Annotated in this window: 55 protein-coding genes, 1 pseudogene and 1 riboswitch (2 of these 57 running past the window's edge); of the genes and pseudogenes, 22 read left to right on the top strand and 34 right to left on the bottom strand. The window is 68.3% G+C overall.

Going from position 1 to position 56,785, the window contains the following annotated elements; genetic code table 11:
- A protein-coding gene (locus DL990_RS15870; RefSeq protein WP_125786626.1) for a SulP family inorganic anion transporter crosses the window boundary here: on the top strand, positions 1-191 show its end. It extends 1,486 nt beyond the left edge of the window; the window shows 191 of its 1,677 coding nt (coding positions 1,487-1,677); its start codon lies beyond the left edge, outside the window; the stop codon is at positions 189-191.
- Here DL990_RS15870 and DL990_RS15865 read toward each other — a convergent pair.
- From DL990_RS15865 to DL990_RS15810, 12 genes are all read right to left on the bottom strand, one after another.
- On the bottom strand, positions 165-887 hold the full coding sequence (locus DL990_RS15865; RefSeq protein WP_125786627.1) for a FadR/GntR family transcriptional regulator: 723 nt from the start codon (positions 885-887) through the stop codon (positions 165-167). The genes DL990_RS15870 and DL990_RS15865 overlap by 27 nt on opposite strands.
- An 89-nt stretch (positions 888-976) precedes the next feature.
- Positions 977-2,350 (bottom strand): L-serine ammonia-lyase, encoded by a 1,374-nt coding sequence (locus DL990_RS15860; protein ID WP_125786628.1) that lies wholly within the window; start codon positions 2,348-2,350, stop codon positions 977-979.
- A gap of 16 nt (positions 2,351-2,366) precedes the next feature.
- Positions 2,367-3,368, bottom strand: a complete 1,002-nt coding sequence (lipA, locus tag DL990_RS15855; protein ID WP_125786629.1) for a lipoyl synthase — start codon at positions 3,366-3,368, stop codon at positions 2,367-2,369.
- Positions 3,365-4,633, bottom strand: coding sequence for a serine hydroxymethyltransferase (glyA, locus tag DL990_RS15850; protein WP_125799124.1), 1,269 nt, complete (start codon positions 4,631-4,633; stop codon positions 3,365-3,367). Before glyA ends, lipA begins: the two co-directional genes overlap by 4 nt.
- 1 nt (position 4,634) lies before the next feature.
- Entirely contained in the window at positions 4,635-5,012 is a 378-nt protein-coding gene (gene gcvH / locus DL990_RS15845) for a glycine cleavage system protein GcvH (RefSeq protein ID WP_016336369.1), read from the bottom strand.
- Positions 5,013-5,029: 17 nt separating this feature from the next.
- Entirely contained in the window at positions 5,030-6,121 is a 1,092-nt protein-coding gene (gene gcvT, locus DL990_RS15840) for a glycine cleavage system aminomethyltransferase GcvT (RefSeq protein WP_125799123.1), read from the bottom strand.
- 7 nt (positions 6,122-6,128) lie between these two features.
- A complete protein-coding gene (gene gcvP / locus DL990_RS15835; RefSeq protein WP_125786632.1) occupies positions 6,129-8,960 on the bottom strand; it encodes an aminomethyl-transferring glycine dehydrogenase in 2,832 nt (943 codons plus the stop codon).
- Between the two features lie 43 nt (positions 8,961-9,003).
- A riboswitch (glycine riboswitch) is annotated at positions 9,004-9,104 on the bottom strand.
- 257 nt (positions 9,105-9,361) lie between these two features.
- The gene (locus tag DL990_RS15830; protein WP_125786633.1) at positions 9,362-9,736 is read right to left on the bottom strand and encodes a hypothetical protein; all 375 of its coding nucleotides are present in this window, start codon (positions 9,734-9,736) and stop codon (positions 9,362-9,364) included.
- Positions 9,737-9,888: 152 nt separating this feature from the next.
- Complete coding sequence (locus DL990_RS15825) at positions 9,889-10,656, bottom strand: 3-oxoacyl-ACP reductase (protein ID WP_125799122.1); 768 nt, start codon at positions 10,654-10,656, stop codon at positions 9,889-9,891.
- 2 nt (positions 10,657-10,658) lie between these two features.
- Positions 10,659-12,020, bottom strand: coding sequence for an aldehyde dehydrogenase (locus tag DL990_RS15820; RefSeq protein ID WP_125799121.1), 1,362 nt, complete (start codon positions 12,018-12,020; stop codon positions 10,659-10,661).
- Entirely contained in the window at positions 12,017-12,730 is a 714-nt protein-coding gene (locus DL990_RS15815) for a gamma-glutamyl-gamma-aminobutyrate hydrolase family protein (protein ID WP_125799120.1), read from the bottom strand. The genes DL990_RS15820 and DL990_RS15815 overlap by 4 nt, the downstream gene beginning before the upstream one ends.
- Complete coding sequence (locus tag DL990_RS15810; protein WP_199746412.1) at positions 12,711-14,075, bottom strand: glutamine synthetase family protein; 1,365 nt, start codon at positions 14,073-14,075, stop codon at positions 12,711-12,713. The genes DL990_RS15815 and DL990_RS15810 overlap by 20 nt, the downstream gene beginning before the upstream one ends.
- A 227-nt stretch (positions 14,076-14,302) precedes the next feature.
- On the opposite strand from DL990_RS15810, the gene DL990_RS15805 reads away from it, so the two are divergent.
- On the top strand, positions 14,303-14,827 hold the full coding sequence (locus tag DL990_RS15805) for a general stress protein (RefSeq protein WP_125799119.1): 525 nt from the start codon (positions 14,303-14,305) through the stop codon (positions 14,825-14,827).
- Positions 14,828-14,879: 52 nt separating this feature from the next.
- On the opposite strand, the pseudogene DL990_RS15800 reads toward DL990_RS15805, so the two are convergent.
- The 3 genes and pseudogenes from DL990_RS15800 to DL990_RS15790 all read right to left on the bottom strand — a co-directional run.
- Positions 14,880-15,011, bottom strand: a pseudogene (locus DL990_RS15800) (amino acid--tRNA ligase-related protein); the annotation flags it as partial.
- A gap of 587 nt (positions 15,012-15,598) precedes the next feature.
- A complete protein-coding gene (locus DL990_RS15795; protein WP_125786639.1) occupies positions 15,599-16,840 on the bottom strand; it encodes a DUF1700 domain-containing protein in 1,242 nt (413 codons plus the stop codon).
- Positions 16,837-17,160, bottom strand: coding sequence for a PadR family transcriptional regulator (locus DL990_RS15790; protein ID WP_034323457.1), 324 nt, complete (start codon positions 17,158-17,160; stop codon positions 16,837-16,839). The genes DL990_RS15795 and DL990_RS15790 overlap by 4 nt, the downstream gene beginning before the upstream one ends.
- A 164-nt stretch (positions 17,161-17,324) precedes the next feature.
- On the opposite strand from DL990_RS15790, the gene DL990_RS15785 reads away from it, so the two are divergent.
- The 4 genes from DL990_RS15785 to DL990_RS15770 are packed head-to-tail and all read left to right on the top strand — an operon-like array spanning position 17,325 to position 19,659.
- The gene (locus DL990_RS15785) at positions 17,325-17,702 is read left to right on the top strand and encodes a GntR family transcriptional regulator (protein ID WP_005160428.1); all 378 of its coding nucleotides are present in this window, start codon (positions 17,325-17,327) and stop codon (positions 17,700-17,702) included.
- On the top strand, positions 17,699-18,592 hold the full coding sequence (locus DL990_RS15780; RefSeq protein ID WP_125799117.1) for an ABC transporter ATP-binding protein: 894 nt from the start codon (positions 17,699-17,701) through the stop codon (positions 18,590-18,592). The genes DL990_RS15785 and DL990_RS15780 overlap by 4 nt, the downstream gene beginning before the upstream one ends.
- Positions 18,589-19,278, top strand: a complete 690-nt coding sequence (locus DL990_RS15775) for an ABC transporter permease (protein WP_125799116.1) — start codon at positions 18,589-18,591, stop codon at positions 19,276-19,278. Before DL990_RS15780 ends, DL990_RS15775 begins: the two co-directional genes overlap by 4 nt.
- A 27-nt stretch (positions 19,279-19,305) precedes the next feature.
- Positions 19,306-19,659 carry a DoxX family protein gene (locus DL990_RS15770; protein WP_125799115.1) on the top strand — a complete coding sequence of 118 codons (354 nt, stop codon included), beginning with the start codon at positions 19,306-19,308 and terminating at the stop codon, positions 19,657-19,659.
- On the opposite strand, the gene DL990_RS15765 is transcribed toward DL990_RS15770, so the two are convergent.
- The 13 genes from DL990_RS15765 to rsmD all read right to left on the bottom strand — a co-directional run bounded on the left by DL990_RS15765 (position 19,656) and on the right by rsmD (position 28,840).
- A complete protein-coding gene (locus DL990_RS15765; RefSeq protein ID WP_125786643.1) occupies positions 19,656-20,840 on the bottom strand; it encodes an MAB_1171c family putative transporter in 1,185 nt (394 codons plus the stop codon). The two genes, DL990_RS15770 and DL990_RS15765, sit on opposite strands and share 4 nt — an antisense overlap.
- On the bottom strand, positions 20,837-21,400 hold the full coding sequence (locus DL990_RS15760; RefSeq protein WP_125786644.1) for a hypothetical protein: 564 nt from the start codon (positions 21,398-21,400) through the stop codon (positions 20,837-20,839). Before DL990_RS15760 ends, DL990_RS15765 begins: the two co-directional genes overlap by 4 nt.
- The gene (locus DL990_RS15755; protein ID WP_125786645.1) at positions 21,401-21,841 is read right to left on the bottom strand and encodes a helix-turn-helix domain-containing protein; all 441 of its coding nucleotides are present in this window, start codon (positions 21,839-21,841) and stop codon (positions 21,401-21,403) included. It lies immediately after the preceding gene.
- 67 nt (positions 21,842-21,908) lie between these two features.
- A complete protein-coding gene (gene mutM, locus DL990_RS15750; protein ID WP_125792597.1) occupies positions 21,909-22,769 on the bottom strand; it encodes a bifunctional DNA-formamidopyrimidine glycosylase/DNA-(apurinic or apyrimidinic site) lyase in 861 nt (286 codons plus the stop codon).
- A gap of 80 nt (positions 22,770-22,849) precedes the next feature.
- The gene (gene rnc / locus DL990_RS15745; RefSeq protein WP_199746410.1) at positions 22,850-23,596 is read right to left on the bottom strand and encodes a ribonuclease III; all 747 of its coding nucleotides are present in this window, start codon (positions 23,594-23,596) and stop codon (positions 22,850-22,852) included.
- Positions 23,597-23,611: 15 nt separating this feature from the next.
- Positions 23,612-23,794, bottom strand: coding sequence for a 50S ribosomal protein L32 (rpmF, locus tag DL990_RS15740; protein WP_005160412.1), 183 nt, complete (start codon positions 23,792-23,794; stop codon positions 23,612-23,614).
- A gap of 72 nt (positions 23,795-23,866) precedes the next feature.
- A complete protein-coding gene (locus DL990_RS15735) occupies positions 23,867-24,484 on the bottom strand; it encodes a DUF177 domain-containing protein (protein WP_125786647.1) in 618 nt (205 codons plus the stop codon).
- Between the two features lie 210 nt (positions 24,485-24,694).
- Positions 24,695-25,420 (bottom strand): DivIVA domain-containing protein, encoded by a 726-nt coding sequence (locus tag DL990_RS15730; protein WP_125786648.1) that lies wholly within the window; start codon positions 25,418-25,420, stop codon positions 24,695-24,697.
- Between the two features lie 124 nt (positions 25,421-25,544).
- Positions 25,545-26,375, bottom strand: coding sequence for a hypothetical protein (locus DL990_RS15725; RefSeq protein WP_125799114.1), 831 nt, complete (start codon positions 26,373-26,375; stop codon positions 25,545-25,547).
- Positions 26,375-26,890 carry a SigE family RNA polymerase sigma factor gene (locus DL990_RS15720; protein WP_125786650.1) on the bottom strand — a complete coding sequence of 172 codons (516 nt, stop codon included), beginning with the start codon at positions 26,888-26,890 and terminating at the stop codon, positions 26,375-26,377. The genes DL990_RS15725 and DL990_RS15720 overlap by 1 nt, the downstream gene beginning before the upstream one ends.
- Positions 26,891-26,957: 67 nt before the next feature.
- Entirely contained in the window at positions 26,958-27,650 is a 693-nt protein-coding gene (locus DL990_RS15715; protein WP_125799113.1) for a ribonuclease domain-containing protein, read from the bottom strand.
- 99 nt (positions 27,651-27,749) lie between these two features.
- Complete coding sequence (gene coaD / locus DL990_RS15710; protein ID WP_125786652.1) at positions 27,750-28,232, bottom strand: pantetheine-phosphate adenylyltransferase; 483 nt, start codon at positions 28,230-28,232, stop codon at positions 27,750-27,752.
- Positions 28,233-28,285: 53 nt separating this feature from the next.
- On the bottom strand, positions 28,286-28,840 hold the full coding sequence (gene rsmD / locus DL990_RS15705) for a 16S rRNA (guanine(966)-N(2))-methyltransferase RsmD (RefSeq protein WP_199746409.1): 555 nt from the start codon (positions 28,838-28,840) through the stop codon (positions 28,286-28,288).
- Between the two features lie 122 nt (positions 28,841-28,962).
- Here rsmD and DL990_RS15700 point away from each other — a divergent pair, with 122 nt between their 5' ends.
- Complete coding sequence (locus tag DL990_RS15700; RefSeq protein ID WP_125786653.1) at positions 28,963-31,077, top strand: ATP-binding domain-containing protein; 2,115 nt, start codon at positions 28,963-28,965, stop codon at positions 31,075-31,077.
- 265 nt (positions 31,078-31,342) lie between these two features.
- Here the strand turns inward: DL990_RS15700 and DL990_RS15695 are convergent, their stop codons facing one another.
- Complete coding sequence (locus DL990_RS15695) at positions 31,343-35,152, bottom strand: helix-turn-helix domain-containing protein (protein ID WP_158632625.1); 3,810 nt, start codon at positions 35,150-35,152, stop codon at positions 31,343-31,345.
- 164 nt (positions 35,153-35,316) lie between these two features.
- Here DL990_RS15695 and DL990_RS15690 point away from each other — a divergent pair, with 164 nt between their 5' ends.
- The 12 genes from DL990_RS15690 (at position 35,317) to DL990_RS15635 (ending at position 46,702) form a co-directional block, all read left to right on the top strand.
- Positions 35,317-36,312: an LLM class flavin-dependent oxidoreductase gene (locus DL990_RS15690; protein ID WP_199746407.1), complete on the top strand. Its 996-nt coding sequence runs from the start codon at positions 35,317-35,319 to the stop codon at positions 36,310-36,312.
- 473 nt (positions 36,313-36,785) lie between these two features.
- Complete coding sequence (locus DL990_RS15685; RefSeq protein ID WP_037311541.1) at positions 36,786-37,580, top strand: ABC transporter permease; 795 nt, start codon at positions 36,786-36,788, stop codon at positions 37,578-37,580.
- Positions 37,580-38,437, top strand: a complete 858-nt coding sequence (locus DL990_RS15680; protein ID WP_125799112.1) for an ABC transporter permease — start codon at positions 37,580-37,582, stop codon at positions 38,435-38,437. The genes DL990_RS15685 and DL990_RS15680 overlap by 1 nt, the downstream gene beginning before the upstream one ends.
- Complete coding sequence (locus tag DL990_RS15675) at positions 38,434-39,699, top strand: MCE family protein (RefSeq protein WP_125799111.1); 1,266 nt, start codon at positions 38,434-38,436, stop codon at positions 39,697-39,699. Before DL990_RS15680 ends, DL990_RS15675 begins: the two co-directional genes overlap by 4 nt.
- Positions 39,696-40,703, top strand: coding sequence for an MCE family protein (locus tag DL990_RS15670; RefSeq protein WP_125799110.1), 1,008 nt, complete (start codon positions 39,696-39,698; stop codon positions 40,701-40,703). The genes DL990_RS15675 and DL990_RS15670 overlap by 4 nt, the downstream gene beginning before the upstream one ends.
- The gene (locus DL990_RS15665; RefSeq protein ID WP_125799109.1) at positions 40,700-41,689 is read left to right on the top strand and encodes an MCE family protein; all 990 of its coding nucleotides are present in this window, start codon (positions 40,700-40,702) and stop codon (positions 41,687-41,689) included. Before DL990_RS15670 ends, DL990_RS15665 begins: the two co-directional genes overlap by 4 nt.
- On the top strand, positions 41,686-42,678 hold the full coding sequence (locus DL990_RS15660) for an MCE family protein (RefSeq protein ID WP_125799108.1): 993 nt from the start codon (positions 41,686-41,688) through the stop codon (positions 42,676-42,678). The genes DL990_RS15665 and DL990_RS15660 overlap by 4 nt, the downstream gene beginning before the upstream one ends.
- Entirely contained in the window at positions 42,678-43,733 is a 1,056-nt protein-coding gene (locus DL990_RS15655; protein ID WP_125786659.1) for an MCE family protein, read from the top strand. The genes DL990_RS15660 and DL990_RS15655 overlap by 1 nt, the downstream gene beginning before the upstream one ends.
- Entirely contained in the window at positions 43,733-44,926 is a 1,194-nt protein-coding gene (locus DL990_RS15650) for an MCE family protein (RefSeq protein ID WP_125799107.1), read from the top strand. Before DL990_RS15655 ends, DL990_RS15650 begins: the two co-directional genes overlap by 1 nt.
- Entirely contained in the window at positions 44,911-45,414 is a 504-nt protein-coding gene (locus DL990_RS15645) for a hypothetical protein (RefSeq protein ID WP_125799106.1), read from the top strand. Before DL990_RS15650 ends, DL990_RS15645 begins: the two co-directional genes overlap by 16 nt.
- On the top strand, positions 45,411-45,983 hold the full coding sequence (locus DL990_RS15640; protein ID WP_125799105.1) for a hypothetical protein: 573 nt from the start codon (positions 45,411-45,413) through the stop codon (positions 45,981-45,983). Before DL990_RS15645 ends, DL990_RS15640 begins: the two co-directional genes overlap by 4 nt.
- A gap of 62 nt (positions 45,984-46,045) precedes the next feature.
- The gene (locus tag DL990_RS15635) at positions 46,046-46,702 is read left to right on the top strand and encodes a hypothetical protein (protein WP_125786663.1); all 657 of its coding nucleotides are present in this window, start codon (positions 46,046-46,048) and stop codon (positions 46,700-46,702) included.
- A 138-nt stretch (positions 46,703-46,840) separates the two neighbouring features.
- On the opposite strand, the gene DL990_RS15630 is transcribed toward DL990_RS15635, so the two are convergent.
- Complete coding sequence (locus tag DL990_RS15630; protein WP_125786664.1) at positions 46,841-47,761, bottom strand: hypothetical protein; 921 nt, start codon at positions 47,759-47,761, stop codon at positions 46,841-46,843.
- Positions 47,762-48,106: 345 nt separating this feature from the next.
- Here DL990_RS15630 and DL990_RS15625 point away from each other — a divergent pair, with 345 nt between their 5' ends.
- The 3 genes from DL990_RS15625 (at position 48,107) to DL990_RS15615 (ending at position 50,799) form a co-directional block, all read left to right on the top strand.
- Positions 48,107-48,733 carry a DUF6801 domain-containing protein gene (locus DL990_RS15625; RefSeq protein ID WP_125786665.1) on the top strand — a complete coding sequence of 209 codons (627 nt, stop codon included), beginning with the start codon at positions 48,107-48,109 and terminating at the stop codon, positions 48,731-48,733.
- Between the two features lie 70 nt (positions 48,734-48,803).
- Positions 48,804-49,424: a DUF6801 domain-containing protein gene (locus DL990_RS15620; protein WP_125799104.1), complete on the top strand. Its 621-nt coding sequence runs from the start codon at positions 48,804-48,806 to the stop codon at positions 49,422-49,424.
- Between the two features lie 16 nt (positions 49,425-49,440).
- Entirely contained in the window at positions 49,441-50,799 is a 1,359-nt protein-coding gene (locus DL990_RS15615) for a DUF6801 domain-containing protein (protein WP_125799103.1), read from the top strand.
- A 77-nt stretch (positions 50,800-50,876) separates the two neighbouring features.
- Here DL990_RS15615 and DL990_RS15610 read toward each other — a convergent pair whose 3' ends face one another.
- The 4 genes from DL990_RS15610 to DL990_RS15595 form a co-directional block, all read right to left on the bottom strand.
- Complete coding sequence (locus DL990_RS15610; protein ID WP_125786668.1) at positions 50,877-52,160, bottom strand: CdaR family transcriptional regulator; 1,284 nt, start codon at positions 52,158-52,160, stop codon at positions 50,877-50,879.
- 220 nt (positions 52,161-52,380) lie between these two features.
- Positions 52,381-53,175, bottom strand: coding sequence for an arginase family protein (locus tag DL990_RS15605; protein WP_125786669.1), 795 nt, complete (start codon positions 53,173-53,175; stop codon positions 52,381-52,383).
- 97 nt (positions 53,176-53,272) lie between these two features.
- Entirely contained in the window at positions 53,273-56,650 is a 3,378-nt protein-coding gene (locus DL990_RS15600; RefSeq protein WP_125799102.1) for a pyruvate carboxylase, read from the bottom strand.
- A gap of 88 nt (positions 56,651-56,738) precedes the next feature.
- On the bottom strand, positions 56,739-56,785 hold the final stretch of the coding sequence (locus tag DL990_RS15595; protein ID WP_125799268.1) for a S8 family peptidase. 853 nt of this gene lie beyond the right edge of the window; the window shows 47 of its 900 coding nt (coding positions 854-900); its start codon lies off the right edge, out of view — the gene reads right to left on this strand; it ends in the stop codon at positions 56,739-56,741.

Genomic DNA, 56,785 nt, shown 5'->3' with positions numbered 1-56,785 from the left:
GGCTTGAACATCGTGGGATCACGGTGCTGGTGTCGGGGATCAGACCCGGCCACGAAAAGGTGCTCGACGAGCTCGGTGTCGCGGACCGGCTTCGCGCCGAGGGCCGGGTCTTCCCCGACACACCGCATGCCATCGAGTTCGCGCACGCCCTGCTGACGTCACCCTCAAGCGAGGAACGCGCGAAGCAGTGAAGCCGTCCCTTCGACGTGCTCCGTCATCGCACGGCGGGCCGCCTCCGGATCACCGGCCAGGATCGCGTCGACGATGGCCTCGTGCTGGGCGTTGGAGTGCTCCAGATTCGGTTCGAGCAGCGGGATCATGTCGAGCAGCTGGTTGACCCGCATCCGCGCGTCGGCCATCGCCGTGGTCAGCGAGCCGGACGCGGTGACCTCGGCGATCGCCAGGTGCAGCCGCGAATCCTTGCGCCGGTAATCGCCGACGTCGGCCGCCGCCGCCTCGGCGAGCGTGCTGGTCAGATGCTGCCGGTCGGCCGGGCTGAGGGAGCGCGCAGCCGCCATCTCGGCGGCGCCGGTTTCCAGGACGTGCCGCAGGCCGAGCGCGTCTTCCAGGGTGGCGTTGTCGACCTTCCGCCCGTCGGCGGCGGGCGGGTCGGGCAGGACGTCGTTGACGAAAGTGCCGCCGTAACGGCCACGCCGCGACTCGACGTAGCCCGCGTCGGACAGCGCGCGGATGGCCTCGCGCAGCGTCACCCGGCTGACCCCGAGCCGCTCGGCGAGCTCACGTTCCGACGGCAGCCGCTCCCCCGCGCCCACCACTCCGAGCCGGATCGCCTGGAGCAGCCTTTCGACGGTCTCCTCGAAGGCGTTGCCCGCGCGCACCGGGCGGAACAGCGCGTCACCCGCGTTCGCGACCGTGCTCGACTCCACCCTTCGAGTTTAGGCCGCCCGCAATTCGGCACCTGGTTGCGGTACTTGCGCACGCATACATCGCAACCAGGTGCCGAATTGCGTAGGGATCAGCACTCGATGACGTTCACGGCGAGACCGCCGCGCGAGGTCTCCTTGTACTTCACGCTCATGTCGGCGCCGGTCTCGCGCATCGTCTTGATCGCCTTGTCCAGCGTCACGATATGCGAACCGTCGCCGCGCATCGCCATCCGTGCGGCGTGGATCGCCTTCGACGCTCCGACGGCGTTGCGCTCGATGCACGGGATCTGCACCAGCCCGCCGACGGGGTCGCAGGTCAGCCCAAGGTGGTGTTCGACGCCGATCTCGGCGGCGTTCTCCACCTGCGCGGGCGAACCGCCGAGGACCTCAGTGAGCCCGGCGGCGGCCATGGCGCTGGCCGAGCCGACCTCACCCTGGCAACCGACCTCGGCGCCCGAGATCGAGCCCGTCTGCTTGAGGATCGAGCCGATCGCGCCCGCGGTGAGCATGAACGTCACGATGCCGTCGTCCGACGAGCCCCGGATGAACCGCTGGTAGTAGTGCAGAACGGCCGGGATGATCCCCGCCGCGCCGTTGGTCGGCGCGGTGACGACGCGGCCGCCCGCGGCGTTCTCCTCGTTGACCGCCAGCGCGTACAGGCTCACCCAGTCCATCGCGTACAGCGGGTCGCCGACGCCGTCCTCGGCGAGCAGCTTCTCGTGCAACGCCTTCGCACGGCGCGGCACCTTCAGCCCGCCCGGCAGGACACCCTCGTGCTCGCAGCCGTTGCGCACGCATTCCACCATGACCTGCCAGATCTCCAGCAGACCCTCACGGACCTCCTCGCGCGTGCGCCAGGAGAGTTCGTTGCGCAGCATGATCTCGCTGATCGGCAGCCCGGTGTCCTCGCAGTGCTTCAGCAGATCCGCGCCGGTGCGGAACGGGAATTCCAGCCGAGTCGAGTCCTCGACGACGACGGTGTCGGTCTCGTAGGACTCATCACGCACGAACCCACCACCGACGGAGTAGTAGGTCCGCTCGCGCAGCACCTTCCCGTCGGCGTCGAACGCGCGGAAGATCATCCCGTTCGGGTGCGCGGGCAACGACTTCCGCCGGTGCATGGTCAGATCGGTGTCCTCGGTGAACACGATCTCGTGTTCACCGCGCAGCTTCAGCAGACAGGATTCGCGGATCTCCGCGATCTTGCCTGCCACCGTGTCGGTGTCGATCTCCTCCGGACGCTCCCCGGACAGCCCGAGCAGCACGGCCTTGTCGCTGCCGTGCCCGAACCCGGTCGCGCCGAGCGAGCCGAAAAGCTCACTCTGGACACGCGTCGTGGCCGTCAGGTCACCATCCGCGGCCAGACCGTCCACAAAGGTCAGTGCCGCACGCATCGGGCCCACCGTATGGGAGCTGGAGGGGCCTATGCCGATCGAAAACAGGTCGAAGACGCTGATCGCCATTGATCTGCCCTCCTTCCTATCTGGCCAGCAGTGAGCTGGCTTCTTGGGCCGCGGGCCCTTCGGCGGCGAGATGGGCCAAGTTCTCCGACAGCGCTTCGCCGCGGTGGGCCTTCGTCTGCGCGAACAGCCGCCCGGCGCGGTACGACGAGCGGACCAGCGGCCCGGCCATGACGCCGGCGAAGCCCATCGCCTCGGCGGCGTTCGAGTGCTCGACGAACTCCTCGGGCTTCACCCACCGGTCCACGGGGTGATGCCTCGGCGACGGCCGCAGGTACTGGGTGATCGTCAGGATCTCGCAGCCCGCGTCGACCAGGTCCTTCATCGCCGGAGCCACCTCCTCCGGAGTCTCGCCCATGCCCAGGATCAAGTTCGACTTCGTCACCAGACCGGCCTCACGGGCCCGCGTGATCACTTCGAGCGACCGCGCGTACCGGAAACCAGGCCGGATCCGCTTGAAGATCCGCGGCACCGTCTCCACGTTGTGCGCCAGCACCTCGGGCCGCGAACCGAACACCTCGGCCAGCTGATCCGGATCCGCGTTGAAATCCGGGATCAACAGCTCCACACCGGTGCCCGGGTTCAGCGCGTGAATCTGCCGGACGGTTTCAGCGTACAGCCACGCGCCGCCGTCTTCGAGGTCGTCACGCGCCACACCGGTCACCGTCGAGTAGCGCAACCCCATGGCCTGCACCGACTCCGCCACCTTGCGCGGCTCGGTCGTGTCGAGCGCCGCCGGCTTGCCGGTGTCGATCTGACAGAAATCGCACCGGCGCGTGCACTGGTCCCCACCGATCAGGAACGTGGCCTCACGGTCTTCCCAGCATTCGTAGATGTTGGGACAGCCGGCCTCCTCACACACGGTGTGCAGGCCTTCACGTTTGACCAGGCCCTTGAGCTCGGTGAACTCGGGGCCCATCCGCGCGCGGGTCTTGATCCACGGCGGCTTCTTCTCGATCGGGGTCTGCGCGTTGCGGACTTCGAGCCGGAGAAGTTTGCGCCCCTCGGGGACCGCGCTCATCGGTCGAGGTCCGCGTACAGCGGGTGCTTCTTGGCCAGCAGCTCGACACGGGCGGACAGCGACTGGCGCAGGGCCTCGTCGAAGTCCGGGCGCAACGCCTCGGCGATGATGTCGGCCACCTCGGCGAAGTCCTCGGCGCCGAAGCCGCGGGTCGCCAGCGCCGGGGTGCCGATGCGCAGGCCCGAGGTGATCATCGGCGGGCGCGGGTCGAAGGGGACGGCGTTGCGGTTGACCGTGATGCCGACCGAATGCAGCCGGTCTTCGGCCTGCTGACCGTCCAAAGTGGAGTTGACCAGATCGACGAGCACCAGGTGCACGTCGGTGCCGCCGGTCAGCACGCGGACGCCCGCTTCGGAGCAGTCCGTGCGCGAGAGGCGGTCGGCCAGGATCTTCGCGCCTTCGAGCACGCGCTGCTGACGCTCGCGGAACTCCTCGCTCGCGGCGATCTTGAGCGCGACGGCCTTGGCGGCGATGACGTGCTCCAGCGGACCGCCCTGCTGGCCGGGGAACACCGCCGAGTTGATCTTCTTGGCGAGTTCCTGGCGGCACAGGATGATGCCGCCGCGCGGGCCGCCGAGGGTCTTGTGCGTGGTCGTGGTGACGATGTCCGCGTACGGCACCGGGCTCGGGTGCAGGCCCGCGGCGACGAGACCGGCGAAGTGCGCCATGTCGACCATGACCTTCGCGCCGACCTCGTCGGCGATGCGGCGGAACTCGGCGAAGTCGAGCTGACGCGGGTACGCCGACCAGCCGGCGATGATCAGCTTCGGCTTGTGCTCCTTGGCGAGGCGCTCGATCTCCTCGACGTCGACGATCCCGGTCTCCTTGTCGACGTGGTAGGCGACGACGTTGTAGAGCTTGCCGGAAAAGTTGATCTTCATCCCGTGCGTCAGGTGACCGCCGTGGGCGAGGTCGAGACCGAGGATGGTGTCGCCGGGGTTGAGCACCGCGACCATGGCGGCGGCGTTGGCCTGCGCGCCCGAATGCGGCTGGACGTTGGCGTGCTCGGCGCCGAACAGGGCCTTCGCACGGTCGATCGCCAGCTGCTCGATGACGTCGACGTGCTCGCAACCGCCGTAGTAGCGGCGGCCGGGGTAGCCCTCGGCGTACTTGTTGGTCAGCACCGAACCCTGCGCCTCGAGCACGCCCACCGGGGCGAAGTTCTCCGAGGCGATCATCTCCAGGGTCGACTGCTGCCGGTCGAGTTCGGCGGCGACCGCCGCGGCGACCTCGGGGTCCACATCGGACAGGGCAGCGTTGAACATGTCAGTTCTCCTGGGTCAAGACGGCGTACGCCTGGGCGTCGAGCAGGGCGGGCACGTCGCCGGACAGACGCACCTTCAGGAGCCATCCTTCGGCGTACGGGTCCGAGTTGATGAGCTCGGGGGTGTCCGTTGTGGCCTCGTTCACCTCGACGACCTCGCCGTCCACGGGTGCGTACAGCTCGCTGACCGATTTGGTCGACTCGACCTCGCCGAACACCTCGCCCGCGGTGACGGTGTCGCCGACCGAGGGAAGCTGGACGAACACGATGTCACCGAGCGACTCGGCGGCGAAGGCGGTGATACCCACGGTGGCGACGCCGTCCGCGACGTTCAGCCACTCGTGTTCCTTCGTGTACTTCAGGTCCTGGGGGATGCTCATGATGTCGAAAGGGCCTTTCAGGCGCGGGAGTAGAAGGGCAGGGCGACGACCTCGACGGGCTCGATGCGGCCCCGGATGTCGACGGAAAGCTCGGTGCCGGGCTCGGAGTGCTCCCGGTCCACATAGGCCATGGCGATCGGGTAACCCAGGGTCGGCGACAGGGCACCGCTGGTGACCTCGCCGATCTCGGTCTCGCCCGCCAGGACGGTGTAGCCGTGGCGCGGGGCGCGGCGGCCGGAGCCCTTGAGCCCCACACGCACCCGGGGGACGTCCTTCTTGGACAGCTCCTCGAGCGCGGCCTTGCCGACGAAGTCGCCGGGCTTCTCGAACTTGACGACGCGGCCGAGGCCGGCTTCGAACGGACTCAGCTGGAGGCTGAGTTCGTTGCCGTACAACGGCATCCCGGCTTCGAGGCGCAGGGTGTCGCGGCAGGCGAGACCGGCCGGGAGCAGACCGTGCGGCTCGCCCGCGTCGGTCAGGATGCGCCAGACGGCGGGGGCCTCACCGGCCGGGACGTACAGCTCGAAACCGTCCTCGCCGGTGTAGCCGGTGCGGGCGAGCAGGACGTCGTGACCCTTCACGACGGCCGGGACGCTCGCGTAGTACTTGAGCGCGCCGAGGTCGGCGTCGGTGACGGCGCCGAGGATCGCGACCGCCTTCGGGCCCTGGACGGCGATCAGCGCGACGTCCTCGGACTTGTTCTCGACGACAGCGTCGAAGCCGGAGACTCGCTCGGCCAGTGCCTCCGCGACCACGGAGGCGTTGCCCGCGTTGGCCACGACCAGGAACTTCTCGTCGGCGAGGCGGTAGACGACCAGGTCGTCGAGCACGCCGCCGTTCTCGTCGCAGATCATCGTGTAGCGCGCCCGGCCCGGCTTGACGCCGGACAGGTTGCCGACCAGCGCGAAGTCGAGGATGTCGGCCGCTTGCGGACCGGTCACCTCGATCTCGGCCATATGGGAGAGGTCGAACAGGCCCGCGGTCTCGCGGACCGCCTTGTGCTCCGCCAGTTCGCTGCTGTAGCGGATCGGCATCGACCAGCCCGCGAAGTCGGTGAACAACGCACCCAGTCCTTTGTGGACTCCGTGCAGGGACGTCTCTTTCGACATCAGTGCCTCAGTTCTCGTAGGCGTTGAGCGGCGGGCAGGAGCAGACGAGGTTACGGTCCCCGCGCGCACCGTCGATGCGGCGCACCGGAGGCCAGTACTTGGCCTTGCGATTCACTCCGGCGGGGTACACCGCCAGTTCGCGGTCGTACGGCAGGTCCCAGTCGCCGACCAGGGTCTCGGCGGTGTGGGGGGCGTTGCGCAGCGGGCTGTTGTCCGCGGCCCACTTGCCCTGCGCGACGGCGTCGATCTCCGCGCGGATGGCGATCATCGCCGCGATGAAGCGGTCGATCTCGCCGAGGTCCTCGGATTCGGTCGGCTCGACCATCAGCGTGCCCGCGACCGGGAACGACATGGTCGGGGCATGGAAGCCGTAGTCGATCAGGCGCTTCGCGACGTCGTCGACGCTGACGCCGGTCTCCTTGGTGAGCCCGCGCAGGTCGAGGATGCACTCGTGCGCGACCAGGCCGTCCTGGCCGGTGTAGAGCACCGGGTAGTGCTGGTTGAGGCGTTTGGCCACGTAGTTCGCGGCGAGGACGGCGACCTGCGTCGCGGCGGTGAGCCCACCGGCGCCCATCATCCGGACGTACGCCCACGAGATCGGCAGGATCGACGCCGAGCCGAACGGGGCGGCGCTGATCGGGCCGACACCGGTTTCGGGGCCCGCCTTCGCCAGCATCGGGTGGTTCGGCAGGTACGGCGCGAGGTGCGCGCGGACCGCGACCGGGCCGACACCCGGGCCGCCGCCACCGTGCGGGATGCAGAAGGTCTTGTGCAGGTTCAGGTGCGAGACGTCGCCGCCGAACTCACCCGGCTTGGCGAGACCCAGCAGGGCGTTGAGGTTCGCGCCGTCGACGTAGACCTGGCCGCCCGCGTCGTGCACGATCTTGGCCAGCTCGTCGATGCCGTGCTCGTACACGCCATGTGTGGACGGGTACGTGACCATGATCGCGGACAGCGTGTCGCGGTTGGCCTCGACCTTGGCGCGCAGGTCGTCGAGGTCGACGTTGCCCTCGTCGGTGCACTTGACCACGACGACACGCATGCCCGCCATGACCGCGGAGGCGGCGTTCGTGCCGTGCGCGGACGACGGGATCAGGCAGACCTCGCGTTCGGCCTGACCGTTGGCGTGGTGGTACGCGCGGATCGCGAGCAGGCCGGCGAGTTCACCCTGGCTGCCCGCGTTCGGCTGCAACGACACCTTGTCGTAGCCGGTGACCTCGGCCAGCCAGCCGGACAGCTGCTCGACGAGGACGTGGTAGCCCTCGGCCTGGTCGGCGGGCGCGAACGGGTGGATGCCCGCGAACTCGCGCCAGCTGATCGGCTCCATCTCGGTGGTGGCGTTGAGCTTCATCGTGCAGGAGCCGAGCGGGATCATGCCGCGGTCGAGCGCGTAGTCGAGGTCGGACAGGCTGCGCAGGTACCGCAGCATCGCGGTCTCGGAGCGGTGGGAGTGGAAGACCTCGTGCGTGAGGTACTCGCTCTCACGGTGCAAACCGGCGGGAAGCGCTTCGGTGCTTTCGGCCTCGTTGTCGACGCCGAACGCGTTGAGCACCTTCGCGATGATCGCGGGCGTGGTGACCTCGTCGACGGCGATGCGGACGTGGTCGGCGTCGACCGGGCCGAGGTTGATCCCGTGCTCGCGCGCGACCGCGACGACCGCTTCGGCCTGTCCGGGCATGCGGGCGAGGACGGTGTCGAAGAAGCCCTCGTGGACGACCTCGACGCCGGCCGCGCGGAGAGCGCCCGCCAGTGTGGTGGCGAGTTCGTGGACTCGGGTCGCGATGCGCTTGAGGCCGTCCGGACCGTGGTAGACCGCGTACATCGCGGCGAGGACGGCGGGCAGCACCTGCGCGGTGCAGATGTTGGAAGTCGCCTTCTCGCGGCGGATGTGCTGCTCGCGGGTCTGCAGGGCGAGGCGGTACGCGGGGTTGCCGTCGGCGTCGACCGAGACCCCGACCAGGCGGCCCGGCAGCGAACGCTCGAGCCCGGCGCGGACGGCCATGTATCCGGCGTGCGGCCCGCCGTAACCCAGCGGGACGCCGAAGCGCTGGGTGGAACCGGCGGCGATGTCGGCGCCGAACTCACCCGGCGCGGTGATCAGCGTGAGGGCGAGCAGGTCGGCGGCGACGGTGTACAGCGCTCCGGCGGCCTTCGCGGTCTCGGAGATGGCGGAGTAGAAGCCCGCGCCGCGCAGCACGCCGGAAGCGCCCGGGTACTGGACGACGACGCCGAAGAACTCCTCCGGCAAGCCGGTGAGCAGGTCTCGGACCTCGACCTCGACACCCATCGCCTCGGCGCGGGTGCGGACGACGGCGATGGTCTGCGGCAGGCACTCGGCGTCGAGGACGACCTTGTCGGACTTGGACTTCGACACGCGGCGCATCAGCATGACGGCCTCGGCGACGGCGGTGGACTCGTCGAGCAGGGAGGCGTTCGCGGTGGTGAGACCGGCCAGCTCGGAGACCATGGTCTGGAAGTTGAGGAGGGCTTCGAGACGGCCCTGCGAGATCTCCGGCTGGTACGGGGTGTACGCCGTGTACCAGGCCGGGTTCTCCAGCACGTTGCGGCGGATGACCGCCGGGGTGACCGTGTCGTGGAAGCCGAGGCCGATCATCTGCGTCATCGGCTTGTTGAGCGCGGCGAGCGCGCGAAGCTCGGCGATGGCGTCCTCTTCGGACGCGGCGGGGGGAAGTTCGAGGTCACGCGTGACCCGGATCGCGGACGGCACCGCGGCCTGCACCAAGGCGTCGAGGCTGCCGTAGCCGACCTCGGCGAGCATCTTGGCCTGCTCGGACTCCGAGGGGCCGATGTGCCGGTCGTCGAAGGACGTACTGGTCAAGGGAGCTCCTTGGGTCAGGCGCCGGATAGACCGGTGCGCTGGGAACTCCCCCTCTGTCATGGCACCTGAGAGTTTCACCGCACGTGATGCGGCTTTCACCTTGGGTGAGGCGCACTTGCGCGCCTGCTTTCCAGAGTGGCCTCGCGGAAGCGGTAGTGAGTACCTGAGAGATTCCGGGGAGTTTGCTCCTTCGGTGCCCCACCACGTTCGTGAGGGCTCTCCCGCTCCAGCTCGACGGCCCTGTCTGTAGTTGTGCGCACACCGTACCTGGCGTGTTCGACGCACGTCTACTTCGACCCGACGACGTCACTTGCGTGCTTGGAGCCGTAACTCACGTGATCAGAGCCGTAACTCGTGAGTTACGCCTTCAATCACGCGAGTGACGGCTCTGATCACGCGAGTTACGCGTTCTCCATCATCATCTCGGCGGTGATCGTGCCGCAGAGCTCGGCGCACCGCGTCATCATGTCGGCCGCGTCGGCAAGCTCGGCATCACCGGTCTTGGCGCACTCCTGGGCGCACATGCGCATCATCTGGGAGGCGAGGCCGCACATCTTCGCGCACATGCGCATCATCTCGAGGTCGGCGACCATGGCGGAGCAGCGCATCATCATGTCGGCGCACATGCGGGACATGTCCGCGCAGGTCACCATCATCATCCCGAGTTTCGCGCCGCCCATCTCCATGCAGCGCGTCAACATCTCCTCGCACCTGACGTGGCACTCGTTGCACAGGTCGATGCAGTCACGCATGGCGGTGCTCATCTGCCGGGTCATTCTTCGGGCCTCCCGCGCTTTCGGATCGTGGAACCGTGCGGCTCCGCGTCTCAGGACTACAGCGCAGGTCAGCGACCCGCCATCCCAGCCACCGGGACGAGTGACAGGGGTGGCGGGCCAGCGCGACGCAATCAGGTGACGAATTGCGACGGTCAGAGAGGGGTCACGTAGGCGCCCGAGATCCCACCGTCCACCAGGAACTGCGAAGCGGTGATGAACGAGGCGTCGTCGCTCGCCAGGAAGGCGACCGCGGCCGCGATCTCCTCCGGCTCGGCGAACCGCCCGACCGGCACGTGCACCAGCCGCCGCGCCGCCCGCTCGGGGTCCTTCGCGAACAGTTCCTTCAGCAGCGGGGTGTTCACCGGGCCCGGGCACAGCGCGTTGACCCGGATGTTCTCCCGCGCGAACTGCACGCCCAGTTCCCGGCTCATCGCCAGCACCCCGCCCTTGGACGCGGTGTAGGAGATCTGCGACGTCGCCGCGCCCATCACCGCGACGAACGACGCCGTGTTGACGATCGAGCCCTTGCCCTGCCGCCGCATATGCGGCAGCGCCGCCTTGCAGCACAGGTACACCGAGGTCAGATTGACCTTCTGCACCTTCTCCCACGCGTCGATGCCCGTGGTGAGGATCGAGTCGTCCTCGGGCGGGGAGATGCCGGCGTTGTTGAACGCGACGTCGACCGAGCCGAAAGTGTCCACAGTGGTCTGGAACAGGGCATCGACCTGTTCGGCGTCGGTGACGTCGGCCTGCACGAACAGGCCGCCGACCTCGTCGGCCGCGGCTTTGCCCGCCTCGGCGGAGATGTCACCGATGACGACCTTCGCGCCCTCGCTCGCCAGCCGCCGCGCGGTGGCGAGGCCGATGCCGCTGCTGCCGCCGGTGATGACCGCGACGCGGCCTTCGAAACGCTGAACCATTCCTATTCCTCCGTGCTGATAAAGACGTTTTTGGTCTCGGTGAAGGCGTCGACGGCGTCCGGACCGAGTTCCCGGCCCAGCCCGGACTGCTTGAACCCGCCGAAGGGCGTCCAGTACCGGACGGACGAATGCGAGTTCACCGAAAGGTTCCCCGCCTCGACACCACGGGCGACGCGGAAGGCGCGGCCGACGTCGCGGGTCCAGATCGAGCCGGACAGGCCGTACTCGGTGTCATTGGCCATGGTCACCGCGTCCGCCTCCCCGTCGAACGGGACCACCGCGACGACCGGGCCGAAGATCTCCTCCGAAGCCAGCGGATGCCGCAGATCCGGCGGAGTGACGACGGTCGGCGCGAACCAGTACCCGGGGCCGACGGGCGCGTTGCCCCGGAAGGCGACCGGCGCCGCGTCGTCCACATAGGACGACACCTTCGCGTGATGCCCCGCCGAGATCAGCGGCCCCATCTCGGTCACTTCCAGCCGCGGATCCCCCACGACCACGCCGTTCACCGCGGGTTCCAGCAGTTCCATGAACTTCTCGTACGCACTCGACTGCACCAGGATCAGCGACCGCGCGCAGCAGTCCTGCCCGGCGTTGTCGAAGACGCCGTACGGCGCGGTCGCCGCGGCCTTCTCCAGGTCGGCGTCGGCGAAGACGATGTTCGCGTTCTTGCCGCCGAGTTCCAGCGTCACCCGCTTCACCTGTGCGGCGCAGCCCGCCATGATCTGCTTGCCGACCTCGGTCGAGCCGGTGAACACCACCTTCCGCACCGCGGGGTGGTCCACGAACCGCTGTCCCACCACGGATCCCTTGCCAGGAAGCACCTGGAAGACGTCTTCGGGGATCCCCGCCTCACGGGCGAGCTCGCCGAGGCGGATCGCGGTCAGCGGCGTGAGCTCGGCGGGTTTGAGCACGACGGTGTTCCCGGCGGCGAGCGCGGGTGCGAACCCCCAGCCCGCGATGGGCATCGGGAAGTTCCACGGCACGATCACCCCGACCACGCCGAGCGGCTCATGGAACGTCATGTTCACCCCGCCGGGTACCGGGATCTGCTTGCCGCTCAACCGTTCTGGCGACGCGGAGTAGTACGTCAGGACGTCGCGGACGTTGCCGGCTTCCCAGCGCGCGTTGCCGATCGTGTGGCCGGCGTTGGCGACCTCCAGCGCGGCGAGGTTCTCGATGTCGGCGTCGACGGCGTCGGCGAAGCGGCGCAGCAGCCGCGCCCGGTCGCCGGGGTCCACCGCGCGCCAGGCGGGGAACGCCGCGTGCGCGCGGGCGATCGCCGCGTCGGTCTCCTCGGCCGAGGTCGGCTCGACCGACCGCACCACCTCTTCGGTGGCGGGGTTGATCACCTCGAACGTCATGCGCGCTCCTTAGCTGCTTCTACCAGCGCCTCGAAAAGCCTGATGTCGTCGGGATTCTGTTCGGGATGCCATTGGACGCCGAGGACGAACCCGTCGCCGGGCAGTTCGGCCGCCTCGATGGTGCCGTCGTCGGCCCAGCCGACCGGGACCAGCCCGTCGCCGAGCTTGTCGATCGCCTGATGGTGGTAACACGGCACCTTGGTCTCGGTGCCGAGGATCGCCGCGACCCGGCTCCCCTCCGCAAGCGTCACCGTAGTGGTGCCGAAGGTCGCCGGCGCGGGCTGGTGATCAGCACTGTCCAAAGTGTCCGGCAGGTGCTGGGCGAGCGTGCCGCCCAGCGCGACGCTGAGCACCTGCAGCCCGCGGCACACGCCGAGCACCGGCTTTCCGCTGTCCAAAGCGGACCGCAGCAGGCCGAACTCGAACGCGTCCCGGTTCGGCCTCGTGTACGTCGTCGCGTGTTGTTCCTGGCCGTAGCGTGCCGGGTCGACGTCGGCGCCGCCGACCAGCACGAGCCCGTCCACGGCGGACATCAGCCGATCGTGTGCACCGCTCACCGGCGGCAGCAGGACCGGGATCCCGCCCGCCGCGACGATCCCGTCGACGTAGACCCGGTGCAGCAGTGCGGCTTCGGTCTCCCAGACGAGGAACTTCGCGGGCTCCAGGTAGGAGGTGAGGCCGATGATCGGTTCAGAGCCGTTCGAAGCCACGGATCCTCTCCCAGTCGGTGACGGCGGCGTCGTACGCGGTGAGTTCGACCTTCGCCGCGTTCAGGTAGTGGTCGACGACCTCGTCCCCGAACGCGGTCCTGGCGAGTTCGCTCTTGTCCAGCAGCGCCGCGGACTCCCGCAGGGTCGTCGGTACGGTCGGTTTGTCGGAGCCGTAGGCGTTGCCGTGGAACTCCGGCTCCAGCTCCAGTTCGTTTTCGATGCCGTGCAAGCCGGCCGCGATGAGCGCGGCCACCGCAAGGTACGGGTTCACGTCGCCGCCGGGGACCCGGTTCTCGGTGCGCAGCGAGTCTCCGTGCCCGACGACGCGAAGCGCGCACGTGCGGTTGTCGGTGCCCCATGCGACGGCTGTCGGCGCGAAGCTGCCGGGGACGAAACGCTTGTAGGAGTTGATGTTCGGGGCGAGAAAGTAAGTCAGCTCACGCAGCCCGGCGAGCTGACCGGCGAGGAAGTGCTCCATCAGCGGCGAGAACCCGCCGGGGCCGTCGCCGGCCAGGACGGGCTCCCCCTCGGCGGAACGCAGGCTGATGTGGATGTGGCAGGAGTTGCCCTCGCGTTCGTTGTACTTCGCCATGAACGTGAGGCTCTTGCCCTCCTGCGCGGCGATCTCCTTGGACCCGGTCTTGTAGACGCTGTGGTTGTCGCAGGTGGTCAGCGCGTCGGCGTAGCGGAACGCGATCTCGTGCTGGCCGGGGTTGCACTCGCCCTTGGCCGACTCGACGTACAGTCCCGCCCCGCCCATGTCGTTCCGGATGCGGCGCAGCAGCGGCTCGATCCGCGAGGTGCCGAGCATCGAGTAGTCGACGTTGTACTGGTTGGCCGGGCGAAGGTCCTGATACCGCTTGTCCCATGCCGACTCGAAGGTGTCGTCGAAGACGATGAACTCCAGCTCGGTCCCGACGTACGCGGCGAGACCACGCGCGGCGAGCCGGTCGAGCTGACCGCGCAGGATCTGGCGCGGCGAAGGGGCCACGGCGCCGCCCTGCACCCGTTCGAGGTCGGCGAGGACGAGCGCGGTGCCCTCCTGCCACGGAAGCAGGCGAAGCGTGTCGAAGTCCGGGCGCATGACGAAGTCGCCGTAGCCGGTCTCCCACGACGACATCGCGTAGCCGTCGACGGTGTTCATGTCGACATCGACGGCGAGCAGGTAATTGCACGCTTCGGTGGCGTGCTCGACGACCTCGTTGAGGAAGTACTCGGCGGCGCAGCGTTTGCCCTGCAGCCTGCCCTGCATGTCGGTGATCGCCACCAGCACCGTGTCGACCGTGCCGTCCTCGACCAGTTCCCGGAGCCGATCCAGCGTGAGCATGCCGCGCCTGTTCGCCATCAGCCTCACCTAAAGGTTCAAAGCGGTACCTTTGCGGCTTCTTCCTACCGGGTGGACCCGACCTGGTCAACTCGACCAATGGTCTGTCTCGTTACCCATTGCGGACTGTAGTTGATCCCTGGGCGGATTGTCTGCGATGCCCGGCTGAGAAGATGCTGTGAATCCCGCCGGACGGGAGGAGATCCGCACACCCGGAACGTTGTACGGATCAAGAGAGGTGAGAAGGAATGACACAGGCATTCACGCAGCAGACCACGTTCACCGAGCCCCAGGGGCGGGCTCAGCTCCCGACGATGCCCAGTGGGTGGCCGATCGGCTCGTACGAGTCGTACTCCGAAGCGCAGCGTGCCGTCGACCACCTCGCGGGAACGGACTTCCCGATCACGGACGTCACCATCGTCGGGGTCGAGCCGGTCCTGGTCGAGCGGATCGCCGGGCGGATGGGCTGGAGCAAGGTACTGACCAGCTCGGCGCTGTCGGGCGCGATGTTCGGTATGTTCCTCGGCCTCGTGCTGAGCCTGCTGAACCCGGGCGCCGGGCTGGTGCCGATCCTCGTCGGCCTCGTCGGCGGTATCGCGTTCAATCTGCTGTTCGGCGCGCTGGGGTACGCGACTTCGAAGAACAAGCGCGGGTTCATCTCGCAGAGCCAGCTGGTCGCCCGGCGTTACGACGTCCTGGCCCAGCCGCGCAACGCCGAGAAGGGCCGCGCCCTGCTGGCCGACCTGGCCGCCAGGAGCGCGTTCCTCCACTGAGCCTGTTTCCCACGCGAGCCGGCACCTCAGCACGAGGTGCCGGCTCGCGGCTTTACGGGGTCAAGCGGTGCAGGTCACGCGGGAACAACGTCGCCTGGCGGACGTTGGGCAGCCCGAGCAACCGGGCCGTCCAGCGTTCGAGACCCAGCGCGAACCCGCCGTGCGGCGGCATCCCGTGCGCGAAACGGACAGGTGTCCCGGTACGGCCTGGGGTCAGCCGTGCCCGGAGTGCCCACAAGGGACATTCCCTGGCGAGTAAATATCCGATTGATGGCTAGATATGCGGTTTCGCTTAGGGGTCGTGAGTGGCGTTTCGGGTTCTAACCCGAAACGCCACTCACGAGTCCCGCGCAATCGCCCGAGGCGGGCACCACCATCCAGAATGGTGGGAAGGTGCCGGGACGAGGGGATTCGTTCGCGGCCGTGGGGCACCCAGGTGTCGCGAAAGCCACTTTCGGGACCTCAGGCGTCGCGAAAGTGGCTTTCGCGACGCGTCTCGGCCCTGGGTTCAACGACGGCACCGGCGCAGCGAAGTCACCCCTGCCCCCGACGTTGCGAAAGCCACTTTCGCAACGTTGAACGTTGCCAAAGTGGCTTTCGCAACCCGCCACCTCCGCCTTACTCCCAATAAGCCGAACGAATCGCCCAAGTCAGGCACCACCATCTCGCATCACATCCATCAAGGACAGGGAGAAGGCGTCGCCTTACCCGTCCAGACCACCCACGAAATCGGGCGGAGGCGCCCCCGACGGCCGCCTCCACCCGGACCACCTAGCGCGTCGGCTGGGCGGAGTTCGGCGGAGGCGCCACCGAGGAGGACGACGGCGGGGCGGCAGAAGAAGGCACCGGCGCGCCCTTCGGGATCGCCGCACTGAACGGGACCTCGGTCTTCTCCTGGCAGTAGGAGCGACTTCCGTTGTAGCCGTCGCGGTTTCCGTCGTAGTCCTGGACACCCCGCTCGATCTGCGGACGCGGATAGCGGTTGTCGTCACCGGCCTTCCGCTTCTCGCCCGTACTCCTCTCGCAGGCGTACCGCGTAGTGCTGAGCGGACGGCCGTTCTCGTCGTAGAGGTAGATCTCGGTCAGCGGCTTGCCTTCGGCGTCGAACGCGTAGATGTTCTCCACGTCCTGGCTGCCGTACATCAACTGCGGGTTGCCGTAGTTGTCGCTGTAGTTCGGCGTGTAGCCGCTGTTGTAGGAACCGTTGCCGTAGGACCGTTTCGCGATCAGGTCGACCGCGGCGCCCGCACCGCCGAGCATGCTTCCGATGACGAAAGCCGAGATCGGCACGGCCAGCCACAGCAGCCGCCGGTCGGTCTTCAGCTTCGGCCCCGCCCACACCACGGCGACGGCCGCCAGCAGCATCAACGGCAGCAGCAAAACGGCCTCGGTGTCGCGGACCACGAGCAGCAGGCCGAACACGACCAGCACCGCCGCGCACAGCACCCACCACGCCGGCTTGAGTGTGCGGACGTAGTTCAGCCCCTTGCTGTTCCGGTCTTTCCGGAACGAGGCCACGGTCTCGCGGAGTTTGACCACCTCGGGCAGTTCCGCGATCGGGGCGACGCCCTTGCGGACCACGTAGGCGACGCTGATCGCGAGCACGGGGGCGACGAAAAGCAGGCCCAGCAACGGTTCCACCCGGACCCACACCGCGGCGGCGAAGCCGAACAGCGCGAAGCCGCCGACGGAGAACACCAGGCCCCAGAACGCGAACCGCGCTCCGCCGATCCCGGTCTTCACCTTCAGCACGGTGGTCTTGTCGCCCGCGTCGGCCGGACGCGGCGGATAGCCACCTGACGCCCGCAGCTCGGCCGCATAGCTCTCGGGGCTACCCAGCCGCTCGATCAAGGCGTCGACCTTGGGGTTCTCCCCCAGTTCCGCCTCCATCTCGGCGAGATGGGGCCGGACGTCTTCGAGGATCTCCTCGACTTCGCTCTCGGGAAGGTCGGCGAGCGCGCTCCTGACCCTCGCCAGATACACCCGCACGGCGGTCGGATTCTGCGTGCTCATGCTGCCTCTCCCAACAGGCTGTTCATTGTCGTGGCGAAAGTCCGCCAGGTCTGCCCCGACTCCTCGAGGCGCTGACGACCCGGTTCGTTGAGGCTGTAGTACTTGCGGTGCGGGCCTTCTTCGCTCGGCACCACGTACGACGTCAGCAGGCCTGCCTTGTACAGCCGCCGAAGCGTTCCGTACACCGAAGCGTCGCCCACTTCCTGCAACCCCGCGATGCGAAGTCTTCGGAGTACGTCGTAGCCGTAGCCGTCCTCTCCGCGAAGTACCGCGAGAACGGCGAGGTCCAGCACGCCTTTAAGTAGCTGACTGATCTCCACAGTCGCGTCCCTCCCAGTCTTACGCAACAGAAGGTACCACGCATTGCGCAGTAGTGCGCACGGCGGAACCCGCTTGCGTCAAAGGGGTGGTTCATGGGTTACTTACTCCAGTAATGAACCACTGCACCCGGCACGGGTGCACGAAGACTGGGAACGGAGGTGTCGTGCTCGACGAAGGAACACCCCTGTTCGTGCAGATCGCCGAACAGATCGCCGACGACATCGCCGAGGGAAGCCTGGCCGAGGGGGAACGCGTGCCGTCAACCAACGAACTCGCCGCCTTCTACCGGATCAATCCGGCGACGGCGGCCAAGGGGATCAACGTGCTCGCCGACGACGGACTGCTCGAAAAGCGGCGCGGTATCGGCATGTTCGTCGCCGGCGGCGCGCGGCAGAAGCTGCTCACCGACCGGCGGCAACGATTCGCCGAGCAGTACCTCGACCCGATGCTCATCGAAGCGCGGCGCCTCGGCATCGACGACGAAACCCTGATCTCGCTCATCCGCGGGAACGGACACCGGAACGGAGGACCCGCCGCATGACGCCGACCATTTCGACCACCGGCCTGACCCGGCGCTACGGGGACCACCTCGCGCTCGGCGATGTCTCGGTCGACATCGAAGAAGGCAAGATCACCGGCCTGCTCGGCCGCAACGGCGCGGGCAAGAGCACCTTCCTGCGCATCGTCACCGCACAGGAGTTCGCCGGCGCGGGCTCGGTCCGCGTGTTCGGCGAGAACCCGGTGGAGAACGAACGCGTGCTCCAGCGCCTGGTGCTCGTCCGCGAGGACCAGCAGTTCCCGGACTTCAAGGTCCGGCACGCCCTTTCGGCGGCGTCGTGGTTCTACCCGAACTGGGACGCGGAACTGGCCGACACGCTGCTTCGCGACTTCGACCTGCCGACGAAGCGCCCGATCAAGAAGCTCTCGCGAGGGATGCGCTCGGCGCTGTCGATCACGATCGGGCTGGCGGCACGGGCGGAACTCACGCTGCTCGACGAGCCGTACGCGGGCCTCGACGCCGTCGCGCGCCAACTGTTCTACGACCGGCTGCTCGACGACTATTCGGCCTATCCGCGCACGGTCCTGCTGTCCACGCACCTGATCGACGAGGTGGCGGATCTGCTGGAGCACGTGGTGATGATCGACAAGGGCCGCGTCGTGCTCGACGCTCCCGCCGACGAACTGCGCGGCTCGGCCGCCACGGTCAGCGGGCCGGCCACGGCGGTGGAATCCTTCGTCGCCGGCCGCCGCGTGCTGCACCGCCGCAAGATCGGTTCACGGGCTTCGGTCACCGTCGCCGACGCGCTCGACGCCGCCGCGAAGGCGCGGGCACAGGCCCTGCATCTGAAGCTCGAACCGCTTTCCTTGCAGCAGTTGATGGTGCACACCTCCAACACCGGACAGACGACAGCGGAGGAGGCGTCCGCATGAACACCCTGGTCAATGTCGCGCGCTACCACCTGGTGGACCGGCTCCAGTTCCTGGTCCTCCCGGTCGGCGTCACGTTCTTCGCGTTCCTGGTGAACCTCACCATCTTCGCGGTGATTCCCGAGACGCCCGAGGAGAACTACTCCGGCGGCCTGTTCACGCTGTACGTGTTCATGCTCGTCTGCGGTGCCTTGAGCATGACGAAGTCGCTGCCGTTCGGGCTCGCGCTGGGCGTGTCGAGGCGGTCGTACTACCTGGGCACGATCCTGCTGGTGACCGGGCTGGCCGCGCTGTACGCGGTGGGGATCGTCGTGCTCCAGGCGATCGAGAACGCCACCGGCGGCTGGGGGATCGGCCTCAACTACTTCCGGGTGCCCTGGCTGCTCGACGGTTCTTGGTATCTGACCCTGCTCACGTCTTTCGTATTGCTGACGCTGATGTTCGTCTACGGCATGTGGTACGGCCTGATCTACCGGCGCGCCGCGGTGCTGGGCGTGGTCCTGTTCGCCGCCGCGCAGGTACTGGTGCTGGTGGGCGGGGTGCTGCTGCTCAGCTGGACCGATTCCTGGCCGAAACTCGGCACGTTCTTCAGCACGCTGACCGTCGGCGGCGTGACCGGGGTGCTCGCCCTGCTGGTCTGCGTCGCGGGGGTGGGCGGCTTCGCCACGATGCGCCGCGTGACCGTCTGAAATCCTTCCGCACCAAGGAGTTCCGTTATGGCCGTAACTCATGTGGTGTTGTCGGTGCTGCTGGCCGCGATCTTCGCCGTACTGGGGGTGGCGAAGGTCCTGCGTCAGCCGTCGTTGATCTCCCGGACCGAGAGGCTCGGCTTCTCGGTCCGGGAGATCCAGGGGATCGGCGCTCTCGAGATCGCCGGAGCGGCGGGCCTGGTGGCCGGATTCTTCTGGGCGCCGCTCGGGATCGCCGCGGCGATCGGCCTGGTGGCGTTGCTGATCGGGGCGGCGATCGCCCATCTGCGGGCGGGTGACGGGATCAAGGACGTCGCCCCGCCGATCTGGCTCGCGCTGGTCTCGGCGGCGGCCGCCGTCACCGCGATCGTTTCGGCTTAAGCAGCAAGCGTTTCACGGGCTCGGTCGCGAATGCGTCCGACCACGGTGGACCGTCGCCAGGCGCGCGTGACCTCCACCAGCCACGCCGCTTCGGTGGCGATGTCCGGCTCGTCGAGGTAGGTCGCCGGAACGTCGTCGGGGGCGTACCGGCGGCCGGCCTCGGAGGCGACGAGCGCGGCGGCCAAGGCCGCGGCTTCGATCGTCGCGGGGACCCGGGATTCGGGGATCTTCGCCTTGCGTGCTTCGGCTTCCGCCACCGGCGGCACGTCCGGATCGAAGTAGGGACGCAGCGCGAGATGGCCGTCCCTGATCTCGATGACCCTGCGGTACAAGGCGAACTCGACGCCGCCCGGCATACCGGGGCCCGGGTCCAGGGCGATTCCCGGGACGGCTTCACGCAACGCGGTCCACAACGGCTCGATCCGGCGATAGGTCCGGTACGTGCCGATCAGGCGGAACGGGGTGGCCAGCGCGGGCCCCCACACGCTGAGCGTCGCGCCCGCCCCGGCGAGCCCGACGCTCAGCGCCGCCAGGATCGACGAGACGGTTTCCTCACCGGCGTTGACCTCGCCGGTGGTGGCGAGGATGTAGATGTCGTCGACGTCCCAGAAGGTCCAGCCCAGCGCGGCGACGCCGCCGCCGACGAGCAGCCACAGCCCGGTGCGAAGCGGGCCCGGATCTGCATGGCGTGCGAAGCGGGCGAAGACGATCGAGAAGGTCAGCAGGCTGATCAGACCGTAGACGAGGAAAAGGACGTTGTACGCGACGAACCAGCCGAGCCTGCCCGGCCCGGCGGCGGTGTGCTCGCCGACGCGGTAACTGTCGGAGAGGAAGAAGAGCACGATCTCGGCGGCCACGACGATCCAGGACAGCAGCGCGTGCCAGCCGATCCGCTTGCCCTCCCCCAGTTTCAGCGAATGCGCGAACGCGACCGCGAAGGCCATCGCGCCGATCTTGAGCAGATCGGCCGCGAGGTTCAGAAGGCTTCCGATGGGTTCTTCGACGCCGACGGCGTTCTCCATGGCCGGGGTGAGCAGCATGATGCCGCCCGCGATGCACATCCCGAACGCGCTGAGGAACCACATCCGCCGCAGCGGCTGGGTGTGCCGCGCCTGGATCAGCTTGTACCCGAATCCCGCGAAAGCCACCACGCAGCAGAAATACGCGATGGTCTCGGTCACGGCCGGCGCCGTTTCCGGCTGCCGAAGAGGTTGTCGACCCTGGCCATCCCACCGGCGAGGTCGCTCCCGCTCTCGTCGAGACGCGCCGCTCCGCGCACCGTCGTCCGTGCGACGCGCTGCGCGAGCAGACTGGCGAGCAATTCGGCCTCCTGCTCCTCGACGGCGCTGTAACTCGTGCGGCCGAGGACACGGCGGACGAGTTCGGGCGACAGGTTCGGCATGAGGGTCTTGCCGGCGGCGGCGTCGAGCACGATCCCGTCGGCGCCGACGTCCGAACCGGTGTGGCCGCACAACAGGTGGCCGACCTCGTGCAGGAGGATATGCCGCCGGTGCAGGGCGGTGGTGTTGGTCGGATAGAGGATGTAGTCCGCGCGCTCGGTGCTCATCAACAGCCCGCAAGGGCCGCTGGAGGGGACGCTGACCTGCATCAACTCGATCGGGCGGCCGCGTTCGGCCGCCAATTCGGCGGTGAAGGCCTCGGCGTCGAAGGGTTCGGGAAGAGCGACGCCGTCGGCGAGCCCCCGGCAGCGGCGCCACAGCTCTTTACGGCGGCGGTCCACTCACGTCTCCTTCTTCGTGCCGCCCCGTCCGGATTCCCTGCGGGCGATCGCGTCGATCATGTCGCTGATGGTGTCGAGTCCGTCGGGGGAGAGTGTTACGGCCCGCAGCGCGACATCCCGGACGCCGGCGTCGCGGAGGGCGCCGAGCAAAGCGAGCTCCTCGGCGATCTTGGCGCTCTGCACGTCGTCGAAGAAGTACGCCGGCGAGACACCGAAGAACTGGGCGAGGGCCTCGAGGTGGCGTTTCGTGGGATTGTCACGGCGACCTGTGCGCAACTGCCACAGGTACGTCGTCGAGAAGCTCTCGCCGGTGGCTTCACGGCACGCCTTGGCGACCTCTTCGTGGCTGTACGGCTCACGATCGGGCCTCAGCACGATCTGGAACAGCTTGTCGATCTTCTCGGCGAGCGTCGTCTTGCCGGGCTCGGTCGCGGCCACCATCCCACTCCCTCAATGTCGTGCCCGTTCATGCTAGTTGACGCGACACCCGCGCCGTACACGACAGTTTTCACCTCAAGCGCGGGCGCGGCTGGCACCGGGGGCACGAAAAGGACGAGCGGTTCATGAAGGGATCACGCCGGATCGCGGTTCCGCACCGGCCACAGGGCAGGCCTTCCTGGCCATAGGCGTCGAGCGATCGGTCGAAATACCCGGATTCGCCGTTGATGTTGACGTACAAGGCGTCGAACGACGTCCCGCCCGCGACGAGCGCGGCGTCCATGACCTCGCCGGCGGCGGTGAGGACCGTCCGGCCCTGTGCCGCGGTGAGCTTTTCGGTGGGCCGAGCCCAGTGGAGCTTGGACCGCCAGAGGGCTTCGTCGGCGTAGATGTTGCCGATACCGGAGACGAGGGTCTGGTCGAGCAGGGCGCGTTTGATCTCGGTCCGCCTCGACCGCAGCGCGCGGACGGCCTGGTCGAGGTCGAAGCGCGGGTCCATCGGATCGCGAGCGATATGCGCGATGGTGGACGGCAACGCCGTCCCGTCGACCTCGGTGAGTTCCGCGAGCGCGAGACCACCGAAAGTCCGCTGGTCGACGAAGCGCAACTCGGGCCCGTTGTCGGCGAAACGGAATCGCACGCGAAGGTGCTTCTCGTCAGGCGCTTCTTCGGGCTGGACCAGCATCTGGCCGCTCATGCCGAGGTGCGCGAGCATGGCCTGGCCGTCGGAAAGCTCCAGCCACAGGTACTTGCCGCGACGGCGGGCCGCGGTGATCTTGGTACCGGAAAGGCGTCCGGTGAAATCCTCGGCGCCGAGTTCGTGACGGCGGATCGCGCGGGCGTGGAGAACTTCGACCTCGGTGATCGTCCGGCCGGAGGCATGCGCCTCGAGCCCGGCGCGAACCACCTCGACCTCGGGGAGTTCGGGCATGACGTCGATTCTCCCACCGGCCCTCGTGAGTGGTAATGACGGCCAGAACCGTTATTACCACTCACGAGGGAGTGCGGGACTCAGGTGGTCTTCGGCGGCTGTTCGACGTCGAGTTCGGCCGAAAGCTGTCGCCAGGCCGTCTCGGCGGCCTTCTGCTCGGCTTCCTTCTTGGTCGTTCCCGAGCCGTAGCCGAGTTCACGCCCGCCGACGAGGACGGTCGCGGTGAACTCCTTGCGGTGATCGGGACCGGTGTCCTCGACCTTGTACTCGGGCACGCCGAACCCGGCCGACGCGGTCAGCTCCTGGAGGCTGGTCTTCCAGTCCAGTCCGGCGCCACGCAGCGGCGCTTCGGCGAGCAGACCGTCGAACAGGTGGTGCACGAGCTTACGCGCGATGTCGATGCCGTGCTGCTGATACGCGGCGCCGATGACGGCTTCGAGACCGTCGGCGAGGATGCTCGCCTTGTCCCGGCCGCCGGTGAGCTCTTCGCCCTTGCCCAGCAACAGGTGCTTGCCGAGCCCACCTTCGCCGAGGCCGCGCGCGACCCTGGCCAGCGCGTGCATGTTGACCACGCTGGCGCGAAGCTTCGCGAGCTGACCTTCGGCCAGGTCGGGATGGGTGTTGTAAAGGTGGTCGGTGACGACCAGACCCAGCACCGCGTCCCCGAGGAACTCCAGGCGCTCGTTCGGCGGCAACCCACCGTTCTCATAGGCATAAGAACGGTGGGTCAGCGACAATGTCAGCAGCTCGGGCTCGATCGTGATCCCGAGTGCTTCGAGCAGTGGTGCGGTGTCCACGGGTGGTCCACCGGCCGACTTGCCCCCCATGTCGTCAGCTGCCGATCAGGCGGGCTCGACGACCTGGCGACCATTGTGCTGGCCGCAGGCCGGGCACGCGATGTGCTGGAGCTTCGGCTGCTTGCAGGCGCGGTTGGAGCAGGGCACCAGCTGAACCGGAGCCGCCTTCCACTGGCTGCGGCGCGCGCGGGTGTTGGATCGCGACATCTTCCGCTTCGGGACGGCCACGAGTAGATCTCCTTCAGACGGTCTGCCCGCGGTCGCGAGCGAACTTGCTTCTCCGGAACGAGCTGGTGCTCGTCAGGCTTGCTTTCCGGGGCCATCAGCCTGGTCATCGGCCGTTTCGTCGCCGAAACGCCTCACCAGCGTGGCCCACCGAGGGTCTATCTTCTCATGCCCGTGCCCGGGCTCGAGATCGGCCCACTTGACACCGCATTCGATGCACAGTCCCCGGCAGTCCTCGGTGCACAGCGGGGCCAGCGGCAGCGCCAGCACCACCGCGTCCCGGACCGTCGGCTCGAGGTCGATCCGGTCGTCCACCAGGCGAGGGATCTCGTCCTCGTCGGTGGTCTCCTCGGTCGCGGAGCCGGGGTAGGCGAAGAGCTCGGTCAGGTCGACCTCGACGTCTTCCGTGATCGGGTCGAGGCACCGCGAGCAGTGCCCCGTCGCGACGGCGGACGCCGTACCGCTGACGAGCACACCCTCGACGACGGATTCGAGCAACAGGTCGAGTTCCAGGCTGGAGCCGGCGTCGATGGTGATGACGTCGGGCACACCGAGCGCGGTCTCGACGGGAATGGCGCGTTGGACGGCCTTGCTCAGGCCGGCGTGACGGCCGAGTTCGCGGGTGTCGAGCACCCACGGGTTCCGGCCGTCCAGTTGCGCAGGCCTGGCCTGCGGCGACTTGTTCTCAGACATCGATGACCAGGGTACGCAGTCCCCGCCACCGACTTTCGGGCACGCCCCGCGAAGCCCCGGCGGGCAGCTGCCCGTCCGTGAAGGACTCCTTGAGGCACCAAGCGTGGAGGTCCTTTCCCGTGTACATGAAGGCCCCCTTCCTGTACCTGGGCGCGAGGAAGGGGGCCTTCATGTACTTCAAGCGAGCAAGGGGGCGCCGGAACGCCCGGGTCAGGACTGGTAGTCGTACAGCGACGTGCGGCTGTTGCCCGGCAGGTTGACCGGGGACCGCAGGTGGTTGCGTCCGGAGTCGACCGTCCGCAGCGTGGTCGCCAGCAGTTCGGAGAACTCGGCCAGCTTGCCGTCGACGTAGGCGTCGCAGTCGCTGCGCTGCTTGTCGGCCTCGACGTGCGCTTCGTCGACGATGCGGGCCGCCTCGCCGTGCGCGGCTTGGACGACCTCGGTCTGGGCGACGAGCCGGGCCTGTTCGGCGCGGCCGTCCTCGATGGCGCGCTCGTAGGCGTCGCGGCCGGCTTGGATCATCCGCTCCGACTCCGCGCGGGAGCGGTCGGTGAGGCTCTGGAACTCGGCCTGTCCGGCGGCGACCATGCGCTCGGCCTCGCCGTGCGCGTCGCTCATCATCTGCTCGGCGCGGGCGCGGGCGTCGGCGAGGATGCGCTCGGCCTCCGCCTGGGCGTCGGCGACCGTGCGGTCGGCCTCGGTGTTCGCCGTGGTGATCGTCTCCGCCGCTTCGGTGCGGGCGGTCTGGATCAGCTGGTCGCGCTTGTCGAGGACGTCCTGCGCGTCGTCGACTTCACCCGGGAGGGCGTCGCGGATGTCGTCGAGCAACTCGAGGGTGTCCCCGCGTGGAACGACGCAACTGGAGGTCATCGGCACGCCGCGGGCTTCCTCCACGATGGTGACGAGCTCGTCGAGCGCCTCGAAAACCCGGTACACGGCCCACTCCCTACCTACTGCTACAGCGATCCCCACATTCCCTGAGATCAGTTTGCCCTCATCGCCGCCGTAAGGGGTGAAAGCGCGCGGTACCGGGCGTGTCCCCACCGGTACCGCGCGCCACCTACCGGAGGTTGAGCTCCGGATCCGTGACCAGTCCGATCAGCTGGTCGTCGGCCGGAATCGAGCCGCCGCCGCCCGTGCCGGCGGTCACGGTGACCGACGTACCGGCGGTCACGGCGACCGACGTACCGTCGGCTCGGTACATGGTCACGCTGCGGGCAGGTTCGACGTCGCCGGCGGGCAACGACGGGACGAGTCCGGAGACGACGACGGTGCTTCCGTCGGCTCGGGGCGTCTTCGTACAGTCCACCGGTTCCCCGCTCGTCACCCCGCCGATGTCCGCATCGAATCCGTTGATGGCCTTCCGGCCGGGTTTGCAGCTGTCTTCCAGGGAGAAGCCGAGCTTGGCGGCCTCGGTTCCGCTGATCGTGATCACCAGGGGCCGTTCGGCGCCGGCGGCGTCCCGGTAGCCGACCATGACGACGAGCACGTCCCAGTCGTTCTCGGTCCGCAGCTGATGTACGGAGCGGACCCGAATGTCACTGGTCCCGGCGAGCACGGTGGGCAGGGTGGCCGCCAGATGCCCGGTGATCCGCGCTTTCTGCGCCGTCAAGTCCACCTTCGGCGACACCGGCGGTTTCGGGGTTTTCGCCGGCCCCGCTTGGACAGTCGTCGGGGACGGCGGCCCGGCCGGTGTGACCACGGGATCGTGACCTGGTGCCACGAACACCACCGCGGCCGCGATGATCGCCAGTGTCGCGGCCCCCGTCACCGCGACCGCCCGCCGGTTTCGCACCTTCTTCGCCGCCGTCCCGGCGACTTCGTCCGGGTCGAAGCCGAGCGGTGGCTCGGCCAGTTCGATCCCGCGCAGCCTGTTTTCGAGTTCGTCCATCACGCGCTCCTCCCGGAGACAGCCTCGTCATGCTGTCTCTGCAGGGCCGCACGCAGGGCGTCGAGCCCTCGCGCGGCCTGGCTCCTGACCGTCCCTTCCGAACAGCGCAGCGCGACGGCGACCTCCGCGACCGGGAGATCGGCGCAGTAGCGCAGCACGACGACGGCGCGCTGTTTCGGCGGAACTTCGGCGAGGGCGCGAAGCAGCGAATCCGAGACCCCGGCATCGGCCGGGGCGGCGGGCTCTTCGGGGACGACGCCGTCGCGGTTCTCTCTGCTCCGCCAAGGTCGTCGCCGCTCGTCGAGCCAGCAGCGCATCAGGATCTGCCTCGTGTAGTTGTCGACGGGCCCTTTCCGGCGGACCTTCGGCCAGACCCGGTAGAGCTTGATGAGCGCGGTTTGGACCAGATCCTCCGCGAGATGCCAGTCGCCGCAGAGGAGATACGCCGTCCGCCTGAGCGGTAGCGCCTTGTCCCTGGCGAACTCCCTGAAGCTCGCATCGTCCCCAGACCGCATCGTGCCTCCTCGTCCGTGTTCCGGTGTATCTCACGGACGAGGAGGCACGAAATGTTGCATGAGCGGATCAGCCGTCGAGGTTCACCAGCTTGAAGGTCGCGTAACGGTCCGGGGTGTAGATGATCTCGCCACCCTTGCCGGAGATCACGCGGTCGCTCGTGCCCACCGGGAACAGCTGGTAGTAACCGGCCGCGCACGACGGCAGCACGCCTTCGCGGTTCTCGTAGACCGTGCCGGTCGCGCCACCGCGGGCCTTGTCCACCACGGACTTCGCCGCGGAGGACAGCGTCGAGTAGCCGACCTTCGTCAGCTTCGAGGTGTCGCCGCAGGACGGCGACGGCGTGCCGTCGGCGTCGATCACGGAGAAGGTCTTGTAGTGGTCGGCGGTGTAGAAGTGCTCGCCGGCGTTACCGGTGACGATGCGGCGCGCACCGCGATCGGGCGAACCCGGGGTCGGGACCGTGTACTCGCGGTAGTAGCCCGAAGCGCACTTCGGGAGGATGTTCTCGCGGTTGGAGAAGACCGTGCCGTCCTTGTCCGGGTACGGGAACGGGCCACCCTTCTGGATGAGGTTGTAGGTCGTCGTCGCCTCGGCGGGCAGCGACGAGAGCGACACATGCTTGAACCCGGTGAGATCCCCACACGGATTCTGCTGGATCGAGACCGGGGCGGCCGTGGCCTGCGCGGCACTCAGCCCGCCGAAGAACGTGACAAGCAGAACGAGCAGCGCGGCGGCGATCCGCGATCGTTTGTTGGTCATTTTCGGACCGTAACCCGATCGTGTATTCACCAGAAGGCGCCGAGATGAACTCTTCACCGCCGTTCACCGTTGACCGACCAACGGCTTCGGCCGTTCGGGTCAACCTCGTTCGGAGTGCTTCTCCATGAGACGTTTGAACACTATCGGCGGGACGAGGTGCTCGATGTCGCCCCCGAGCGCGGAGACCTCTTTGACCAGCGAGCTCGACACGAACCCGTACGCCGGGTTGTTCGCCATCAGCAGGGTTTCCAGCCCGGTCAGCTCACGGTTCATCTGCGCCATCTGGAGCTCGTAGTCGAAGTCGCTGACCGACCGCAGCCCCTTCGCGACCGCGACGATGTCGTTCTCGCGGCAGTAGTCGACCAGGAGGCCCTGCCAGGAATCCACGCGCACGTTCGGCAGCTTCGCGGTGATCTCACGCAGCATGTCCATCCGCTCCTCGGTGGTGAACAGGCCTTTCTTGCTCTTGTTCACCCCCACCGCGACGACGACCTCGTCGAACAGCCTCGCCGCCCGCTCGATGATGTCGAGATGTCCATTGGTGGCCGGGTCGTAGGACCCGGGACAGACCGCACGCCGCATGCGCGGACGCTACCAAGGAGAAGGGACCCCTGCGCGTTCATCAGTGCGCCGTCTCACACCTGATATTCCGCCCAGTAGAGCGCGGTGTCGCCGTAGCGCTTCGTGCGCATCGGTTCGAACCCGGGCGGCCAGTCCGGTTCACCGTCCCGCGCGGCCCGTTCGATCACCACCAGCGCCCCGTCCACGACCCACCGGCCTGCGGCGAGCGCGGCCATGACCTCGCCCAGGCGGGTGGAATCGACAGCGTACGGCGGATCCGCGAGGACGATGTCGAACGTTTCCGGCGCCGGAGCGGCGACGACGGACTCGACGGTCCCGGCCCGGACCGTGCCGCCGAGCCCCAGCGCGGCGACGTTCCCCTTGAGCACTTCGACCGCGCGCCTGTCGTGTTCGACGAACAGCGCGCCCGACGCGCCGCGGGACAACGCCTCCAGCCCGAGCGCGCCCGAACCGGCGTAAAGGTCGAGGACCTGGGTCCCCTGGAGCTCGCCGGCGACCTCCAGCGCGTTGAACAGCGCCTCGCGCACGCGTTCCGACGTGGGCCGCGTGCCCTTCGGAGGGACCTTCAACCGCCTGCCGCCCGCGGTCCCCGCCACGATCCTGGTCATTGGAGCATCGTGCCTCAACGCCTTCGGCCGTGACGTTGGCCGGGACTTGGTGAAGCCGCCGCCCAGCTCGCGTAGAGTCGTCCTTCGCCCTCGGAGGCGATAGAAGCGTTTAGGAGCGTTGCGTGTCCGAACCTCGGGTCAGACGGGCCGAGATCGCCATCGAGCAAGCCCATGTGGACACGGTCTACACCCGGCTCGCCGAACTGCGAGCCCAGGCAGAGGCCATGCGTACCAAGGGCTATGAAATCGGCCATGGCGCCGGGCGGGAAGCGATCTTCGAGCAGGCGTCGATGCTGTTCGAACGGGACATGATGGTGTACCACGCCAATCAGACCCTGCAGACCCTCGACGCGGAGTACGAAGGCCTGGTCTTCGGCAGGCTCGACCATCTCGACAACGACCACATCTACGTCGGCCGTCTCGGCATCCGCGACGCCGAGTTCGACAACCTCGTCACCGACTGGCGCGCGCCCGCGGCGGCGGCGTTCTACCAGGCGACGGCCGAAGAGCCGATGGACGTCGTCCGGCGCCGGGTGATCCGGTGCTCCGGCCAGAACGTGCTCGACGTCGACGACGACGTCCTGATCGCCGACGCGGTCCCCGAGAACATGCAGATCGTCGGCGAAGGCGCGCTGATGGCCGCGCTCGGGCGGTCGCGCGGCGAGAAGATGCGGGACATCGTCGCCACCATCCAGAAGGAGCAGGACGAGGTCATCCGGGCGCCGTGGCGCGGGGTCACGGAGATCACCGGCGGCCCCGGCACCGGCAAGACCGCGGTCGCGCTGCACCGCGCGGCGTACCTGCTCTACCGCTACCGCCGCCAGCTCGGCGGCGCCGGCGTGCTGGTGATCGGCCCGTCCGGGGTGTTCACCAGCTACATCTCGCGGGTGCTGCCGTCGATGGGTGAGACGAACGTCGAACTGCGCGCGCTCGGCGAGGTCCTCGACGGTCTCGAAGCGACCCGTCAGGACCCGGCGCCGCTGGCGGCGATCAAGGGATCGCTGCGGATGCGCAAGATCCTGCTGCGCGCGCTGCGGGACACGCCGGAAGACGCGCCCGAGGACATGAAGATGGTCTACCGCGGCGAGGTGCTGCGGCTGAACGCGCGCGAACTCGACAAGGTGCGCCGCAAGGTGCACACCGCGGGCGGGCCGCCGAACCGGTCGCGGATCCGCGCCGCCGAACTGCTGCTCGACGCGCTCGCCGCGAAGGCCGACCAGCACGCGAAGGACGACGGCCGTCAGATCGACAAGGCCGAGCTGATCAGCGAACTCGGCGAGCGCATCGAGTTCCACCGGTTCCTGGTGGTCTGGTGGCCGATCCTGTACCCGGCGCAGATTCTGCGGTGGCTCGGCGTGGAGAAGCGGCTCGCCGCCGCGGCGAAGGGCCTGCTCAACCGCAACGAGATCAGCCTGCTCGCGGCCGACTTCGCCGACCGCTCGCGCGGCTGGACCATCGCGGACGTCGCACTGCTCGACGAGCTGCGCGTCCTGATCGGCGAGCCACCGAAGCGGCGCAAGGGCAGGCAGAGCATCGAGGTCAACCCGGAACGCGGCGGCGCCCCGACCCGGCCCCGGCACTACGACGAGTACTCGCACGTGGTCGTCGACGAGTCGCAGGACCTCTCGCCGATGCAGTGGCGGATGGTCGGGCGGCGCGGGAAGTACGCGAGCTGGACCGTGGTCGGCGACCCGGTGCAGAGTTCGTGGCCGGATCCGGCAGAGGCCGCGATGGCGCGTGACCAGGCCTTCGGGCTCAAGACGACGCGGCGCCGGTTCACCCTGCGCACCAACTACCGGAACTCGGCGGAGATCTTCGATCTGGCCGCGAAGGTCGTCGCCGGGCACGCCGAGGCCGACGAGCTCCCGCGCGCCGTGCGGCAGACCGGCATCACGCCGGAGGTCCGGCCGGTCGAGGCCGCCGGCCTGGAGGCGGCGACGCAGGCCGCGGTGAAGGAGCTGATGGGGGCCGTCGAAGGCACCGTCGGCGTGATCACCGCCATGGACCGGGTGCCCGAGGTCGAGGGCTGGCTCGACGGGCTCCTCGACGAGCGGCTCAAGGTCGTCGGCAGCCTCGACTCCAAGGGCCTCGAATACGACGCCGTCGTCCTGGTGGAGCCCAACGACCTCATCACGGAGTCGACCACCGGACGCCGCGTGCTGTACGTCGCGCTGACCCGCGCGACCCAGCAGCTGACCGTCCTCGCGTCGAACCCGGACTGGATCCCGGCCGCCTGACCCCCGCAATTCGGCACCAGGTTGCGGTAGTTCGCATCGCCGACTACCGCAACCTGGTGCCGAATTGCGTGACGGGGCGGGGCGACAAAAGCTGAAGGGCTCCTTCAGGACACTGGTGAATGCCCTGAAGGAGCCCTTCAGACCCCCGGTGAGTGAACGATGTGGGGACGCATCGCACGTCCAGGGGTATTTCTAGCGCCTCTTCGTTGTTCGGTGTCACGACCGTTCCACCGAACAACAACGCCGAACAACGAATCGGCCGTGGTCACGGGCACGGCGGCCGGTAATCGAGCCCCGGCAGGTGTTGTTCCCACTCTTCGGGCGTGATCCGCGGGTACACGGTCGCGCAGATGCGTTCGGCGGCCCGTTCGGGGCTGGTTTCCCACAACCGCACGCTGCCGTCCGCGACGGAACCCGCGAGGGTGTGCCCGTCGGGAGCGAACGCCACCGCGTTGACCCGATCGACGTCGTCGGTCAGGTTCGCCGATTCCCGGACGGCTCCGGGATCGGAGACATCCCATAGTCGCACGGACCGGTCGTAGCTGCCGGTCGCGAGCGTCTTCCCGTCCCCGCCGAACGCGACCGAGATGACGTTGTCGGTGTGCCCGGACAGCAGCGCAGCCTGCCGGGGAGCCGCCGGATTCGTCACGTCCCACAGCCTGCCGGTGCGATCGGCGCTCCCGGTGGCGGCGAGTTTTCCGTCCGGGCTGTAGGCCACCGAGAACACCGTGTCGGAATGTCCCTCCAGCACCGAAAGCTGCTTCGGCGCCTTCGCCATCGAGATGTCCCACAGCCGCGCGGTGTGGTCCCAGCCGCCGCTCAGCACGGTGTGGCCGTCCGGGCTGAACGCGATCGAATGGACGTCGTCCTCGTGCCCGGTGAGAGTCGCGAGTTCGACGGGCCGCCGGATGTCGGCCACGTCCCACAGTTTCACCGTGTGCCCGCTGCCCGCGGTCGCGAGCGTCCGGCCGTCCGGGCTGAACGCGACCGGGTCGATCTCCTCCTCCGGCCGGTAGAAGACGCCGGTGTCGACCGGCTTCCGCGGATCGGTGACGTCGATCAGCCGCATCGTGTGGTCCCAGGAGCCGGCGGCGAGCGTCCGGCCGTCCGGGCTGAACGCGAGACCGCAGACACCTTGGCCGAAGCCCGCGATCTTGCCGAGCTCACGCGGGTTCCGGGTGTCGGCGACGTCGACCAGGCGCACCACGCCGTCCTGGCTGCCGGTGGCCAGCAGTTTCCCGTCGGAGCCGTAGACCGCCCGGCAGGCCGACCTCGCCGGACCGCTGATCGCGGGCCCCGGCAGATCCCACAGCCGCACCGTCTGGTCGTCGCTCGCGGTCACCAGTGTGCGGCCGTCCGGCGAGAACACCGCCCAGACCACCGCGGCGGTATGCCCGATGAGCACCGGTTTCTCGCGCGGCTTCGCCGGATCGGTGATGTCCCAAAGCCGCGCGGCGCGGTCGAAACCGGTGGTGACCAGCGTCGTCCCGTCCGGACTGAACGCCACCGACCGCACGATGGTCTTGTGTGCGGTCATCGTCCCCAGCGGCGTCGGCGCCATCGGGTCGCCGACGTTCCACAGACGCGCGGTCTGGTCGATGCTCGCGGTGGCGAGCGCCCGTCCGTCCGGGCCGAACGTCGCGGCGTGGACCCCGGCCGTGTGCCCGTTCACCACGCCGAGCGGCTTGGCCTTGAGCGGGTCGGCGACGTCCCACAACCGCGCGGTCTTGTCGGCGCCGGTCGAGACGAGCGTCCGCCCGTCGGGGGCGTACGCGAGACCGTTGACGTTGCCGGTGTGCCCGGTGAGGGTGGCCGCGAGCACCGGTTTCGCGGGATCGCGGACGTCGAACAGGCGCACCGTGCCGTCGCCGTCCGCGGTGGCGAGCACCGCCGCCTCCGGGCTGAACGCCACCGCGTTGACCCGGCTCGGGTGCTCCCCCACCACCACACCCGGCCCGGGTTTCGCCGGATCGGCGACGTTCCACAGCCGCACGGTCTTGTCCCAGCCCGCCGTCGCGACCACGCCGGCGCCGAACGCCACAGAATTGACGTTCTCGGTGTGCCCGGACAACGTGGCCAGTTCCCTCGGCCGATGAGGATCGCCGACGTCCCACAGCTTGGCCGTGTGGTCCCAGCTGCCGGTCACCATCACCTGGCCGTCGCCACGCAGGGCGGCCACGTTGACGCGGTGGCCGTGTCCGCCGACCCGGGTCGAGTACGGCGATTCGAACATCCCGAGCACGCTGCCGCGGGTGTCCACGCTCGGGTCGACGCGGTACGCCGCCAGCGCGAGCTGCGCGGCCAGCGCCGGATTCGTCGGCCGCATCCCGATGGCCTGCCCGGCGACCTTCTGCGCGAGGGCGTTGTTGCGCTGGCTCGTCGCGGTCTGCTCGGCTCGCACGGCGTACGCCATCGCGGCCGTCGCCAGCACCAGCAGCACGGCCAGGAGGGCGACCAGCTGGCGCAACCTCCTGGTGCGTCGCCGCGCGACGGTCTGTTCGTGGTTCTCGATCGCCACGCTCGCGTCGAGGAACCGGCGTTCGCGCTGGGAAAGCGCGCTGTCGTGCTCCCCCGCCCATTCCCTGGCGATGGACAGCCGCGCGCCGCGGTAGAGCCAGCCGTCGTCGCGGCCGACCGATTCCCACGCGTCGGTCGCCTCGGTGAGCTGGCGGTGCACGCGCAGGCCCTCACGGTCTTCGGCGAGCCACTCACGCAGGCGCGGCCAGCCCCGGATCAGCGCCTCGTGCGCGATCTCGATGCCGTTGTCGTCGAGGGTGACCAGCCGCGACGATGCCAGCCTGTCCAGCACGACGGCGACGTCCGGGTCGTCCGCGTCCACCTCGTCGCGGGTGATGCGGCGTTTGGTGTCCTCGGTGCCTTCGCCGAGCGCGGTCATCCGGAGGAAGATCTGGTTCGCCAGCCGTTGCTGGTGTTCGCTCAGCGCGGTGAAGGTGTGCTCGGAGGTCTGCGCGACCGACCGTTCGATGCCCCCGGTGGATTCGTAGCCGGTGAGGGTGAGGGTGTTGCCGTGGCGGCGGCGCCAGGTCTCCAGCAGCGCGTGCGAGAGCAGCGGCAGGACGCCGGGCTGCCCGGTCGCGTCGGCGACGAGCCGCGAGACCAGCGCGTTCTCGACGCGGTACCCGGCGTCGATGGCCGGCCGCGAGATGGCCTGCCGCAGCTCTTCGGTGCTCATCGGGCCGACGAGGATCTGCGCGTCCTGCATGGCCTCGACCAGCTCGGGATGCCGCGCGCAGTGAGTGTAGAAGTCGGTGCGGATGCCGAGGACGACCCTGGTCCGGCTCTCCGGTTCGGTCGTCGCGGTGACGAGCGCGGACAGGAAGGCGGCCCGCTCGTCGACGTCCTGGCACAGGGTGAAGACCTCTTCGAACTGGTCGACGGCCAGCACGACGTCACCCTCGCGGTCGGCGACCAGCTGACGGGCGGCGAGGCCGAGGTTGCGCGGATGTTCGGTGAACTCGGCGAGCAGCCCGCCGGGCGCGAGCCCGAGCGCGGCGCCGAACTGGACGGCGCACTCCTGCAGCGGCCGTGAACCGGGGGTCATCAGCAGGGTCACGGACGTCTCGCCCGCCACCGGGAGCAGACCCGCACGGAGCAAGGACGACTTACCGGAACCGGAAGCGCCGAGAACCGCCAAGAATCGTTGGTCCGAAAGCCTGGTGACGAGTTTTCGGACAAGTCGTTCGCGACCGAAGAATCGGCTCGAGTCGTCCGGTCCGAATGCGGTCAGACCGATATAAGGGGCCGATTCCCCATTCGGTGCGGCAACCGGTGAATCGCTGACTCCAGTGCGCGTCCGCTCGGTCACGTCATGCCAGCGGGCCGCCCACTCCTCCTCGGGGCCGTCGCACGCCCGGACGTAGGCCAACGTGACCGCCAAGCTGGGCATCTTCTTCCCGCCGGCCGCTTCGGAGAGGGTGCCCGCGGAGTAATGGGCACGCCTGCCCAGCTCGCGGTACGTCGGATTTCCGGCCTTCTCCCGCAGACGCCGGAGATCGGCGGCGAACTCCAGTAACGGATCGTCCCCGGGGTCTAAAGGTCGCTCCGGACGCGGCACCCTTAATCCTTTCTTTTCAGTGGTTTTCCCACGGTCGCATTCGGGGGCAACCGTACCTTGGAAACGGGGGGACTCCGCCGAGTACCGGGTACATCGAGTCGGTTAATTTCGATCGATCGACAGGTGCGGGAAGGGATCGGGGACCCGCCGCGTTGTACCGATGCGTGACCTCTTTGCCTGACATCCCGCTGTCCGTACTCGACCTCTCGCCCGTCGTGGCCGGGGGCGGCGTGAGCGACTCGCTGCGCAACACCCTCGACCTCGCGCGCCGGACCGAGGCGCTCGGCTATCACCGGTACTGGCTCGCCGAGCACCACAACATGCCCGGGATCGCCAGCTCCGCGACCGCCGTGATGATCGGCCAGGTCGCCGCCGCCACCGAACGCATCCGGGTCGGCTCCGGCGGGGTCATGCTGCCGAACCACGCGCCGCTGGTGGTGGCCGAGCAGTTCGGCACCCTGGAGGCGTTCCACCCCGGCCGGATCGACCTCGGCATCGGCCGCGCGCCGGGCACCGACCAGCGGACCGCGCTGGCGCTGCGCGGCCCCGGCGGGCTCTCCGCGGAGAACTTCCCGCAGCAGTTCGCGGAACTGCTGGCCTACTTCGAGCACTCCGACCAGCGCGCGGTCAACGCCGTGACCGCCGAGGGCAACAAGCCGCCGGTGTGGCTGCTCGGGTCGAGCGGCTTCAGCGCGCGGATGGCGGGCGAACTGGGCCTGCCGTTCTCGTTCGCACACCACTTCAGCGCCGAGAACACTCTTCCCGCCGTGGCGCTCTACCGCGACGCGTTCAAACCGTCGGACGTCCTGGACGAGCCGTACGTGATGCTCGGCGTCTCCGTGGTCGCCGCCGAGACCGACGAGCGCGCCCAGTACTTGGCCGCCCCCAGCGGCCTGACGTTCCTCAGCCTGCGCAAAGGCCGCCCCATCCCGCTGCCGACGCCGGAAGAGGCCGCGGCCTACCCGTACACCGACATCGAGCGCGTGTTCATCGAGGACCGGGCCGCGAGCAGCATCATCGGCTCGCCCGAGACCGTCCACAAGGGACTCGAGACTCTGCTCGCCGACACGGGCGCGAACGAGCTGATGATCACGACCATGGTGCACGATCAGGCGGACCGGGTGCGGTCGTACGAGTTGGTGGCCGACTTGGCGCGCTGACGCTCCCTCGCGCCGCCGGAGGGGGCTGCGGGCGTGCGATGAAGGACTCCTTCATAGCAAATTTTGCTATGAAGGAGTCCTTCATCGCAGCCGGAGGTCTGCCTGCGGCGAGCGCGTGAAGTGCCAGGGGGCCCGCTGGCGCGCGAGGCAGCACCGCGAGCCACTCAAGACCCGATCGAGAGCCACCCCGCGCCACGAATGGACCAACGCTCCGCCGAGCACGAAAGAACGGACAAGATCCCCGTTCGCCTTTGTCAAAAAAGAACAAGAATTCACCGGTTACCAGGACGTGACGTCTTGATCACACCGAAGTTCTTGTCACCAGGCAGGCACGTGATTAGCGTACCGACCAGTAGCAAACAGCACGGTAACACCCCGTTGACCCTATTCAACGATTCCGTTCCGCCATTCGGAGCAAAGGAATTGCGCAAGCTGGGGTGTATTCGCCGTGCCCGGAAAACTGGAGGGTCGGCGTGGGCGTCCGGACTAACGCACCCTCATTCCCCGGCGCGGGTGCGCTCCGGGAGACCGGCAGGCTCTACTCACTCGGTCTCGACGTCGTCCGCCTGACCTTCCGGCGGCCGTTCCAGGCCCGCGAGCTGATCCAGCAGTTCTGGTTCATCGCGAGTGTGTCGATCCTGCCGACGGCGCTGGTCGCGATCCCGTTCGGCGCGGTGATCGCGTTGCACATCGGTTCGCTGACCGCGCAGATCGGCGCGCAGTCCTTCACCGGCGCGGCCAGTGTGCTGGCGATCATCCAGCAGGCCAGCCCGATCGTGACGGCGTTGCTGATCGCGGGTGCCGGCGGGTCGGCGATGTGCGCGGACCTCGGGTCGCGCACGATCCGCGAGGAGATCGACGCGATGGAGGTGCTCGGGGTCTCCCCGATCCAGCGCCTGATCGTGCCGAGGGTGCTCGCCGCGATGGGGGTCGCCGCATTCCTCAATGGAATGGTCAGTGTGGTCGGCGTCCTCGGCGGCTATTTTTTCAACGTCATCATGCAGAACGGGACACCGGGTGCGTATCTGGCCAGTTTCTCCGCTCTCGCGCAACTTCCGGACCTCTGGATCAGCGAGATCAAGGCGGTCATCTTCGGTTTCGTCGCGGCGATCGTCGCCTCTTATCGCGGGCTCAATCCGAAAGGCGGCCCGAAAGGCGTCGGTGACGCGGTGAACCAATCCGTGGTGATCACGTTTTTGCTCCTGTTCCTGTTGAACCTCGTGCTGACGACGCTTTACCTGCAGCTCGTCCCGGCGAAGGGCAGCTGATGGCCACGATCACACCTCCCCCCAAACGCGCGGAACGGGTCCGCGAGGCCGTGGACCGCCGGTTCGGGTTCCTGGACACGCTCGGCGACCAGATCCTCTTCTTCCTCAAGGCGCTCGCCTGGGTGCCGCGCGCGGTACGCCGCTATCTCCGTGAGATCACCCGCCTGCTGGCCGAAGTCAGTTTCGGCAGCGGCGCGCTCGCGGTCATCGGCGGCACGATCGGCGTGATGATCGGGATGACCGTGTTCACCGGCACGGTCGTCGGGCTCCAGGGTTACTCGGCGCTCAACCAGGTCGGCACGTCGGCGTTCGCCGGGTTCGTCTCCGCGTATTTCAACACCCGCGAGATCGCGCCACTCGTGGCCGGGCTGGCCCTGTCGGCCACCGTGGGCTGCGGCTTCACCGCCCAGCTCGGCGCGATGCGCATCTCCGAGGAGATCGACGCGCTGGAAGTGATGGGCATCCCCAGCGTCCCGTACCTGGTGACCACCCGGATCATCGCGGGGTTCCTCGCGGTCATCCCGTTGTACGCCATCGGCCTGCTGACCTCGTATCTCGCGTCACGCCAGATCACCGTCTGGTTCTACGGCCAGTCCGCGGGCACCTACGACCACTACTTCCTGCTCTTCCTGCCACCGGGCGACGTGCTCTGGTCGTTCGGCAAGGTCCTGGTGTTCAGTGTCGTGATCGTGCTCGCCCACTGCTATTACGGCTTCCGCGCGAGCGGCGGCCCGGTGGGCGTCGGCGTCGCCGTCGGACGCGGGGTGCGGACCGCGATCGTGGCGGTCAGCGTGCTGGACTTCTTCCTCAGCCTCGCGATCTGGGGCGCGACCACGACGGTGCAGGTGGCCGGATGAGCCGGCGCGGGCTGCGCAAGGCCGGGGTCAGGACCGCCGGGGTGCTGTTCCTCGTGGTGATGTCCGCCCTCGTGCTGCTGTCGATCAAGATCTACCGGAAGGATTTCGTCGAATCCGTGCCGGTGACCCTGCAGGCGGACCGGGTCGGCAACCAGTTGCGCACGGGCGGGCAGGTCAAGGCACGCGGCGTGGTGGTCGGCGAGATCCGCGACGTCCGCGCGACGCCGGGTGGCGCGGAGATCGACCTGGCCATGGAGCCCGGCAAGGTTGCGCAGCTGCCGAAGAACGTGTCCGCACTGCTCGTGCCGAAGACCCTGTTCGGTGAGCGGTACGTGCAACTGTCCATTCCGGACGGATCACCCGCCGGACCGTTGGGCGCGGGCGACGTGATCACCCAGGACCGCTCGGCCAACGCGATCGAACTAGAGCGGGTCTTCGACAATCTGTTGCCGCTGCTCAAGGCGGTGCAGCCGCAGAAGCTCGCCACCACGCTGACCACGGTCGCCACCGCGCTGGAGGGTCGCGGCGACCAGATCGGCGACACGCTCGCCACCGCGGCCGCCTACCTGAAGGACTTCAACCCGAACCTCCCGAAGCTGAACGACAACATCCGCGATCTGGCCACGGTCACGAAGCTGTACGGCGACATCGCGCCGGACCTGCTCGACGCGCTGAGCGCCTCGGCGGTCACCCTCGACACCGTCAAGGAGAAACGTGCCGAACTGGCGACGGTGTACCAGCAGGTGACGTCGTCTTCCCAGCACGTCACGACGTTCCTCCTCAACAACCGCGCCAACATCATCGCGCTCGCCGCCGACAGCAGGGCACCGTTGGAGGTCGGCGCGAAGTACTCGCCGAGTTTCGCCTGCACGCTGGATGCGCTCGCCAAGCTCAAGCCGCAGATGGACAAGGTGCTGGGCGCCGGCACGGACGAGCCCGGGCTGCACGCGGAGATCATCGTCAGCCAACCCCGCGGCAAGTACGTGCCGGGCAAGGACGATCCGGTCTACAACGCCACCGGCGAACCGCGCTGTTATCCGACGAACGGCCTGATGGGCCAAGGGATCGTGGCGACCGGTGAGAAGACCGCGGCGCTCCCTGGCGCGCAGGGCGACCTCGGGCTGGCGAACTCGCCGCAGGAACGGAACCTGATCTCCACGCTGGTCGCGCCCTCGATCGGTGTCCCGGCCGACCAGGTCCCCGCGTGGGGCAGCGTGCTCGTCGGGCCGCTCTACCGGGGTACGGAGGTGACCGTGCGATGAGGAACTTCGTGAGCCCGCTGATCAAGGGGCTGATCTTCATCGTCGTCACGACGCTGGCCACGGTGCTGCTGGCGGTGTCCATCACGAACACCGGCCTCGGCGACACCAAGACCTACAGCGCCAAATTCCTCGACGCGACGTCGCTGAACGTCGGCGACGACGTCCGGATCTCCGGGGTGCGGGTCGGTCAGATCGAGGAGCTCGAGATCGCCGACCACAGCCTGGCCCTCGTCCGGTTCTCCCTCGACTCGCAGCGCAGGCTGCCCGCCGACGTGAACGCGGTGATCAAGTACCGCAACATGGTCGGCCAGCGCTACATCGCACTCGAACGCGGCAAGGGCACCCGCGAGCTCCTGGAGCCCGGAGCGGAGATCCCGCTGGAGCGCACGACGCCCGCGCTGGATCTCACGGAACTGTTCAACGGCTTCAAACCGCTGTTCCAGGCCCTGTCCCCCAAGGACGTCAACCAGCTCTCCGGCGAGATCGTCCAGGTGCTGCAGGGCGAAGGCGGCACGGTGGAAAGCCTCTTGGCGCACACCGGTTCGCTGACCACCACGCTCGCCGGCCGCGACAAGGTGATCGGTGACGTGATCACGAACTTGGACACGGTACTGAAGAGCATCAACGGCAAGGGTGACGCACTGTCCACTTTGGTCTCCACGCTGAAGGAGCTGGTGTCCGGCCTCGCCGGTGACCGCACCGAGATCGGGGAGGCCGTTTCCGGGATCGCCGGCCTCACCACCGCCACGGCCGGTCTGCTCGAACAGGGCAGGAAACCGCTCAAGGACAGCATCGAGGGGCTCGGCCTGCTGGCCGGTCAGCTGACGACCGACGAGGCCAAGGCCGAAGTCGATCGTGTCCTGACCGTGCTCCCGGGGAAACTGAACGAACTGGGCCGGATCGGCTCCTACGGATCGTGGATGAACTTCTACCTGTGCTCGTCCGTCCTCCAGACCAAACCTCCGCGCGGGGTCCCGGCGACGGCGGAGAGGTGCACGGCGTGAAACCCTTCAAGGAGCGGAACCCGATCGTCATCGGTGTCGTCGGCAGCGTCATCGCCGCCGGGCTGCTGACCGCGACGCTCAACTACGAGGCCCTGCCGATCATCGGCTCGGGGACCACCTACCAGGCCGAATTCTCCGAAGCGGCGGGCTTGCAGGCCGACGACGAGGTCCGCATCGCCGGGATCAAGGTCGGCACGGTGAGCGACGTCCGGCTCGCCGAAGACCACGTGGTGGTCAGCTTCCGGGTCAAGGACGCCTGGGTCGGCGACAAGACCGCCGCCGAGATCAAGATCAAGACCCTGCTCGGCCGGAAGTTCCTCGCGCTGCGCCCGACCGGTGAGACGGTGCAGAACCCGAAGCAGGTCATCCCGCGCACCCGGACCGTGACGCCCTACGACGTCACCGAGGCGTTCAACGGGCTGGCCGACACCGCGGGCGCGATCGACACGGAACAGCTCGCTGAAAGCTTCACCACACTCAGCGACACGTTCAAGAACTCGCCCGAGCACATCAAGAAGGCGCTCGAAGGGCTGACGTCGCTGTCGAAGACCGTGTCCTCCAGGGACAACGAGCTCGCCAGCCTGCTGTCGAACGCGCACGGGCTCACCACGACACTCGCGAACTCGAACGACGACTTCGTCAAGCTCCTCTCGGACGGCAACCTGCTGCTGACCGAACTCGACAACCGGCGACAGGCGATCCACGACCTGCTGGCCGGCTCGCAGGAACTCGCCACCCAGCTTTCGGGCCTGGTGAAGGACAACAAGGACCAGCTCGGCGGCGCGCTCGCCCGGCTCGGAGAGGTGACCGACATCCTGCAGCGGCAGAACGACAATCTCGCCAAGAGCCTCGACCTCGCCGCGCCGTACTTCCGTGTGGTGAACAACTCGCTCGGCAACGGACGCTGGGTGGACAGCTACCTGTGCGGGCTCGTCCCGGAGAACCGGGACCCGTGCCTGCCGAAGATCCCGGGAGGTGGCCGGTGACCAGCCGCTTCGTCACCCTCGCGCTGGTACTCGCGCTGGCCGTCGTCGGCGGTCTCTGGTGGATCTTCTCCGGCAACGGGCTCGACCGCGTCACCGTGTACTTCTCGCGGGCCGTCGGTGTCTACAGTGGATCGGACGTGCGGGTGCTCGGCGTCCGGGTCGGTCAGGTCGAATCGGTGAAGCCACGCGGGGAACAGGTCGAGGTCGTGCTGACCGTCGACGGGTCGACGCCGATCGCGGCCGACACCAACGTGCTGGTCGTGGCGCCGAGCGTGGTGGCCGACCGCTACGTCCAGTTCACCAAGCTGACCCGTGCGGGGAACCGGTTGGACGACGGCGCGGTGATCCCGGTGGAGCGCACCGGCACGCCGGTGGAACTCGACCAGCTCTACTCCAGCCTCGACACCCTCGCCAAGGCACTCGGCCCCAAGGGCGCGAACGCCGACGGCGCGCTTTCGGAACTGCTGCGCACCGGCGCGAAGAACCTGCAGGGCAACGGCAAGCCGTTCAACGAGTCGGTGCGCAACTTCGCCGACCTCGCGAGGACCTTGTCCGGCAACTCGCAGAACCTGTTCGCCACCGTCGACGAACTGCAGCGGTTCACGTCGATGCTGGCGACCAACGACCGGAACGTCAGCGAGGTCAACAAGCAGCTCGCGTCGGTGACCGGCACGTTGGCGCAGAACAAGGACGAACTCGCCCGCGCGCTCAACGGCCTCGGCGGCGCGCTCGCGGAGATCCAGCAGTTCATCCGGGACAACCGCGCGCAGATCAAGTCCAATGTGGACAAGCTCGCGGTGACAACCGGGACGCTGGTCGACAAACGCGCCGCGCTGGCCGAAACCCTCGACACGATCCCGCTGGCGGTGACGAACGTGCTCGGCGCCGTCGACCCGAAGACCGGGAAGCTGCAGAGCCGCGGCAACATGCTCGAATACGCCCCGCTCCCGCTGCCGGTCGCCGGCGACACCTACACCGGGGGGCGCTGATGGCCACGAAACGGTCGATCGCCGTACTCGCCGCGTGCTGTGTCGCGCTCACCGCCTGTTCCTCCGATTTCAAGGGCGTCTACGACCTGCCGCTGCCCGGCGGCGCGGACATCGGCGACCACCCGTACCGGGTGACCGTGCAGTTCGCCGACGTCCTCGACCTGGTCCCGCAGGCCGCGGTGAAGGTGGGCGACGTGCCGGTCGGCCGGGTCGAGAAGATCCAGCTCGGCGAGGACGGCTGGACGGCCGAGACCGTCTTGGCCGTCAACGGTGACGTCCACCTGCCCGCCAACGCCATCGCGCGGCTGCGGCAGTCCAGCCTGCTCGGCGAGAAGTTCATCGAGCTCGCCCCGAGCGCGGCGAAGGCCGAAGGCAGGCTGGGCGACGGCGGGGTGATCCCGGTCGCGAGCACGAACCGCAACCCGGAGTTCGAAGAGGTCTTCGGCGCGCTGTCCCTACTACTCAACGGCGGCGGGATCGGCCAGTTGCAGACCATCAACCGCGAGCTGTCGAAGGTGATGGACGGCAACGAGGAGGAGATCCGCTCCTTCCTGTCCACTGTGGAACAGCTGGTGTCCAATCTGGACTCCCATCGTTCGGAGATCACCTCGGCGCTCGACGGGCTCAACCAGCTCTCGGCGACCCTGGCCAACCGGAAGAAGCAGGTCGAAGGCGCGCTCACCGACCTCACCCCCGGTCTCCAGAGCCTTTCCGACCAGCGCACGCAGCTCGTGTCGATGCTGCAGGCGCTCGACCGGCTTTCCGGGGTCGGCGTCGACGTGATCAAGAAGAGCAGGGCCGACCTCGTCGCGGACCTGACCGCGCTCGCGCCGATCCTCAAGCGGCTGGCCGACGCCGGCGAGAACCTGCCCAAATCGCTGGAGATCCTGCCGACGTTCCCGTTCACCGACGCCGTCCGCGACGGGATCAAGGGCGACTACCTGAACGTCTACGCCTCGATGATCCCCGCACCGGGCGTCGAACTCCCGCCACCGGGCGAGGGTGTCCCGCCGGACCTCCCGACCTTGCCGCTGCCGTCCTCCGGAGGTAGCTGATGCTGACCGCCCGTATCCGGATCCAGGTGATCGCGTTCGTCGTCCTCGCGCTGGCGACGACGGCGTTCGTCGGCGCCAACTACGCGGGACTCGACCGGCTCTTCGGGGCGAGCGGGTACACCGTGAAGCTCTCGTTGACCGACGGCGGCGGCCTGTTCACCAACGGCGAGGTGACCTATCGCGGCGTCGCCGTCGGCCGGGTCGGCGAACTGCGGCTCACCGACGGCGGCATGGAAGCGGATCTCCTGATCGACGACGACGCGCCTCGGATTCCGGCGAACTCGCGGGCGGTCGTGGCGAACCGGTCCGCGGTCGGCGAGCAGTTCGTCGACCTGCAGCCGCGGACCGGCGACGGGCCGTTCCTCGCCGAAGGTTCGGTCATCCCGCGTGAGGCGACGAGTGTGCCGCTGCCGGTGCAGCATCTGCTGACCGACCTGGACTCGCTGACCGCGTCCGTGCCGACCGAGGATCTGCGGACCGTGGTCGACGAACTCGACAACGCCCTGCGCGGTTCCGGCGCGAACCTCCAGGTGCTGCTGGATTCCACCACCGACTTCACCAAACAGGCCGCCGATCACCTGCCGCAGACGGAGAGCCTGCTCACCGACGGCTCGACCGTGCTGAAGACGCAGGTCGACTCGTCACAGGCTTGGCGGCAGTTCAGCGGCAACGCCAAGCAGTTCGCCGAACAGCTGTCCCGTTCGGACGGTGATCTGCGACGGCTGATCACCACCGCGCCGGAAGCGGCGACCCAGCTCTCCGGACTGTTGCGGGACAACGAGCCGGGCCTGCCGATCCTGCTGGCGAACCTGCTCACCACGTCGCAGGTGTTCTCCGCGCGCACCGACGGCCTCCGCCAGCTGCTGATCAACACCCCGAAGGCGGTGTCCGCGGTCGACGCCTCCGTCGACGAGCAGTCCGGGAAGATCGAACTGGTACTGACCTTCTTCGACCCGATGCCCTGCACCAAGGGCTACGAAGGCACGAAGGTCCGCAGCAGCGCGGACCTCTCGCCGCTGCCGTTCAACACCGGTGCCGCGTGCACACTCGACAGGGGCGACCCGAGTTCGGTCCGCGGCTCGCAGAACGCGCCGAAGGGCGGCGTCCCGCCCGCCGCGATCCCCGGCGGCTTCGGCGCCGACGGCCAGCCGACGTCCACCAGCCTCGAGGAGATGTTGTGGCTGCGCAACTGAAGATCGCGATCGCCGTGTTCGCCGCGGCCTGCGCGTTCGCGGGATGGACCGGGTACACCTGGTTCACCGCGACGGGTTCGACGGCGGTGGCCTACGGCAACTCGCGCGACGAAGCGCTGAGGAGCGGACGTGAACTCGTCGCCCGGCTGACCAGCCTCGATCACCATCGGGTCGACCAGGGCATCGCCGACTGGCTCGCCGCGTCGACCGGCCCGCTGCGCGATCAGCTGGGCAAGACCGACGACGCGACCAAGCAGACGCTCACCAAGGACGCGACGGTCTCGACGGGCAAGGTGCTGGACGCGGCCATCAGCGAACTGGACGACCACGCCGGAACGGCCAAGATGCTGGCTTCGGTGGAGATCACGATGGCGAAGGAAGGCGCGGCGCCGACGACGAAACGCAACCGGTTCGCCGCCGGGCTGACCAGGACCGGCGAGGGCTGGAAGCTCAGCGCGCTCGACCAGCTCCCGGTGGGTGCGCGATGACCGCCACCGCCGACACCGACACCACTGTCGAACCCGAAGCCGAGGTCGTCACCGAGAAGCCGCCCCGCCGCTCGAAACCGCCGTTGATCCTGCTGGTCGCGGCGGCCGTGCTGGTGGCGGCGGGCGCGTGGTTCACGTTGGAGGCGAGGTCGATCTCGGCGGCGCCGTCGGCGGCCAACACCGCGCTCACCGACGTCGGCGCCACGGCCGAGGTGAACTCCGCGGTGACGGTGGCGCTCAACAAGATCTTCTCCTATTCCTACGACCGGACCGACGTCACCGAAAAGGCGGCCGCTTCGGCGCTGAGAGGTAAGGCGCTGGAGTCGTACAACCAGTTGTTCGCCCAAGTCCGGGAAAAGGCACCGGCACAGAAACTCGTCCTCACGACCCGCGTCTCCTCATCCGCCGTCCAGGAACTCGGCGGCGGTAAAGCGAGACTGCTGGTATTTCTCGATCAAGCGGCGACAAGGGCCGACAACAATTCGTCGACGACGGCCGCGGCGCAGCTTTCGGTCACCGCTGAACGCGAAGGCGAGAACTGGGTCATCACCGACCTTGTCCCCCGATGACAAACCGGTCAGTCCCCCTTTCGTCCGCTTTGTAAAACAGGAGAGAAAACGAGGAGAATCCCATGTTCGGTCGAACGCGCCCGAAAACCGCTCGTCGCCGTCTCGGCACGGTCGTCGCGCTCACTTCCGCGATCGCCGTGGCGGGCAGTCTCGCCGCGTCCCCCGCCCTCGCGGACGACCCGGTGGAGATCCCGGTGTCCTACACCGTCACCGGGAAGACCACGGTCAAGAAGACCGGCGGCACCCTCGACCTCGGCCCCGGCCAGCTCGACGGTGCCCTCGTCATCGACGGTGACAACGTCGGCATCCGAGGCGACCTTTCCCTGCCGCCCTCGACGGCGAACATCTCGCTGGTCTCGGGGGTCTTCAAGATCAAGGCCCGCGTGCGGATCGAGCCGACCGGCCCGGTCACCGGCACCCTCGCCAACGGCGATCTGACCACCCATTCGCAGGCGAACATGCTGATCGACAACATCGTGGTCGGCCTGTTCTGGCCGGTCATCCCGCTCCCGACGGTGCCGAACGCCTGCAAGACCGTCAAGCCGCTGGACCTGACGCTGGTGTCGAAGAACGTCGACCTGTTCGCCCCGTCGATCCCGTCTTCGGGGACGTTCACCATCCCGGAGTTCAAGGACTGCTTCATCAACGACCTCGCGCTGGGGGCGTTGATCTCCGGTCCCGACAACACCATCAACCTGGACATGAAGTCCAACGTCTGAGGCTCAAGCCCCGCCCCACATGCACCAGCAGCCACCACAGCGGTCGTGGGGATGTCGTGAAGGGCCCCTTTGAGACGATGATCGTCTCAAAGGGGCCCTTCACGACATAAGACTCCGGCGCCGGGCCATCCCCGCGTCTCAGCAGAACTGCGGCGCGGCAGGGTCGACCAGCGCGACGCCGGTGCCGTCACCTGCGGAAACGGCGTAGATCGGAGCGCAGACGCCCGAGAACTTCCACATGTCCATCGGCGGTTCCGAGCTGGTGTCCCGGCTCTCCTGTTTCAGGTTGCTGCCCCAGGCGAAAACGCTTCCGTCCGTCTTCAGCGCCACGTTGTGGTTGTAGCCGGCGTCGATGGCGACGACGTCCGATTGCGCCTCGGGCGGCACGGAAGCCTGGCCGTAGGTGTTGTCGCCCCAGGCGAGGACGCCGCCGTTCTTCAGCGCGATGCTGTGGCGGAACCCGCCCGAGATCGCCGTCACGCCGGAGGTCGCCGCCGCCGGGACGGTGATCTGGCCCTTCGAGTTGCCGCCCCACCCGATCACGCCGCCGTTCTTGAGCGCGAGGCCGTGGTCGACACCCGCCGAGATCGCGGTGACCCCCGAAGAGACCGTCGCGGGGACGGCGGTCCGCGAACCCCAGCTCAGCACGCTGCCGTTCGTCTTGAGCGCGAGGTTGAAGTAGGCGCTGGTGGAGATGGCCTTGACGCCAGAGGTGGCGGCGGCGGGCACGACGTTCTGGCCGTAGAAACCGTTGCCCCAGGCGATCACACCGCCGTTCTTGAGGGCCAGTTCGTGCGCCCAGCCCGCGGCGATCGCCGACACGCCGGACGTGGCCGCGGCCGGAACGGTGGCCTGGCCGTAGTTGTCGTTCCCCCAGGCGACCACGCCTCCGTCCTTCAGAGCCAGATGAGTGAGCCCGCCCGCGGAGACCGCGCTCGCGCCGAACGCCGAAGCGGGCACGGTGCCCTGCCCCTGCCCGTAGTCGTTGCTCCCCCACGGCCGCGGTTCGCCGGACGGCGCGGCGTCGGCGATACCGGAAAGGGAAACCGTGGCGATCATTACGGCTATCGTGGATGTCGTCACGCGCCGTGTCGTGGATCGTCGATTGACTGAAGCCATGCGGGAAATGTTAACCCGGTTCCGCCGATCGGCCCCGTCTTTGTCACCGGCGAACAAACTTCATAATCGCATTCAGCGCGGACTGACAAGAAAGAACGGTTTCCACCCCCACTTCGAAACCTGTCGACATGGATACTTGTTACGTACATAACTCGCGGGTAACCTCGGTTTACCCCACCACCGAGAAAGCCGCTCAAGTCGAGCATATTTGATCAGAAAAACTCGCCGAAAGGCGCATGGGGAAAGCCGTCCGAGACGTAAACTGGATCAAAGGAGATGACAGGTATGTCCCGCAGACTTGGCAAGTTGTCAGCCGGTGTCGCCACCACCGCCGTCGTGATGGGCGCCGTCGCCGTGCTCACCGCCGGTACGGCCGCCGCCCTCGCCCCCTACGCGACGGGCACTGTCGCGTACATGTGCAACTTTCCCGCCATCGGCCAGCAGCAGCTGGACGTGAAGGCCCAGTTCGACGGACCGGCTTCGGTCGCTTCGGGCGGCACCTTCACGCCGTCGAACATCTCGGGTACCGCGACGATCAGCGCCACCATCAACGCGCTGCTCAACAGCGCCAACTACGACGGTGTCCGCGGCAAGGTGAACATGCCGGTCACCGTCACCAACGCCACCCCCGCCTCGGCGACGGTGACGAACCTCGACGTCCCGACCCAGATCAACCCGTACGTGCCTGGGACGCGGACGTTCAACATCCTCCAGGACGCGGGCACCGGCGTTCCCACCTTCACCGCCGGCACGCCAGGCTCCGCGACGGCTTCCCTCGGCACCACGATCACCGCGCCGCTGGAGTTCCACAAGAAGGACGGTTCCTGGACCGCGTGGAGCTTCAACTGCACGGTGAAGAACACCAACCCGGCGCAGAACCGCGCGTTCAGCCCGGCCATCCCCATCACCTGATGAACCATCCGTGCGGGGCGGGGACGCCCGCCCCGCACGGTCTCCATCGCCGACCACGAGAGGAACCCTTATGGGGCAGCAGGTCCGCCGGGCGGGCGCGGTCTCCGTCATCGTGCTCGGCGCGGCCTCCCTGCTCACCATCGGGCAGGCGTCGGCCGCCACCTCTCACACGACCGGGACCGTCACGTACCTGTGCGGCTTCCCGATGATCGGCCGGCAACCTCTCGACATCACGGCGAGGTTCGACAGCCTGGGCCCGGTGCCCGCGGGCGGCGCCTTCACACCGGCCGCGATCGCCGGCACCGCGACCTTCAGCGCCATCCACAACGCGACGATCTTCAGCGCCGCCAACTACGACGGCCTCCGCGGCAAGGTGAAAGCACCGGTGACCGCGACGAACGCCACCCCGGCTTCGGCGACCGTCACCGGGCTGGACCTGCCCGAGCAGATCACCCCGTACGTTCCCGGGCCGCGCACGGTCGGCTTCACCCAGGACGCGGCCACCGCCGTTCCCGTTTTCACCGCGGGTGCACCCGGCCAGGTGACCTTCGCGCTCGGCACCACGTTCGAACTCGAAGTCGAATTCCACAAGCGGGACAACACGTGGACCCCGTGGACACTCGGCTGTACGGTCAAAAACACCAACCCGGCACAGAACCGCGCGTTCGCCCCGGCGATCCCCGTCGTTTGACGCGAGAGGAAACCAGATGACGCAGCAGGTTCGCCGGACACTCGGGAGGCTTCCCGTACTGGCGGGCGTGATCCTGCTCGCGGGAGTGAACGGCGCCTTGGCCTCCTCCGCGGCGACCGATCCGGCGTCCCCGCCGAAAGCGCCCTTGCAGGGGGCTTCCCCCGCGCACCAGACCCTGGCGAACACCTGCGTCTTCCCGGATCCGGTCGGCGAACGTCCGGTCACCATGGACGTTCAGGCCACTCTGCCCAAGGTCGTCCAAACCGGAAAGCCGGTGCAGGTCAAGGATTTCTCCGTCACCTTCACCCTCGGCGAGGGAACGCTGGGCACGCTCACCGAGGTGGCGGGCGAGGCGAAGATCGAACTCACGGCCACGCGCGAGGACAAGAAGGCCCAGATCCCGGTGACCCTCGAGATCCCGGCGACCAAGGTGCCCGCCACCGGTGAGCTGAAGCTGGTCGCGACGGGCAAGGTTCCCGACATCATGGCGACCCGCCCCGGCGAACTCCGGCTCACCACGGGCGCGCCGTCCTTCGCGCTGACCGCGGCGCAGGCGGAGGCGCCGCGGAATCCGATCACCTGCAAGCAAGCGCCGGATCAGGACACCAAGCTGGGCAGCGTCACGATGCTCGAGATGGGCATCGCCAAACCGAAGCCCGGCAAACCCGGGCAGAAATCCGGCGCCGGAACGCACGCCACGAACGAAGACCCACCGCCGGACGCCGTGTTCCCCTTGCAGCCCTTCGAAGCGCAAGGCACGTCGTCGGTCAAGAAGCTCGGCGCCTTCGTCCGGCTGACCCCGTCGTTCATCTTCAACGCCTTCTACTACCTCTACCCGGCGCCTCCCCATCGCAGCACCGGCTCCACCGTCTTGCCGCCGAGCAAGATGACGATCCTCGGCTTCGGCTTCGTCCCGATCAACGGGACGATGGAGCTTCTGCCCGCCGACTACAAAACGGGCAACACCGTCATCGACGTCGAGACCATGCTGCACGGGGACACCACGACGACGGCCACCTTGAGGCTCGAACTGTTCGGGAAACTGAAGGATCTCACCATCAACGGTGTCCCCCTCGACGTCGGCGACAACTGCATGACCAGCGAACCGATCCTGCTGAACCTGCGCGGGCCGAACTGGAACGCGTTCACCGGCGGCGTGCTGCGGACCGATCCGAACGACCCGGAACCCGCCTACCAGGGCTTCACCCTGCCCAAGTTCTCCGGCTGCGGGGTCAAGGAGAACCTCGACTCCCTGCTGAGCGGCATGGGGTCGGGGCCGGACAACCAGGCGTGTATCGGGGTCAACCAGGTGGGCTTGCCCTGGGAAGCGGAACGCAAATGCCCGAACACGGACCCGCCGGTGGGACGCCGCTGACCGCTTCCGAGAGTGTCATGAAAGGGTCGTTCAGGACGTTTTTCGTCCTGAACGACCCTTTCATGACATCCAGGTGCCTAAGACCCGCTCGGCGTCCACTGTGGACTCTTGCGCGGCGACGGCAGCACCTCCGGCAGCGCGAACCCCGCTGACGCCGAAGAAGGACTGACACCGGCCCGCAGCGCGAGTTCCATCTCGAACCGCGCCCCCGGGTCGCGCAGGTGCTCGCCGAAGGTCGCCTGCAACTGCCGCATGCGGTACCGGACGGTCTGCGGGTGCACCTGGAGGCGCTCGGCGATGTCGACGACGTTGCCCTGACTGTCGAGCCAGGCGCGAAGGGTTTCGAGCAGCCGTTCCTGCTGTTTCCCGGTCATCTCGGCGAGCGGGGCGAAAAGACGGTCACGCAGACGGCAGGTGAGCGCCGCGTCGGCGTTCACGAGCAGGGTGGCGAGGTGGTCTTCGGCGCGGATCACCCGGCGCGCCTGGATGATGCCGCGTTCGGAGAGGTGCAGGGCGTCGCGCGCCCAGCGGAGGGAATCGGCGACGGAGTCCAGCGGACGGCACGGGCCGATCGACAGCCGGTAGTCCGGCAGCGCGGCCTGCAAGGTGGCCAGGCGGGCGCCGGAGATCTCGCCGGGGACGAGCAGACGCGGCTCGGCGGAGTCGAGTTCGGCGAGGACGTCCGAATCGACGACGTTGTGCCGCCGGGGTCTGGCGTTGTCGCCGAGCGGGTGCAGCACCACCGGCGTCGCTCGCTCGGGCACCGTCCAGCCGGTCAGCTGCGCGAGTTCCGCGATCGCCTTCGACGGCGCCGGCGGCGTTTCCAGCACCAGGTGCAGCAGTTTGCGGCGCCACGTGTCCAGTGCCCCCGCGGTGCGCGCCTTCGCTTCGAGGTACCCGTCCAGCGCGACCGACGCGAGTTCGTCCATGAACGCGAGCATCGCGTCGGCCAGTTGCGACATCACCGCGGACGAAAGCCCGCTGCGGCGGCCGACGCGCATGATGCGCCGCCACGAGACGCGGGCGCCGACCCGGTACGCCGACTGGAGGGTGTCGAGGCTGCGGCCTTCCCGCATCTCGTTCTGCCCGAGCCGATGGTGGACCTCGTGCGACTGTTCCTTGGAGACGCTCGGATCCGCGATCTGCGCGACGAACAACGTGATCGCGTATTCGACGCCTGCCCGGATGGACTTGCCGTAGGGCCCGTCGAGCGGGCGCGCGTACGCGGGGATGGTCGCCCGGATCTCGTCGACGATCTCGTTGGCGAGACTGCCCAGTTCCGGTCGCAAAATGTCGGCGAGCTTACGCGGCAGTGCTGCGGGAGGCTGCGCAGCGTGTTCGATTCCGCGCTCCACCGACATCGCAGCTCCTTTGCTCCGCCCAGCGTCCTGACATCCCACGATCGTCGTGAGGTGACAACGAACACATCGCACGGTCGCTTGGTAATGTGTCACCTCTCGCAGAGGAAACCGATTTCTTGTCATCATCGTGACAAAATCACGGGTCATCCCTGAATTTTGATGACAAGTGCCCGGCAAACGCCTCGCGCGGTACGTACGAACGGCCGATGAATACGGAGCGTCACTGCTTTCCGGTGAGCAATTCCCCGAGTACTTCGAGCACGGGCTCCAGCACGCGGACCTCGGTGCCGACGCATTCGGTGATTCCCGCGCCGACGACTTCGAAGCCGCTCAGCCCGCGAAGCATCGCCACCAGACGCTCGATCGTCAAGCCACCCGGCTCCGGATAGTTCAGCCCGTCGAACTCCGCCGGGTCGAGCACGTCGAGGTCGAGATGGACGTAGACCTTGTCCGCACCTGCCAGGCCGGCGGCGGCGTCGGCCGTCTCGACGACGAGTCCGCGATCGACCACGGCCCGCTCGGCGTCGTCGAAAGCCCTCGTCCCGGCGAGGACGACGCGTCCGGGTTCGACCGGCGGATTCGCGGCGAACTCCGGGTCGCCCTCGCCGAGCAGCGACCGCAGCACCATGCCGTGGAACGCGCCGGACGGTGACGTCTCCGCGGTGTTGAGGTCGGAATGCGCGTCGAACCAGGCGACGCCGAGCCCCGGTCCGAAGCGGTAGCGCGCGACCCCGATCGGGATCAGCTCGACGCCGCAGTCCCCGCCGATGGTGAGCACCGGCCCGCCCGGCGCCTCCAGCGCGGCGAGCTGTGCGGCGCGGTTCGCGCCGGTGAGCACCGCGCGGTTGGCGATGCCGTCGACCACGGGCGAGGTCTCGCGGGTCTGCCGGATGTGGTGCACCGGCGCGCCCAGCACGTGGCCCGCCAGCTCGGCGAGCGCGACGCAGCCTTCGGGCAACTCGGGCGCACGCTCGGTCAGAGCGCCCTGGAACTGGGGTACGGCGTTGATCAGCACCGGTCCACGTTAGCGGCGGCCGCAAGTCCGTGAAGGCCTCCTTGAGGGACTCTGGGTCCCTCAAGGAGGCCTTCACGGACCGGTGCGGGCTCTCAGCTCACTCCAGGACGAGCAGGAGGTCCCCGCCTTCCACCTGCTGGACGGCGTTGATCGCGCGCCGCGACACCTTGCCGCCGGTCGACGCCGTGATCGACGCCTCCATCTTCATCGCCTCGATGGTCGCGACCGTCGCACCGGCCTCGACCTCGTCGCCCTCGGACACCTGCAGCGTGACCACGCCCGCGAACGGCGCGGCGATCTGCTTCGGGTCGCCCTTGGCGGCCTTCTCAGTCGCCGGGATGTCCGACGCGATCGAGGTGTCGCGCACCTGGATCGGCCGCAGCTGGCCGTTGAGCGTGGACATCACCGTGCGCAGCCCGCGTTCGTCGGCCTCGCCGATGGCCTCCAGCTCGATCAGCAGCCGGACACCCTGTTCCAGGTCGACCGAGTACTCCTCGCCGGGGCGCAGGCCGTAGAAGAAGTCCTTGGACGGCAGGACCGAGGTGTCACCGTACTGCTCGCGGTGCGCCTCGAAGTCCTTCGTGGGCCCGGGGAACAGCAGCCGGTTCAGCGTCGCGCGCCGGTTCTCGGCCAGCCCCTTGTGGTCCTCTTCGGACAGTTCCTGCACCGGCTTCGGCTGCGCGCGGCCTTCGAGGGCCTTGGTGCGGAACGGTTCCGGCCAGCCGCCGGGCGGGTCGCCCAGTTCGCCGCGCAGGAAGCCGATCACCGAGTCGGGGATGTCGAACTTGTTCGGCTCCGCCTCGAAATCCGACGGCGAGACACCCGCGCCGACGAGGTGCAGCGCGAGGTCACCGACCACTTTGGACGAAGGCGTGACCTTGACCAGGTGCCCGAGGATCTTGTCCGCGGCCGCGTACATCGCCTCGATGTCCTCGAACCGCTCGCCGAGACCGAGCGAGATCGCCTGCGTGCGCAGGTTCGACAGCTGACCGCCCGGGATCTCGTGGTGGTACACCCGCCCGGTCGGCGACGAGAGCCCCGCCTCGAACGGCGCGTAGATCTTGCGCACGCTCTCCCAGTACGGCTCCAGGTCGCCGATGGCCTGCAGATCCAGCCCGGTCGGCCGGTCCGAGTGGTCGGTGGCGGCGACGAGCGCCGAAAGCGACGGCTGCGACGTCGTGCCCGCCATGGACGCGACGGCACCGTCGACGCCGTGCGCGCCCGCCTGGATCGCGGCCAGGTACGTCGCCAGCTGACCACCCGCGGTGTCATGCGTGTGGATATGCACCGGGAGGTCGAACTCCTTGCGCAGCGCGGAAACCAGCCGCGCCGCCGCCGGCGCCCGCAGCAGGCCCGCCATGTCCTTGATGGCAAGGACGTGCGCCCCCGCGCCGACGATCTGCTCCGCCAGCTTGAGGTAGTAGTCCAGTGTGTACAGCTTCTCGGCCGGGTCCGACAGGTCCGAGGTGTAGCAGAGCGCCACCTCGGCGACCGCGGATCCGGTCTCGCGGACGGCTTCGATCGCCGGGCGCATCTGCTCGACGTCGTTGAGCGCGTCGAAGATCCGGAAGATGTCGATGCCGGTCGCCGTCGCCTCCTCGACGAAAGCGTGGGTCACCTCGGTGGGGTACGGCGTGTAGCCGACGGTGTTGCGGCCGCGCAGCAGCATCTGCAGGCAGATGTTCGGCACCGCTTCCCGCAGCTTCGCCAGCCGCTCCCACGGATCCTCCGCCAGGAACCTCAGCGCGACGTCGTAGGTCGCGCCGCCCCAGCATTCCAGCGAGAGCAGCTGCGGCGTGGTCCGCGCGACGACCGGCGCGACGGCGAGCAGGTCCTTCGTCCGCACGCGGGTGGCGAGCAGCGATTGGTGCGCGTCACGGAAGGTGGTGTCGGTGACGCCGATGGTCGGCGACTCCCGCAGCCAGCGGGCGAAGCCTTCCGGGCCGAGCTCGGTGAGCTTCTGCTTCGAGCCGGGCGCCGGTTCGAGGCCCTTGGGCAGCTTCGGCAGTTTGACCTGCGGGTCGAGGGTGCGCGGACGCTCGCCGTGCGGTTTGTTGACCGTCTTGTCGGCGAGGTAGGTCAGCAGCCTGGTCCCGCGGTCGGCCGAATGGCGCGCGGTGAGCAGATGCGGGCGCTCCTCGATGAACGACGTCGTGACGCGGCCTTCGCGGAAGTCCGGGTCGTCGAGTACGGCCTGCAGGAACGGGATGTTCGTGGCCACACCACGGATCCGGAACTCGGCGACGGCGCGGCGGGGGCGGGCGACGGCGGTCTTGAAGTCGCGGCCGCGGCAGCTGAGCTTCACCAGCAGCGAGTCGAAGTGCGCGCTGATCTCGGTGCCGGCGAACGCCGTCCCGCCGTCGAGGCGGATGCCGGAGCCACCGGGCGAGCGGTACGCGCTGATCATCCCGGTGTCGGGGCGGAAGCCGTTGGCGGGATCCTCGGTGGTGATGCGGCACTGCAGGGCGGCACCACGCAGGTACACCCTGTCCTGCGACAGCCCGAGGTCGTCGAGGGTCTCGCCGGAGGCGATGCGCAGCTGCGACTGGACGAGGTCGACGTCGGTGACCTCCTCGGTCACCGTGTGCTCGACCTGGATGCGCGGGTTCATCTCGATAAAGACGTGGTTGCCGTCCTTGTCGAGCAGGAACTCGACGGTGCCGGCGTTGCGGTAGCCGATCTGGCGGGCGAACTTCACCGCGTCGGCGCAGATCCGGTCGCGCAGTTCGGACGGCAGGTTCGGCGCCGGGGCCAGCTCGATGACCTTCTGGTGGCGCCGCTGCACCGAGCAGTCGCGCTCGTAGAGGTGGATCACGTTGCCCTCGCCGTCGGCGAGGATCTGGACCTCGATGTGGCGCGGCTCGACGACGGCCTTCTCGATGAACACCGTCGGGTCGCCGAAGGCCGACTCGGCCTCGCGCGCGGCGGCCTCGATCGACTCGCGCAGCTGCGCGGGGTCCTGGACGCGGCGCATACCGCGTCCACCACCACCGGCGACGGCCTTGACGAAGACCGGGAAGCCGATCTCCTCGGCCGCGGCGACCAGCGCGTCGATGTCGGAGGACGGTTCGGAGGAGCCCAGCACCGGCACGCCCGCCTCGCGCGCGGCCTTGACCGCGCGGGCCTTGTTGCCGGTCAGCTCGAGGATGTCCGCGCTCGGCCCGACGAAGGTGATGCCTTCGTCCTCGCACGCGCGCGCGAGGTCCGGGTTCTCGGAGAGGAAGCCGTAGCCGGGGTAAACGGCGTCCGCGCCCGCCTTCTTGGCGGCCGCGACGATCTCCTCGACCGACAGATAGGCCCGCACCGGGTGACCGGGTTCGCCGATCTCATAGGCCTCGTCGGCCTTCAGCCGGTGGAGCGAATTGCGGTCTTCGTGCGGGAACACAGCCACCGTGCCCGCGCCGAGCTCGAATCCGGCGCGGAACGCGCGGATGGCGATCTCACCCCGGTTGGCGACCAGTACCTTGCGGAACATGCCGGTCCTTCCCATCATCGGATCGGTAGGTGAGGCACGTTACCTGCTCGGTCCCGCAGGGCGGGAGTTGTCGTCCAGGTGATGGACGTCATCCCCGCTTGAGTTGCGCGCCGGGGCTCTGCAACACCCGGTTCG

This window comes from Amycolatopsis sp. WAC 01416 (assembly GCF_003947485.1).
Taxonomy (GTDB): Bacteria; Actinomycetota; Actinomycetes; order Mycobacteriales; family Pseudonocardiaceae; genus Amycolatopsis.
The sequence above is the reverse complement of the archived record's forward strand: the minus strand, read 5'-3'. Positions and strand labels throughout refer to the sequence as shown.

Excerpts from the sequence above, each read along its gene's own strand:
- DL990_RS15860 (WP_125786628.1), bottom strand. The coding sequence starts at position 2,350 with ATGGCGATCAGCGTCTTCGACCTGTTTTCGATCGGCATAGGCCCCTCC.
- lipA (WP_125786629.1), bottom strand. The coding sequence starts at position 3,368 with ATGAGCGCGGTCCCCGAGGGGCGCAAACTTCTCCGGCTCGAAGTCCGC.
- glyA (WP_125799124.1), bottom strand. The coding sequence starts at position 4,633 with ATGTTCAACGCTGCCCTGTCCGATGTGGACCCCGAGGTCGCCGCGGCG.
- gcvH (WP_016336369.1), bottom strand. The coding sequence starts at position 5,012 with ATGAGCATCCCCCAGGACCTGAAGTACACGAAGGAACACGAGTGGCTG.
- gcvT (WP_125799123.1), bottom strand. The coding sequence starts at position 6,121 with ATGTCGAAAGAGACGTCCCTGCACGGAGTCCACAAAGGACTGGGTGCG.
- DL990_RS15830 (WP_125786633.1), bottom strand. The coding sequence starts at position 9,736 with ATGACCCGGCAGATGAGCACCGCCATGCGTGACTGCATCGACCTGTGC.
- DL990_RS15825 (WP_125799122.1), bottom strand. The coding sequence starts at position 10,656 with ATGGTTCAGCGTTTCGAAGGCCGCGTCGCGGTCATCACCGGCGGCAGC.
- DL990_RS15820 (WP_125799121.1), bottom strand. The coding sequence starts at position 12,020 with ATGACGTTCGAGGTGATCAACCCCGCCACCGAAGAGGTGGTGCGGTCG.
- DL990_RS15810 (WP_199746412.1), bottom strand. The coding sequence starts at position 14,075 with ATGGCGAACAGGCGCGGCATGCTCACGCTGGATCGGCTCCGGGAACTG.
- DL990_RS15805 (WP_125799119.1), top strand. The coding sequence starts at position 14,303 with ATGACACAGGCATTCACGCAGCAGACCACGTTCACCGAGCCCCAGGGG.
- DL990_RS15795 (WP_125786639.1), bottom strand. The coding sequence starts at position 16,840 with ATGAGCACGCAGAATCCGACCGCCGTGCGGGTGTATCTGGCGAGGGTC.
- DL990_RS15780 (WP_125799117.1), top strand. The coding sequence starts at position 17,699 with ATGACGCCGACCATTTCGACCACCGGCCTGACCCGGCGCTACGGGGAC.
- DL990_RS15775 (WP_125799116.1), top strand. The coding sequence starts at position 18,589 with ATGAACACCCTGGTCAATGTCGCGCGCTACCACCTGGTGGACCGGCTC.
- DL990_RS15770 (WP_125799115.1), top strand. The coding sequence starts at position 19,306 with ATGGCCGTAACTCATGTGGTGTTGTCGGTGCTGCTGGCCGCGATCTTC.
- DL990_RS15755 (WP_125786645.1), bottom strand. The coding sequence starts at position 21,841 with ATGGTGGCCGCGACCGAGCCCGGCAAGACGACGCTCGCCGAGAAGATC.
- mutM (WP_125792597.1), bottom strand. The coding sequence starts at position 22,769 with ATGCCCGAACTCCCCGAGGTCGAGGTGGTTCGCGCCGGGCTCGAGGCG.
- rnc (WP_199746410.1), bottom strand. The coding sequence starts at position 23,596 with ATGGGGGGCAAGTCGGCCGGTGGACCACCCGTGGACACCGCACCACTG.
- DL990_RS15735 (WP_125786647.1), bottom strand. The coding sequence starts at position 24,484 with ATGTCTGAGAACAAGTCGCCGCAGGCCAGGCCTGCGCAACTGGACGGC.
- DL990_RS15725 (WP_125799114.1), bottom strand. The coding sequence starts at position 26,375 with ATGGACGAACTCGAAAACAGGCTGCGCGGGATCGAACTGGCCGAGCCA.
- DL990_RS15720 (WP_125786650.1), bottom strand. The coding sequence starts at position 26,890 with ATGCGGTCTGGGGACGATGCGAGCTTCAGGGAGTTCGCCAGGGACAAG.
- DL990_RS15715 (WP_125799113.1), bottom strand. The coding sequence starts at position 27,650 with ATGACCAACAAACGATCGCGGATCGCCGCCGCGCTGCTCGTTCTGCTT.
- coaD (WP_125786652.1), bottom strand. The coding sequence starts at position 28,232 with ATGCGGCGTGCGGTCTGTCCCGGGTCCTACGACCCGGCCACCAATGGA.
- rsmD (WP_199746409.1), bottom strand. The coding sequence starts at position 28,840 with ATGACCAGGATCGTGGCGGGGACCGCGGGCGGCAGGCGGTTGAAGGTC.
- DL990_RS15680 (WP_125799112.1), top strand. The coding sequence starts at position 37,580 with ATGGCCACGATCACACCTCCCCCCAAACGCGCGGAACGGGTCCGCGAG.
- DL990_RS15675 (WP_125799111.1), top strand. The coding sequence starts at position 38,434 with ATGAGCCGGCGCGGGCTGCGCAAGGCCGGGGTCAGGACCGCCGGGGTG.
- DL990_RS15670 (WP_125799110.1), top strand. The coding sequence starts at position 39,696 with ATGAGGAACTTCGTGAGCCCGCTGATCAAGGGGCTGATCTTCATCGTC.
- DL990_RS15655 (WP_125786659.1), top strand. The coding sequence starts at position 42,678 with ATGGCCACGAAACGGTCGATCGCCGTACTCGCCGCGTGCTGTGTCGCG.
- DL990_RS15650 (WP_125799107.1), top strand. The coding sequence starts at position 43,733 with ATGCTGACCGCCCGTATCCGGATCCAGGTGATCGCGTTCGTCGTCCTC.
- DL990_RS15640 (WP_125799105.1), top strand. The coding sequence starts at position 45,411 with ATGACCGCCACCGCCGACACCGACACCACTGTCGAACCCGAAGCCGAG.
- DL990_RS15635 (WP_125786663.1), top strand. The coding sequence starts at position 46,046 with ATGTTCGGTCGAACGCGCCCGAAAACCGCTCGTCGCCGTCTCGGCACG.
- DL990_RS15630 (WP_125786664.1), bottom strand. The coding sequence starts at position 47,761 with ATGATCGCCACGGTTTCCCTTTCCGGTATCGCCGACGCCGCGCCGTCC.
- DL990_RS15625 (WP_125786665.1), top strand. The coding sequence starts at position 48,107 with ATGTCCCGCAGACTTGGCAAGTTGTCAGCCGGTGTCGCCACCACCGCC.
- DL990_RS15620 (WP_125799104.1), top strand. The coding sequence starts at position 48,804 with ATGGGGCAGCAGGTCCGCCGGGCGGGCGCGGTCTCCGTCATCGTGCTC.
- DL990_RS15615 (WP_125799103.1), top strand. The coding sequence starts at position 49,441 with ATGACGCAGCAGGTTCGCCGGACACTCGGGAGGCTTCCCGTACTGGCG.
- DL990_RS15610 (WP_125786668.1), bottom strand. The coding sequence starts at position 52,160 with ATGTCGGTGGAGCGCGGAATCGAACACGCTGCGCAGCCTCCCGCAGCA.
- DL990_RS15600 (WP_125799102.1), bottom strand. The coding sequence starts at position 56,650 with ATGTTCCGCAAGGTACTGGTCGCCAACCGGGGTGAGATCGCCATCCGC.